Raw genomic sequence first — 55,749 nt, 5'->3', positions numbered from 1 at the left:
AACATCCTGCGCGGCGAGATGAGCGTGGTGGGTCCCCGGCCCGAGCGGCCGTACTTCGTGGAGAAGTTCTCCATGGAGTACCCGAGGTACGCGATGCGGCACCGCGTACCGGTCGGACTCACCGGGCTCGCGCAGGTCAGCGGCCTGCGCGGGGACACGCCGATCTCGGACCGGGCGCGGTTCGACAACTACTACGTCGAGAACTGGTCGCTCTGGCTCGACATCAAGATCGTGCTGCGTACCGTCACCGAGGTGTTCCGGGGCGGAGGGCGCTGAGCGCCTCGGCCAGGTCCGCGTGCCAGTCCTCCGGCGGCGGCAGCTTCGCGGCGGCCCACCGGCCGTGCGCCAGCACGCTGTAGCGGGGGCGCGGCGCCGGGCGCGGGAAGCGGTCGCTCGTCGTCGGCCGGACCCGGTCCGGGTCGAGACCACGCAGGGCGAAGACGGCGCGGGCCAGGCCGTACCAGGTGGTCTCACCGGCGGCGGTGCCGTGGTACGTCCCGGGCGCGGCGTCGCCGGCGAGCGCCGCGTCGGCGAGCGTCACGAGACGCTCCGCGAACCGGTACGACCAGGTGGGCTGGCCGTGCTGGTCGTCCACCACGTCGAGCCGGTCGCGTTCGGCTGCCAGCCGCAGCATCGTGGTGACGAAGTTGCGCCCGTGGGTGGCGTAGAGCCAGGCGGTGCGCACCACGTACCCGGTCTCGGGCAGCAGCCGGGCCACCGCCCGCTCCCCGGCGAGCTTGCTGCGCCCGTACGCGTTCACCGGGCCGGTCGGGGCGTCCTCCGGGTACGGCTCGGTGGCGTCCCCGGCGAACACGTAGTCGGTGGAGACGTGCACGAGGCGCGCGCCGGACACGGCGCAGGCGCCGGCCAGCGCGGCGACCGCGTCGCCGTTCACGGCGGTGGCGTCCCGCTCGCGGCTCTCGGCGCCGTCCACGTCGGTCCACGCGGCGGCGTTGAACACCACGTCGTGGCCGCCCACCGCGTCCCGGACCGCGTGGGTGTCGGTGACGTCGAGGTCGGCGCGGCCGGCGGCGGTGACGGACAGGTCCGGCCGGGTCCGCAGCACGGCGAGCAGATCCCGCCCGAGCATCCCGCCCGCGCCGGTGACCAGGATCCGGGTCATTCGGGGCCGGCCGTCTTCAGCGGCTCCCACCAGGCCCGGTTGTCCCGGTACCAGCTGATCGTCTCGGCCAGGCCACGGTCGAGGTCGATGCTCGGGGCGTACCCCAGCTCGCTGCTGATCTTGCTGATGTCCAGCGAGTAGCGCCGGTCGTGGCCCTTGCGGTCGGTGACCGGCACGACCCGGTCCCAGCCGGCCCCGCACGCCACCAGGAGCCGCTCGGTGAGCTGCCGGTTGGTCAGCTCGGTGCCGCCGCCGATGTGGTAGACCTCGCCGGCCCGCCCCTTCTCCTGCACCATCGCCACGCCCCGGCAGTGGTCGTGCACGTGCAGCCAGTCCCGGACGTTGCCGCCGTCGCCGTAGAGCGGCACGGTGCCGCCGTCGAGCAGGTTGGTCACGAACAGCGGGACGACCTTCTCCGGGAACTGGTACGGCCCGTAGTTGTTGGAGCAGCGGGTCACCACGACGTCCAGGCCGTGGGTGCGGTGGTAGGACAGCGCCAGCAGGTCCGACCCGGCCTTCGACGCCGAGTACGGCGAGTTCGGCGCCAGCGGCCAGTCCTCCGTCCAGGAGCCGGAGTCGATCGAGCCGTACACCTCGTCGGTGGAGACGTGCACGAACCGGCGGACGCCGTGCCGCAGTGCGGCGTCCAGCATCGTCTGGGTGCCGAGCACGTTCGTGGTGACGAACGGTGCCGCGCCGGTGATCGAACGGTCCACGTGCGACTCGGCGGCGAAGTGGACGATCACGTCGTGGCCCGGCACCACCTCGTCGGCGAGCGCCGGATCGCCGATGTCGCCGCGGACGAAGCGCAGCCGGGGGTCGTCGCGTACCGGCGCCAGGTTCGCCAGGTTGCCGGAGTAGGTGAGCTTGTCCAGCACGGTGAGCGCGGCCGGGCCCTCGACCGGCACTCCGGCCGCGTCGCCGCCGGGCACGCCCAGCAGCATCCGCACGTACTCCGACCCGATGAAGCCGGCGCCGCCGGTGACGAGGATCCTCACGGGTCGTGGAGTCTACGCCGTAGCGGCAGCCCGGGCGCGACGTCGACGGGCCACGGGGGCGGCGGCGTCGCGGGTAGTCTCCGCGGGTGCGCGGAATCCTTCTCGCCGGTGGCACCGGATCCCGGCTCTGGCCGATCACCCGGGCCGTCTCGAAACAACTGATGCCGGTGTTCGACAAGCCGATGGTCTACTACCCGCTCTCCACTCTGGTGATGGCCGGTGTGCGGGACATCCTGGTGGTGACCACACCGGAGGACCGCGTCCAGTTCGAGCGGCTGCTCGGCGACGGCAGTCAGTGGGGGCTGCGCCTGTCGTACACCGAGCAGCCCCGCCCGGAGGGCATCGCGCAGGCGTTCCTGCTCGGCGCCGACTTCGTCGGTGAGGAGTCGGTGGCGCTGATCCTCGGCGACAACATCTTCCACGGCGTCGGGCTCGGCCGGCAGCTCGCGCAGCACGGCGAACCGGCCGGTGGGCGGGTCTTCGCGTATCCGGTGGCGAACCCGCAGGACTACGGCGTGGTCGAGTTCGACGACGCCGGCCGGGTGCTGTCGATCGAGGAGAAGCCGGCCCGCCCCCGGTCGCGGTACGCCGTGCCGGGCCTCTACTTCTACGACAACCGGGTGGTCGACATCGCCCGCAAGCTCACCCCGAGCGCGCGGGGCGAGCTGGAGATCACCGCGATCAACGAGACGTACCGGTCGTGGGGCGAGCTGACCGTGACGGTGCTCGACCGGGGCACCGCGTGGCTGGACACCGGCACGTTCACGTCGATGATGCAGGCCGCCGAGTTCGTCCGGGTGATCGAGGAACGCCAGGGCATGAAGATCGGCTGCGTCGAGGAGGTCGCCTGGCGGTCCGGGCTGATCGACGACGAGCGGCTGCGGATGCTGGCCCATCCGCTGACCCGCAGCGGCTACGGCGAATACCTGCTGGGCCTGCTGGCCGACCGGTCCGGGACGGGGGGCGCGTCGTGAAGATCCGTCCGCTGGGCATCGAGGGTGCCTGGGAGGTGACCCCGCGCCTGCACGGCGACCCGCGGGGCCTGTTCCTGGAGTGGTACCGGTTCGACCGGCTCGCCGAGGCGGTCGGGCATCCGCTGCGGCTGGCGCAGGGCAACCTGTCCGTCTCGGCGCGGGACGTGGTGCGCGGCATCCACTTCGCCGACGTACCGCCCGGGCAGGCCAAGTACGTGACCTGCGTACGCGGGGCGGTGCTGGACGTGGTGGTGGACGTGCGGGTCGGCTCGCCGACGTACGGCCGGTGGGAGGCGGTACGCCTCGACGACACCGACCGGCGGGCCGTCTACCTGGCCGAAGGGCTGGGGCACGGGTTCTGCGCGCTCACCGACGACGCGACGCTCAGCTACCTCTGCTCCGCCACGTACCACCCGGCGGCGGAGCACACCGTGCACCCGCTCGATCCGGACCTCGGGATCGACTGGCCGGCGGCGACGCCGCTGCTGTCCGAGCGGGACGCGTCGGCACCGCGCCTGGCCGAGGCGCGCGCGGCGGGCCTGCTGCCCGCCTACGACGCCTGCCGCTCCTTCACCGAGGCGCTGGACACCCGGCCGTCGCTCTGACCCGGCACACCCGCCGGCTCCGCGACGGCGTCGGCTGGGCGACGGCGCACCGTCGTCGCCCAGAGCGCCCGCACGTCCGCGCTCACCGGAGTGCCGGCCCGGCGGTAGCCGAGCACCAGCGCGATGCCGGCCCCGAGGGCCAGGCCGCCGAGCGCACCGCCGAGGGCGTACCACTGCCACCGCACCGGCTCCGGACGCGGCGGCGGCGCGGCGGCCCGGACCACGGCGACGTGGGCCTTGAGCCCGAGCCCGGCGGGCGGCAGGTCGCGTTCGGCGATCCGCTGCAGTTCGGCGGCGAGCGCGGCGGCGATCGCCGCCGCGGTGCCGGCGGACCGGTCGGTGACCGCCACGTCGATCGCCAGCGAGTCGACGGTGGACGAGGCGACGACGCGCCCGGCCAGGTCGTCGGTGCTGTACGGCAGTCCGAGCGAGTCGATCACCGGGCGGGTCAGCCGGGGCGTGTCCATCATGGTGGCGTACGTCTTCACCCGCCGCTGCATCAGCCGGCCCGCCTCGTCGGCCGGCGGTCGGGGCTGGGGCGCTGCCGACGTCTCGGCGGCGAACGTGACGAGCATCTGGGTCTCGGCCCGGTAGACCGGCGGCCGGCGTTCGGCGAGAACCCCGGTGAACGCGCCGCACAGCAGCGTCAGCGCCAGCACGATCGGCCACCGCCTGCCGATCGTGTCGCGGAAGTGGGCGAGGTCCACGACGCGTCACCCTACCGGCGTCACGGGGCCACCGGCGTACCCGCCCGCCGGGTCCGTTGCGCGGCGGCGCTCATGTCGGGTAGAACAGGCCCGCACACATCCGCGCATCTCGGGGGAAGACGAGTGGATTCCGCGTGGCCGGCTCGTGGCCGGCGCCGGCGCCTGGGCGCCGGGTGGTAGGCCGGCTCCGGCGGATCGTCTCCCCCGAGCGTCTCTATCTGGTCGCCCTGGGCCTGACCGGCCTCGCCGCGCTGGTGTCGGTGACGCTGCCGGCGGCGGAACGCGGCGAACTCGCGGCGAACATGGTCAGCGCCACTGTGGGCGCGGCACTCGGCGGCCTGTCCGTCGACACGTTCCTGCTGTCCCGCCCGGCCGGCTGGATCATGTCGCGCGGTCGCCTGTGGATCGCCGGCATCCTCACCGTCTCACTCGGCCTCACCGCGCTGGCCGCGGCGCTGCTGACCACGCTGGCCGGGCTGGGCAGCCACCCGATCGGCGTCGGCGCGGGCTGCGCGCTCACCGTGTTCAACACGGCCGCCTCGCTCGGCCTGCGCCTGAAGCGGTTCTGGTTCGTCTACACCATGCGGGCGCTCGGCGGCGCGGTGCTGGTGGCCGGGTACGGGCTGCTGTGGCTGGGGCACCGGCTCGACGGTGGCCTGTGGAGCGTCCTCTGGCTGGGTGTGCAGGTCGCCACCGCGACGGTGCTCGGGCTGGCGGTGCTGGGCTGGGCGCGGCGGTTCGGTCCGGTGCCGGCGGCCACGGCGGGGCGCACGGAGTACCGCGCCGACCTGCTCGCGGTGGGCCGGCTGCACGTCGGGGTGTGCGCGCAGATGCTGACGTACCGGCTGAGCCAGGTCCTGGTGGCCCGGTTCGCCGGCGCGGGCGCGCTCGGCGTGTTCGCGCTGGCGGTGGCGGCGCTGGAGTTCGCGCAGTCCGGCGCGGTGGTCCGGGCGCAGCGGATCCTGGCCGAACGCGACCCGGACGCGATCGGCGACCACGGCCGCGACGTGGTCAGGTCGGCGCTGCCGATCGCCGCGCTCGCCGTGATCGGCCTGGCGGTGCTCGGCGTGCTGGCGCCCGACTACCACGACGCCTGGATCTTCGGGCTGCTGCTGCTGCCGGGGACGCTGGCGTTGTCGGCCGGCAAGACGTGGAGCGCGGCGCTGCTCAAGCGCGCCGGTGAGCAGGCCACCACCGCCGTGGCCCTGGTCACCATGTCGGTGTCGGTGGTGCTGTACGTTCTGCTCATCCCGTGGGCCGGCGCGCTCGGCGCCGCGGTCGCGTCGTCTGTCGCCTACGGCGTCTACGCGTTGCGCACCCGGCAGCGACTCCAGCGGTCCACGCACCTCCTCGTCAATCGGATGGCCTAGCGGTGGACGTCTCAATCGTCGTGTTGACCTGGGAAGACTTCGAGCGCACCGACGGCTGCGTCCGCTCGCTGCCCGACGGTGTGGAAGCCGTCGTGGTGGACAACGGCAGCGCCGCCGAGATCAGCGACAGGCTGCGGGCGATGTGCGCCGAGACCGGCGCGCGGTACGTGCGTTCGGAGACGAACCTCGGCTACGCCAAGGGCATGAACCTCGGCGTCCGGCACAGCACCCGGTCCCGGGTGGTGCTGTCGAACAACGACATCCTCGTGCGGCCGGGCGCGATCGAGCGGCTGGCGGCCGAACTGGACGACCCGGCTGTGGGCGCGGCGTTCCCGAAGGTGCTCGACGCGACCGGCCGGGACCAGACCGCAGCCGGCCGGTTCCTCACCGTGGGCACCGGCGTCGCGCACGCCACCGGGCTCAGCCTGGTGTTCCCGAGGCTGCGGATCGTGGCGCCGCCGGAGCGGGGTGACTGGCTCTCCGGGCCGTTCGTGGCGATCCGGCGGGAGACGCTGGACCGGATCGGCGGCGTGGACGAGTCGTCGTTCTTCTACTCCGAGGACCTGCGGCTGTGCTGGGCGGTGCGCCGGCTCGGGCTGCGCCTGGCGTACCTGCCGGACGCCGTGGTCACCCACGAGGACGACGCGAGCGCCAAGCGCCGGTGGGCGGCCGAGGAGATCTCCCGCCGGCAGACCCGCGAGTTCATCCGGGCCAGCCGTGAGCTGGCCGGGTGGCGGGGCACTGTGGCCTGTTCCGCGTACACGCTGGGGGTGCTGGCCCGGGCGGCGGTGGGCGGCGGGGCGGCGCGGCGGGCGATCGCCCGCGGCGCCCTGGAAGGCATGGGCGTCCGATGAGGGTGCTGTTCGTCTGCACCACCGGCGGGTCGGGGCGGCGGCAGCTCGGCGGCGCCGAGCGCTTCCTGATCGAGATGCTGCCGGCACTCGCGGCCCGCGGCGTCGACGTGGTCGCCGCCACCCCGGACGACGAGGTCGCGGCGGCGTTGCGGGAGGCGGGCGTGCCGTGGCGTCCGCTGGGCGCGGCCAAGCGGGTGGACCTGGGGTACGTGCGCGGCATCCGCGCCCTCGTCGAGGAACTGCGGCCGGACGTGGTGAGCGCGCACCTGCTCTCCGCCGCGATGCACGCCCGCGCCGGCCTGGGCGTGCGGGGCCGCCGTACGCCGCTGGTGGTGACGCTGCACAACAGCCTCTGGCAGTACCGCGACACGGCGGAGACGCTGCGCGCGAAGGCCGCGGTGCAGGCGAACATCAGCACCGACCTGATGTTCCGGCGGCTGCGGCCGCACGCGACGGTCGCGGTCTCCGGCTTCGAGGCCCACGAGCTTCGGGTACGCGGGCGGATCCGCGACGTGCGGGTGATCCCGAACCCGCTGCCCGCCATCTGGCCGCAGGTGGCCGACACCGGCGGCCTCGCACCGGACGGCCCGGTGCGGGTGGGCTTCCTCGGCCGGCTGGAACGGGAGAAGGGCGCCGACCTGCTCGCCGACGTCGCCGCCGCGCTGCCGGACGTGGAGTTCCTGGTCGCCGGTGCGGGCAGCGTCGCCGTCGAGGAGCGGCCGAACCTGCACCTGGTCGGCCGGGTCGACGCCGCGCCGTTCCTGCAACGGCTGCACTGCCTGCTGGTGCCGTCCCGGGTGGAGGCGTTCGGGCGCAGCGCGCTGGAGGCAATGTCGCTCGGCGTACCGGTGGTGCACTCCGGCGCGGGCGGCCTGACCGAGGTGACAGCCGCCGGTGACGGCGTGCTCGCGTACCGGGCGGAGCTGACGCCGCAGGCGCTGGCCGCCGCCGTACGGACCGCCACCGACCCGGCCGCGTGGGACGAGCGGCGGCGCGAGCTGGCCCGGCAGTACGCGGACCGGCACTCGTTCGCCGGATGCGTGGACACCTGGCACGACCTGTACCGGACGGTCGCCCGTGACAGCCGCTGAGCGACGCCTCTGGTCGGTCGGGATCCCGTTCGCGCTCGGCGCGGCACTGCTGCTGGCCACGCTCGACGCCGGGATCGCCGTCGCGCTCGCGCTGGCGGCCGGCACGCTGTTCGCCGCGCGCCGGCGGATGTGGGCGCTCGCCGCCTGCGCCGCCGTCTGGACCGCCGCGCTGCTCGCCGTGCGGGTGCTGCCGGGCCCGTACGACTCGTGGGCCGGTCGCGGGGTGCTGCCGGTGCTCGCCGGTTACGTCACCGTCTTCCTGCTGGCCTGGGCGGTGGGCCGGCGGCTGATCGACAGGCGGGACGAGGACGGCGACCGGTCCCGACCGGCGCTGTCCTGGCCGTCCGACCGGCGCCTGCTGACGTACCTGTCCGTGCTGCTCGGCATCGCTGTGATGACCGCGGCGATCCGGTTCCGGGGAACGGTGCCGCCGCTGCTGGCCGACAACCCGGACGCCGCCCGGCAGGTGCTGCGCGAACAGTCGAACCTGGTCATCGGGCTGCTGTCCGAGGCGTGGACGCTCGGCATGGCCGTCTCGCTGCTGCGCGCGTTGTCCGCGCGCGGCCGGGCGCTGCCCGTCTACTACGCGCTCACCGCTGTCTTCACCGTCGGCGCGGCGCTCGGCGCGAGCAAGAACTCGGTGCTGGTGGGCATCGCGCCCGCGCTGATCGCGGCGCTGTCGGTCCGGCGTACCCGAGGGCGGGCCGCGTCGTTCCTGGCCGCGCGGACACCGGTGGTGCTGCTGATCGGCGCGGTGGCGCTCGGCGCGGCGGTGTTCCTCGGCGGGCAGCGCACCATGGCCGGCACCGGCGCGTTCGAAACCGAGTTCCGGGCCCGCTACGGCAGCAATGCGCTGACCAGCAGCGCCGGGTCGCTCGACCTGTCGCTGAGTTCGTCCACCGAGACGTTCGGGCGGGTGTGGTCGCAGCGGGAGCACCTGGAACCCCGGTACGGCACGTACTCGCTGACGTTCCTCGGCTCCCGGGTCGAGCCGATCGTCGGCAAGGCGGACCTGTACGGGCTGACGTCCCAGCTCAGCCAGCCGTACCTGATGAACACGGCGACGTTCGTGGCCATCCCACTGCTCGACTACGGTCCGCTGGGCGCGGTGTTCTTCCTGGCCGCGCTGGGGCTGGCGGTGGGCGCGACCGAGCGGTGGTTCGAGTTCTCCCGCGCGCCGGCCGGGCAACTGGCGCGGGCGTTCGTCGTCTACTTCGCGCTGTTCGGCGTCTACGAGCTGTATCCGCTGATCTATCCGACCTGGCTGAGCCTCGTGCCCGGCCTCTGGGTGCTGCACCGCCTGGGCAGGAGCACGGCATGACGTTCGACGGGCTCACCGTGGTCACCGTCCTCTACCGGTCCGCCGGCATGCTCGCCGAGACGTTGCCGACCTGGGTACGCAGCGCCGGTGACCTGCCGGTCCGGTTCGTCTTCGCGGACAACTGGCCCGCCGACGGGTGCGCCGAGGTGATCGCCGGGAACCTGCCGGCCGACCGGTACGCGTACCTGCCCGACGACTCGAACCCGGGTTTCGCGGCCGGCTGCAACCGGGGGGCGGCGACTGTCACCACGAGCCACCTGCTGCTGCTGAACCCGGACGTGTGGCTGCCGGACGACGCGCTGGCCCGGATCTGCGCCGCCGTCGCCGCCGACCCGGACGCCCCGCTCGCTGTCGGCCTCGCCATGCACGGCGGCGAGTACGTGGGCATCGACCTGAACCCGGTGTCGCTGTTCATCGACAGGCGGTCCACGGCGAGTCGTGCCCCGCTCGGCCCGTCCGGCGGGGCGGCGGTCTTCCCGGCCGCGCTGTACCGGCGCTTCGGCGGCTTCGACGAGCAGCTGTTCGCCTGGGGCGAGGACGCCGACCTGGCGTTCCGGCTCTACGCCTCCGGGCTGCGCACGCGCGGGCTGGACGTGGTGCTGCCGCACGCGGGCGGGCACAGCGTGGACGGCGACGACCGGTTGCAGGGGTTCCGGGCGTTCCTGCTGGCCCGCAACCGGCTGCTGGTCGCGTCCCGCACGTTCACCTGGCCGCTGCTGCTCGTGGCGGTGCCGGTGCTGGCGCTCGCGCACCTCGCGCTGGCCGCCCGGCGGGTCCGGCAGGGCCTGCTGCGCCCGTTCCTGCGCGGCGTCGGACGCGGGCTGGCCGAAGGGCCGGCGGCCCGCCGCCGCTGGACCGGGCAACGCTTCGGGTTCGCGTCGCTACTCGGCTACCTGACCGCTCGGAGGGCGTGATGACGGCACAGCCGTGGACCGTGGTGACAGTCACCTACCACTCGGCGGACACGCTGCGCCGCTGCTGGCGCGGGCCGAAGCCGTACGAGTGGCTGGTGGTCGACAACGCCTCGGCCGACGACTCGGCGGCGGTCGCCGAGGAGCTGGGCGCGCGGGTGATCCGGCTGCCGGAGAACGTCGGTTTCTCCCGCGCCAACAACGTCGCGTTGCGCCAGGCCACCGGCCGGTACGTGCTGTTCGCCAACCCGGACCTGGAGGTACGCCCGGACGGACTGGACGCGCTGGCCCGGCACCTGGACACGCACGGCGGACTGGTCGCGCCGCAACTGCTCGGCACCGACGGCACGCCGCAGGCAAACGGGCGCGGCTTCCCGTACGCGACGGCGAAACTCGGCAACCGGAAGGTGTGGCCGCTGTCCCGGCTGCACGCCGCGTACCGGCTGGTGGCCGCGCCCGACGAGACACGCCACGTGGCCTGGGTGATGGGTGCGGCGGTGGCCGGCCGAACCGCCGACGTCATCGAGCTGGGTGGGTGGAACGAGCGGTTCTTCCTCTACTACGAGGACCACGAGCTGGGGCTGCGCGCCTGGCGGCACGGGATGCCGGTGGCGGTGCTGGGTGACGTGCGGTGGACCCACCACTGGGCCCGCGCGACGAACTCGGTGCGCTGGTCCCACGCGCATACGCTGGAGCTGCGTAGCGCCCGGACGTTCTTCGGGCTGTACCCGGAGTTCCTGGTCGGCCTGCCGCGGCCCGCGCGCCGGCACCGCCGGGCCGCCGGCCTGGTCGGCACCGCGTTCTCGTCCACCGTGTCCGGTCCGGGCCCCCACGGGGAGTGATCGGAGCCGGTCGCGGGGCCGCTGACGTGAAAGACGTTTTGGTACCGTCTCGCCGTGTCCGTGACACGCCCGGCCTTCTCCCCCTCGATGGCGCCCGCGACACCGGCGCCGTCGTGGCCGGGCACGCCGGTGGCGTACGTCGCCGTCGCGTGGGCCCGGCTGAGCCGGTCCCCGTACTGGTCCGTCGCGGGCCTGCTGGTCGCGTTCGGTGCCGTACTGCGGATCCGGCAGTGGGCGTACGCGCGCAGCTTCTGGAGCGACGAGCTGTACGTGGCGCACAACATCCGGGAGCGCGGCTACCTGGACCTGTTGCGGCCGCTGGCGTTCAGCCAGTCCGCGCCGCCCGGCTGGCTGTGGCTGGAACGGTTCGCGTTCGCGCAGTTCGGCGACGGTGAGCGGGCGCTGCGGCTGGTGCCGCTGCTGTTCGGGCTGGCGCTGCTGCCGCTCGTGGCCTGGCTCGGCCGGCGGCTCCTGCCGCCGCTCGCCGCGCTGGCGGCGCTGCTGCTGGTCGCCGTCGCGCCGTTCCTGATCGGCTACTCCAACGAGCTGAAGCAGTACAGCGCCGAGGCGTTCGGCGTCACGCTCGTGGTCGGGCTGGCGCTGCTGCTCGTCCGGGACGGCGTCACCTGGGCCGGGTCGGCGGTGTTCTGGTCGGCCGCGGCGGTCATGGCGTTCGTCAGCACGTTGTCCATTCCGGTCACCGGTGCGCTCGGCGTGCTGCTGGCCGGGTACACGCTGTTCCGCCCGGACCGCCCCCGGGCGACCAGGTGGGGGGATCTGGGCCGGTTCCTCGCCCCGGCGCCGGCCTGGGCCGTGGTGGCGCTCGTGGTGTACGTGCTGTTCCTGGCGCCGGGGCTCGCCGATCCGCAGCTCGCCGCGTACTGGCGGGCGAAGTCGATCTACCCGGCGCACCCGCTCACCGACCTCGCCGCCACTGTGGAATGGCTCGCGGCGACGTACCGGAGTCTCGCCACGGTGCCGTTCGTGGCCTGGTCGGCGTGGGTCGTCGTACCGCTGCTGGTGCTGGGTACGGCCGCCGGGCTGCGCCGGCTCTCCACGGTGGCGGTGCTGGTGCTGCTCACGCCGCTGGCGGCCGGGCTGGCCGGTGCGGCCGTGTCGGTCTACCCGTTCAACGGCCGGCTGGCGCTCTACGCGGTGCCCGCCTGCCTGCTGCTCGCCGCGCTCGCCGTCGCGCCGCCGCCGATGCGGGCCGGCCTGCCCGCCCGGATCCGGTGGGTGGTCGGCGTGGTGCTGGTGCTCGCGCTCGCCGTTCCGCAACTGGCGACCGCCGTGGTCGCTACTGTGCATCCGGCGCGGGCCTTCGCCCAGGGCGGCGGCGCCAACGCTGTCGACTACCGGGGCGCGCTGGGCTACCTGGACGACAAGCGCCGCCCGGGTGACCTCGTGCTGGCCACCACCGTGTCGTGGAACGCCCAGGCCTGGTACGGCCCGGCGGCGGACGCCTACGTGGTGGCGGCCGGCCCCGGCGGCTGCCCCGGGCGGACGGTGTCCACGCTGCTGCCCGGACGGGCCCGGGTCTGGCTGTTCCAGGCCACCGACTGGGCCGACGGGGCGAACCGGGACGTCATCGTCCGGCTCGGCGGCAGCGGCGTGGCTGTCACCGAGCGGCAGTTCAGCGGGGCGCGCGTGGTCCGCTTCGACCTGGCCGCGGGCGTCACCAAGGGCAGCGACGTCTGCCTGGTGCCGCCGCCGAACGGCGCCGCCGTCCGTTAGCCGCCTAGCTGTGCCGCTGCCAGAGGTCGCGCAGCGCGTCCCAGTTTCCGCCGAGACCGGCGCCGCAGGGCGTCTCCATGTAGATCGCGCTGGTGTTGTCGTCGCGGCCCCACCAGATGCCGCAGACCGGGCGGCCGTCCTGGCCGTTGCCGGCGTACTCGACGTAGCTGCCCTGCGCCCCGCTGACGCCGCCGGTGGCCGGACCGGCCTCCCGCATGCCCGGCGCGAGCGCCCGTCCGATGATGCCCATCTGCTGGCGGAAGGCGCGCGCCGCCTCCTTCTTCTCGGCCGACTCGTACTCGGCGAAGTGCAGCGACACGCCCAGGTAGCGGCAGAAGACGTGCTGCTTCTCGCCGGCGGCCAGCCCGGGCCCGCTCTTCTCGGTGTTGATCGCGCAGCCGCCCACGCCGTCGAGCCACGGCTCGGCGATCGGCATGAGCGTGGCGTCGAACTTCGCCTTGTTCAGCGACTGCTGGGTGGCCTCGTAGAGCGCCGGGGAGGCGCTGGCAGTCGGAGTGGACGGTTCGCCGCCGTCGGCGAGCGACCGCCCCGCCAGCAGACCGGCGCCACCGGCCAGCACCGCCGCCATGACCACGCCACCGATCCACAGGCCGGTACGGCTCTTGGGCGGGCGGGCGACCGGGGCGATCCGGGGACCGCCGGTCGGCACGAGCGGATCCGGGGCGGTGGCCTGGGCCGGGATCGCCGGCACCGGCATGCCCGGCGACACCGGCATGCCGGGAGACACGGGCGCGCCGGACGAGACAGGCGCGCCGGAGACCGGCTGCTGCGGCGTCATCGCCCACGGCTGCGGGCTCCACGGCAACTGCGGCGGCGACGAGACCTGCTGCGGTGGCGCGGACACCGGCGGGGGCGGCGGGAGCATCTCGCCGGTGGCGGTGCGCTGGTAGTCCATGCCCAGGCTGCGGAACAGCCGCTCGGCCGCGCCGTCCTCGTCGGACGGATACGCCACCCAGGGCTGACCGGCGGCGAAGTCGGAGTTCACGTACCGGTGGCCGCCGGGCGTCTGGGCCAGCACGTTCGCCGCGTTCGTGAACGCCTCGCGCCAGCGCTGGTCACCGGCGGCGGCGCCGTCCAGGACCGCCACGGTGAGCGCGCGGTCCTGCCCGTCGAGCGCGGCCCAGGCCCTGCCGACCTGGCACTCGCCCAGCACCTCGGTGAACCTGTACGGACCTTCCGGCTGCATGCCCCACTCCTCTGCTCACCCGCCGTGCGGATAGTACAGAGAGCACGCTCACCGGATCTCCCTGCGGTCGGGCCACCCTTGCGCTCTGAAAGTTTTCATGCATAGAGTCGCGGGGTGAATGAAAGCAGTGCGGCCGCCCCCGACCGCCTGCTCGACCTCTTCCACGGCGTACGGCTCACCCCGACCCAGCGCCGCATCGCCCACTGCCTGGTACGGCACGCGGGCGCGGCGGCGTACCTGTCCGCCGCCGAGGTGGCCGAGCTGGCAGGTGTCAGCCAGCCGTCGGTGACCCGGTTCGCCATGGCGCTCGGGCACGACGGCTACCCCGCGCTGCGCCGCCGCCTGCGGGAACTGACTGTCACCGGGTCGGCCGAACCGGCCGCCGGCAACGCCCTGCAACGGGCGGTGCACGCCGAGCGGGACAATCTCGACCGGCTCGCCGCGCAGCTCGCCGACGCCGGCCGGGTCGCCGAGGTGGGGAAACTGCTCGCGGCCAGCCGTCCGCTGCCGGTGCTCGGGCTGCGCGCCGCCGCGCCGCTCGCCGCGTACTTCGCGTACTTCGCCGCGAAGGTGCACCCCGACGTGCGGGTGCTCGACGACGGCGGCAGCATGCTCGTCGACCGCCTGGACCAGGCGGCAGCGGCCGGCGCGACGGCGATGCTCGCGTTCGTGCTGCCCCGCTACCCCCGGGAGACCCTGGACGCGCTGCGCGAGGCCCGGGACGCCGGGCTGACCGTCGTGGCGATCACCGACTCGCCGGTGAGCCCGGCCACCGAGCACGCCGAGGTGGTGCTGCCCGCCGCCGTCGGCGCCGACCTGGTCTTCGACCTGCACACCGCCCCGATGACGCTGGCCATGGTGGTGCTCCAGGCGATCTGCGACGCCGCACCGGCCGAGACCCAGAACCGGCTCGAGGCATTCGAGTCGTCCGCCGCCCGCCGCCAGTTGTTCCTCGGCTGAGAGGAGTACGAGATGCACCAGCCCGTCCGCGCCGCCCGCGGCACCGCACGCACCGCGAAGGGGTGGCCGCAGGAGGCCGCCCTGCGGATGCTGATGAACAATCTCGACCCGGAGGTGGCCGAGCGCCCCGAGGACCTGGTGGTCTACGGGGGTACCGGCAAGGCGGCCCGGGACTGGCCGTCGTACCACGCGCTCGTACGCACGCTGACCGAGCTGCGCGACGACGAGACGATGCTCGTGCAGTCCGGCCGCCCGGTCGGGGTGATGCGCACCCACGAGTGGGCGCCGCGCGTACTGCTGGCCAACTCCAACCTGGTCGGTGACTGGGCCACCTGGCCGGAGTTCCGCCGCCTGGAGGCGCTGGGCCTGACCATGTACGGGCAGATGACCGCCGGTTCCTGGATCTACATCGGCACCCAGGGCATCCTCCAGGGCACGTACGAGACGTTCGCCGCGGTGGCCGAGAAGCGGTTCGACGGCACGCTCGCCGGCACGCTGACGCTCACCGCCGGGTGCGGCGGCATGGGCGGCGCGCAGCCGCTCGCGGTCACCATGAACGGCGGCGTCTGCCTGATCGTGGACGTGGACCGGACCCGGCTGGAGCGGCGGGCGCACGACCGCTACCTCGACGAGATCGCCGACTCGCTCGACGACGCGGTCGAGCGGGCGCTCGCCGCGAAGCGGGACCGGCGGGCCCTGAGCGTCGGGATGGTCGGCAACGCCGCCACCGTCTTCCCCGAGCTGCTGCGCCGGGGCGTGGCCATCGACATCGTCACCGACCAGACCAGCGCGCACGACCCGCTGTCGTACGTGCCGGAGGGCGTGGACCTCGGCGACGCGCGGGACTACGCGGCGGCCAAGCCGGCCGAGTTCACCGACCGGGCGCGGGCGTCGATGGCGAAGCACGTGGAGGCGATGGTCGGCTTCCTGGACGCGGGCGCCGAGGTCTTCGACTACGGCAACTCGATCCGGGGCGAGGCCAAGCTCGGCGGGTACGAGCGGGCGTTCGACTTCCCCGGGTTCGTGCCCGCGTACATCAGGCCGTTGTTCTGCGAGGGCAAGGGCCCGTTCCGCTGGGCCGCGCTCTCCGGCGACCCGAAGGACATCGCGGCCACCGACCGGGCCATCCTCGACCTGTTCCCGGAGAACGAGTCCCTGGCGCGGTGGATCCGGATGGCCGGCGAGCGGGTCGCGTTCCAGGGCCTGCCGGCGCGGATCTGCTGGCTCGGCTACGGCGAGCGCGACCGGGCCGGGGTGCGGTTCAACGAGATGGTCGCCTCGGGTGAGCTGAGCGCGCCCGTGGTGATCGGCCGGGACCACCTGGACTGCGGCAGCGTGGCGAGCCCGTACCGGGAGACCGAGGCGATGGCCGACGGCTCCGACGCGATCGCCGACTGGCCGCTGCTGAACGCGCTCGTCAACACCGCCAGCGGCGCGTCCTGGGTGTCGATCCACCACGGCGGCGGCGTCGGCATCGGCCGGTCCATCCACGCCGGCCAGGTCTGCGTGGCCGACGGCAGCGCCCTCGCGGGGCAGAAGATCGAGCGGGTGCTGACCAACGACCCGGCGATGGGCGTCATCCGGCACGTCGACGCCGGCTACGACGACGCCCGCGCGGTAGCGGAGCGCACCGGTGTCCGCGTCCCGATGGCCGAAGCGTAAGGAAGGGCCCCTTGTTAACGCATTCTGCATGTGAAGGGCCCCTTCCTAACCGGTTCCGCGCGTTGTGGGACGAGATCGCCGACGTCGGGCGGGACGCCGGCAGCGGCGGCTACCTGCGGTACGCGCTGACCGAGCCGGAGCTGCGGCTGCGCGCGTGGTTCCGGGAACAGGCCGACCGGCGGGGGATGCCGGTGTCCGAGGACGGCAACGGCAACCTGTTCGCCTGGTGGGGCGACCCGGCCGCCGGCGACGCGGTGCTGACCGGCAGCCACTTCGACTCGGTGCCGCACGGCGGCGCGTACGACGGTCCGCTCGGCATCGTCAGCGCGTTCCTCGCCGTGGACGAGCTGCGGGCCGCGGGCCGCACCCCGGACCGGCCGGTGGTGGTGGCCGCGTTCGTGGAGGAGGAGGGCGCGCGGTTCGGCGTACCCTGCCTGGGGTCTCGGCTGCTCACCGGCGAGATCGACGTCGACCGCGCGGCCGGGCTGCGCGACCAGGCCGGGACGACCTTCGCCGAGGCGCTCGGCGAGCGGCCGGCGGGCGCCGACCCGACGCTGCTCGGCCGCTTCGCGGCCTTCGTGGAGCTGCACGTCGAGCAGGGCCGCGCGCTGGTCGACCTGGACGCGCCGGTCGCGGTGGCCTCCGCGATCTGGCCGCACGGCCGGTGGCGGTTCGACTTCACCGGCGAGGGCAACCACGCGGGTACGACCCGGATGGCCGACCGCCGCGACCCGATGCTCACCTACGCGTTCACCGTGCTCGCGGCGAACAAGGAGGCCCGGCTGCGCGACGCGCACGCGACAGTGGGCCGGGTGTCGGTCGAGCCGAACGCCACGAACGCGATCCCGTCCCGGGTCACCGGCTGGCTCGACGCGCGGGCGGCCGAGGCGGAGACGCTGTACGGTCTGGTCGAGGCGGTACGCACCAAGGCCGCCGACCGGGCCGGCCGCGACGGCACCGCGCTGACCTGCACGCAGGAGTCGGCGACCCCGCTCGTCGCGTTCGACCGGGGGCTGGCCGACCGGCTGGCCGCGCTGCTCGGCGCGCCGGTGCTACCCACCGGTGCCGGGCACGACGCGGGTGTGCTGGCGGCGCACCTGCCCACCGCGATGCTGTTCGTGCGCAACCCGACCGGGGTGTCGCACTCCCCCGCCGAGGCGGCCACCGACGCCGACTGCGCCGCCGGGGTGACCGCCCTGGCCCGGGTGCTGGAGGAGCTGGCATGCCGCTGACCCGCTGGCTGGCCGAGTACGCCTGGCTGCCCGACCGCGCCGAACCCACCCGGGACGTGCTGATCGAGGCGACCGACGGGCGGCTCACCGCTGTCACCCCGCTGACCGTGGACGGTCCGCCGACCGCCGGGGTGGAGGTGCTCGGCGACGCGGTCCGGCTGCCCGGCCTGACGGTGCCCGGTCTCGCCAACGCCCACTCGCACGCGTTCCACCGGGCGCTGCGCGGGCGCACCCACGACGGGCGCGGCGACTTCTGGTCCTGGCGCAGCCTGATGTACGCCGTCGCGATCCGGCTCGACCCCGACTCCTACCTGGCGCTGGCCCGCGCCGTGTACGCGGAGATGGCGCTGTCCGGGATCACCTGCGTGGGCGAGTTCCACTACCTGCACCACGGTCCCGGCGGCACCCCGTACGACGACCCGAACGCCATGTCCGCCGCGCTCGTGGAGGCCGCCGCGCACGCCGGGATCCGGCTCACGCTCCTGGACACCGCGTACCTGGCCGGGGGCGTGGACGGCACACCGCTGGCCGGGCCGCAGCGCCGCTTCGGTGACGGCGACGCGCTGCGCTGGGCGGCGCGGGTGGACGCGTTCCGCCCGGCCGACGATCACGTCCGGCTCGGCGCGGCCATCCACTCGGTGCGCGCGGTCCCGGCCGATCAGCTCGCCACAGTGGCCGGCTGGGCCGACCGCAACGGGCTGCCGCTGCACGTGCACCTGTCCGAGCAGCCGGCCGAGAACGACGCCTGCCGTGCCGTGCACGGTTGCACGCCGACGCGGCTGCTGGCCGACCACGGCGTGCTCGGCCCGCACACCACAGCCGTGCACGCCACCCACCCGACCGCCGCCGACGTGGCGCTGCTCGGCGACAGCCGTACCCGGGTCTGCGTCTGCCCCACCACCGAACGTGACCTGGCCGACGGGGTCGGCCCGGTGCGCCGGATGGCCGACGCGGGCAGCCCGCTGAGCCTGGGCAGCGACAGCCACGCGGTGGTGGACCTGTTCGAGGAGGCCCGCGCGCTGGAGATGGACGAGCGGCTGCGTACCCGGCGGCGGGGCCACTTCACGCCGGCCGAGCTGGTCGGCGCCGCCACCGTCGGCGGGCACGCCGCGCTGGGCTGGGGCGACGCCGGCCGGCTCGCCGTCGGGCAGCGGGCGGACCTGGTCACGGTACGGCTGGACAGCCCCCGGACCGCCGGGGTACCGCCGGTCGGCGCGTTCTTCGCGGCCACCGCCGCCGACGTGGCGAGCGTCGTGGTGGACGGCCGGCCGGTGGTGGACGGCGGCCGGCACCTGACCGTGGACGTACCCACCGAGCTGCGGGACGCGATCGCGGCGGTGACCGCGAAGGAGGACTCGTGATGCGCGGCAGCCTGCTCGTCGACCACATCGGCGAGCTGGTCACGAACGACGGCCGCGACGGCGACCCGCTGGGCATCCGGCGCGACGCCGCCCTGCTGATCGAGGACGGCGAGGTGGCCTGGACCGGTCCGGCCCGGCACGCGCCCGCCGCCGACCGGCGGATCGACGCCGGTGGCGCGGCGGTGCTGCCCGGCTTCGTGGACAGCCACGCCCACCTGGTCTTCGCCGGAGACCGGGCCGCCGAGTTCGCCGCCCGGATGGCCGGTGAGCCCTACACCGGCGGCGGCATCAGGACCACTGTGGGCGCCACCCGCGCCGCCTCCGACGACGACCTGCGCGCCACTGTGGGCCGGCTGCGCGCCGAGATGCTGCGGCAGGGCACCACCACCGTCGAGATCAAGAGCGGGTACGGCCTCACCGTCGCCGACGAGGCCCGCTCGCTGCGGATCGCCGCCGAGTTCACCGAGGACACCACGTTCCTCGGCGCGCACGTCGTCCCCGCCGAGTACGCCGACCGCGCGGACGACTACGTGGGCCTGGTCTGCGGGCCGATGCTCGCCGCCGCCGCGCCGTACGCCCGCTGGATCGACGTGTTCTGCGAGCGGGGCGCGTTCGACGCGGACCACGCCCGGGCGATCCTCGCCTGCGGGCAGGCCGCCGGTCTGGGCGTACGGCTGCACGCCAACCAGCTCGGCCCCGGGCCGGGCGTACGGCTCGGCGTGGAGCTGGGCGCGGCGAGCGTCGACCACTGCACCCACCTGACCGACGCCGACGTCGACGCGCTGGCCGGCTCGGAGACGGTCGCCACGCTGCTGCCGGGCGCCGAGTTCTCCACCCGGTCGCCGTACCCGGACGCCCGGCGGCTGCTCGACGCGGGCGTGACTGTCGCGCTCGCCACCGACTGCAACCCCGGTTCGTCGTACACGTCGTCGATGCCGTTCTGCGTCGCACTCGCCGTACGCGAGATGCGGATGACCCCGGCGGAGGCGGTGTGGGCCGCGACCGCCGGCGGGGCGGCGGCGCTGCGCCGCACCGACGTGGGGCGGCTGACGCCCGGGGCGCGGGCTGACCTGATCGTCCTCGACGCCCCCTCCCACCTGCACCTGGCCTACCGGCCGGGGGTACCACTGATCCGCCAGGTTCTGCACAACGGAGTGCCGCGATGACCACAGTGACCATCCTGTCCACCGGGGTCACCCCCGCCGACGTGCTCGCGGTGGCCCGCGGCACCGCCAAGGTCGTGCTCGATCCGGCCGCCACCGAGGCGATGGCGACCTCGCGGTCCATCGTGGACGGCATCGAGGCGGCCGGCCGCCCGGTGTACGGCGTCTCCACCGGCTTCGGCGCCCTCGCCAACACGTTCGTCGCCCCGGAGCGGCGGGCCGAGCTTCAGCACGCGCTGATCCGCTCGCACGCCGCCGGGGTGGGCGCGCCGATGCCGCGCGAGGTGGTACGCGCCATGATGCTGCTGCGGGTCCGCTCGCTGGCGCTCGGCCGTTCCGGGGTCCGCCCGCTGGTCGCCGAGGCGCTCGTGGACCTGCTCAACCACGAGGTCACCCCGTGGGTGCCCGAGCACGGCTCGCTCGGCGCGTCAGGCGACCTGGCGCCGCTGGCGCACTGCGCGCTGGTGCTGCTCGGTGAGGGCTGGGTGCTCGGCCCGGCCGGTGACCGCATCCCGGCCGCCGAGGCGCTGCGCCGGGTCGGGCTCAAACCGGTGTCGCTCGCCGCCAAGGAGGGGCTGGCGCTCATCAACGGCACCGACGGCATGCTCGGCATGCTGCTGCTCGCCGTCTCCGACGCCCGGCACCTGTTCGCCATGGCGGACGTGACGGCGGCGCTCGCCATCGAGGCGATGCTCGGCTCGGAGCGGCCGTTCCTGCCCGAGCTGCACGCGATCCGCCCGCACCCCGGGCAGGCCGCCTCGGCGGCGAACATCCATCGGCTGTTGCAGGGCTCGGCGGTGATGGACTCGCACCGCGACGACCTGGCGCACGCGGTGCAGGACGCGTACTCGATGCGCTGCGCCCCGCAGGTCGCCGGCGCGGCGCGGGACACGCTCGACTTCGTCGAGGTGGTGGCCGGCCGGGAGCTGCTGTCGGTGGTGGACAACCCGGTGGTGCTGCCGGACGGGCGGGTCGAGTCGACAGGCAACTTCCACGGCGCACCGCTCGGCTTCGCCGCGGACTACCTGGCGATCGCCGCCGCCGAGGTGGGCGCCATCGCCGAGCGGCGGGTGGACCGGCTGCTGGACGTGACCCGTTCCCGGGAGCTGCCCGCGTTCCTGTCCCCCGACGCCGGGGTGAACTCCGGGCTGATGATCGCCCAGTACACCGCCGCCGGGATCGTCGCGGAGAACCGCCGGCTCGCCGCGCCCGCCTCGATCGACTCGCTGCCGACCAGCGGCATGCAGGAGGACCACGTCTCGATGGGCTGGGCGGCCACCAAGAAGCTGCGCACCGTGCTGGACAACCTGACCAGCCTGCTCGCGGTGGAGCTGCTGGCGGCCGTACGCGGGCTCCAGCTCCGCGCGCCGCTGACCCCGTCGCCGGCCGGGCGGGCGGCGCTCGACGTGCTCGGCCGCACCATCGGCGAGCCGGGACCGGACGTGTTCCTCGCGCCGCTGATGGAGGCCGCGCGGGACGTGGTACGCGGCCCGGAGCTGCGCGCGGCGATCGAGCGGGAGACCGGCCCGCTCGGCTGAGCGGGCCGGGCCGGCGTCCGGTCGGGCGTCCAGCCGGTGCGCCGGCCGGGCGCCCGACGGGAGCGGCTCAGGCGGCCGGCGGGAGCACCTTCGCGACCAGCTTGGCCAGCTCCCGCAGCGCCTTGCCACGGTGGCTGACCGCGTCCTTCTCCTCGGGCGTCAGCTCCGCGTTCGTCCGTTCCTGCCCGTCACCGAGGAAGATCGGGTCATAGCCGAACCCGCCGTCGCCGCGCGGCGCGCGCAGCAGCCGGCCGGACTGGCGGCCGTCGACAAGGTGCTCCTTGCCGCCGGGCAGCACCAGCGCGACGGTACACACGAACGCCGCACCCCGGTGCTCGTCCGGCACGTCGCCGACCTGGTCCAGCACGAGCTGGAGGTTGGCGTGGTCGTCGCCGTGCCGGCCGGACCAGCGGGCGCTGAACACACCCGGCATGCCGTTCAGGGCGTCCACCGCCAGCCCGGAGTCGTCGGCGATGGTCGGCAGGCCGGTACGCCGGCAGCCCTCCCGCGCCTTGATCAGCGCGTTCTCGCCGAACGTGAGGCCGGTCTCCGGGAGCTCCGGGTACTCCTCGACGTCGTCGAGCCCGAGCAGGGCGATCCGGTGCGCGCCGAGCGCGCCGTCCAGGATCCGCTGGAGTTCGACCAGCTTCTTCCGGTTCCGGGTGGCGAGCAGGACCTTGTTCATGACGAGAGCGCCTTCCGCTGCGCGTCGGCCAGTTCCAGACAGCCCGCCACGCCCAGGTCGAGCAGCGCGTCGAGCTGGTCGCGGGCGAAGACGCCCGCCTCACCGGTGCCCTGCACCTCGACGAAGTCGCCGGTGCCGGTGCAGACCACGTTCATGTCGACCTCGGCGGTGACGTCCTCGGCGTAGCAGAGGTCGAGCATCGCCTCGCCGCCGATCACCCCGACGCTCACCGCGGCCACCGAGCGGTGCATCACCTTCTCCACCTTGCCGGCCAGCGCCTTGCGGTCGGCCAGCCACGTCACCGCGTCGTGCAGCGCGACGTACGCGCCGGTGATCGCGGCGGTACGGGTGCCGCCGTCGGCCTGGAGCACGTCGCAGTCCAGCACGATCGAGTTCTCGCCGAGCGCCTTCAGGTCGACGCAGGCGCGCAGGCTGCGGCCGATCAGCCGGGAGATCTCGTGCGTGCGCCCGCCGACCTTGCCGCGGACGCTCTCCCGGTCCGAGCGGGTGTTCGTGGCCCGGGGCAGCATCGCGTACTCGGCGGTCACCCAACCCAGCCCGGAGCCCTTGCGCCAGCGGGGCACACCCTCGGTGACGCTCGCCGTGCAGAGGACCCGGGTCGCGCCGAACTCGACGAGCACCGAGCCCTCCGGGTGAGTGCTCCAGCCCCGGGTCAGGGTCACCGGTCGGAGTTGGTCGGGCCGCCGCCCGTCAGGTCGCGCCATGCCTGCACCCTATGCGGTGCGGTGATCGCAACGCCCGCGGGTGCCCGCCGACGACAGGGCCGCCGCCGGGCTCAGACCTCGTAGCAGGCGCCGGGCCGGACCACGTCCAGCGGCCCGGCGTACGCCCCGGCCGCCGCCTCCACCGTCTGCGACTCGCTGCCCCACGCGGGTACGAGATGGGTGAGCAGGAGCCGCCCCACGCCCGCCTTGGTGGCCGCCTCGCCGGCCTCCCGGCCGGTCAGGTGCAGGTCCGGCGGGTTCTCCACGCCGTCCATGTAGCTCGCCTCGCAGAGGAACACGTCGGCGTCCTGGGCCAGGCGCAGCAGCGCCTCGCAGGGCGCGGTGTCGGCGGAGTAGCAGAACACCCGGCCGCCGTGCTCCAGCCGCACCCCGTACGTCTCCACCGGGTGGTTCATCCGATCGACGGTGACGGTGAACGGGCCGATCGGGAACGTGCCCGGCTGGAGGCCGTAGAACTGGTAGACGTCCTCCACCGAGCCCTCCTCCTGCCCGTACGCGGCGGCCAGCCGGTCGGGCGCGCCGGAGGGGGCGTACATCGGCATGGGCGGGTACGGGCCGTCCGGCGCGTACCGGCGTACCACCACGTAGGACACGGCGTCGAACATGTGGTCGCAGTGCAGGTGGGTGAGGAGGATGGCGTCGGGGGCGTGCAGCCCGACGTAGCGCTGGAGCGTGGACAGCGAGCCCACACCGAAGTCGATCAGGAGCCGGAAGCCCTCGGCTTCCATGAGATAGGCCGAACAGGGGGATTCGGGGCCCGGGAAGCTGCCCGCGCAGCCGAGGACGGTCAATCTCATCCGGTGGCCTCGATCTCACCATGAGTAGTCGATGCGCCGGCGGCGACACCGCCGATGATCTCTACCGACGCGCTCGCCACGCTGCGCAGCCTACGCGTCGCCCCGGTCGGGCAAGAATCATCTGCCGGAAGTTGTCATCAACGTGACACCCATACACGTCTGCTCCGGACGAGACCGGCGGTCCGGCCGGCGGGCATGCCACCGACCGGACCGGCCATCGGTCCGTCAGGCCCAGAGCTGGCCCTCCAGGGCCTCCTCCGCGTCGGCGAGGGTGCCGCCGTACGCGCCGGTCGAGAGGTACTTCCAGCCGCCGTCGCAGACCACGAACGCCACGTCCGCGCCGCGGCCGTCGCGGACCGCCTCGTGCGCCACCGCGAGCGCGGCGTGCAGGATGGCACCGGTGGAGAATCCGGCGAAGATGCCCTCCACCTCGACGAGCTGCCGGGTACGCAGCACCGCGTCCCGGGTGCCCACGGAGAACCGGCGGGACAGCACCCCGGCGTCGTACAGCTCGGGCACGTAGCCCTCGTCGATGTTGCGCAGACCGTAGACCAGCTCGCCGTAGCGCGGCTCGGCCGCCACGATCTGGATGCCCTCGACCTTCTCCCGCAGGTAGCGCCCGGTGCCCATGAGCGTGCCGGTGGTGCCCAGACCGGCCACGAAGTGGGTGATGCCCGGCAGGTCCTGGAGCAGCTCCGGCCCGGTCGTCTCGTAGTGCGCCCGGGCGTTCGCCTCGTTGCCGTACTGGTAGAGCATCACCCAGTCCGGGTGCTCGGCGGAGATCTGCTTCGCGGTCGCGACCGCCTGGTTCGAGCCGCCCGCGGCAGGCGAGAAGATGATCTCCGCGCCGTACATGCGGAGCAGCTGCACCCGCTCGGTGGAGACGTTCTCCGGCATCACGCAGACCAGCCGGTAGCCGCGCAGCTTCGCCACCATCGCCAGCGAGATGCCGGTGTTGCCGCTCGTCGGCTCCAGGATCGTGTCACCCGGACGCAGCCGGCCCGACTCCTCGGCCGCGCGCACCATGAACAGGGCCGCGCGGTCCTTGATGCTGCCGGTCGGGTTCCGGTCCTCCAGCTTGGCCCAGAGCCGCACCGGCGGCGCCCCGGCCGGGACCGTCGGCGAGAGCCGGGGCAACCCGACCAGCGGCGTGCCGCCGCAGGCGTCGAGGAGACTGTCGTACCGCGCCATCGCGGGCCCCCTCAGCGGGCGGCGCGCGTGGAGACCGCGTGCGAGGCGATCGCCGCGGCGGCCGCGAAGCCGAACGCGCCACCGGCCACGGCCGGCAGGATGGTCACGCTGTCGCCGTCGTTGAGCTTGGCGTCGAGCGCGCCGAGGAAGCGGACGTCCTCGTCGTTGACGTAGACGTTGACGAACCGGTGCAGCGCGCCCGCGTCGGTGACCAGGCGGGCCTTCAGGCCGCCGTGCCGGGAGTCCAGGTCGGCGATCAGGTCGGCGAGCGTGTCGCCGCTGCCCTCGACGACCTTCGCGCCGCCGGTGTAGCTGCGCAGGATGGTGGGGATGCGAACCTCGATGGCCATGGTGTCTCGTGCTCCTCGTTCGGGATCGTGCCAGGTGACGGGAAAAGGAAGGTGCCGGCGCTGAAGGTCAGCGGTCGGAACACTCGTAGTCGACCGTCGCCGGGCTCTGCCCGAACATGTAGGACTGGACGGCGTTCGGGTCCACGGCGGCGTCCACGATCTCCACCGGTTCCTCGGTGACCACGCCGTCGACGATCCGGAAGGAGCGGATCTCCTCGGTGTCGGGCTCGCGGGTCGAGACGAGCAGGTAGTGCGCGCCCGGCTCGCCGGCGAAGGAGACGTCCGTACGCGACGGGTAGGCCTCCGTCGCGGTGTGCGAGTGGTAGATGACGACCGGTTCCTCGTCGCGGTCGTCCATCTCGCGCCACACCCGCAACTGCTCCATCGAGTCGAACTCGTAGAACGTCATGGAGCGGGCGGCGTTGTCCATCGGGATGTGCCGGGTCGGGGTGTCGCTGCCGACGGGGCCGGCGACCACGCCGCACGCCTCGTCCGGGTGGTCCCGACGCGCGTGGGCGACGATCGCGTCGATGATCGACCGGTCGATGCTCAGCACGCCGCCAAGCCTAGCCCCTGGCCCGGCCGGGCGGCGAGGTGGCGACCGTCACCACTCAGTCGATGAGCGCGTTGAGCAGGGATTCCTGGAGATATCCGAGATAGGCGTAGACCGACAGTTGGAACACCCGGGACGAACCCGGGTCGGCGGCGACCGCGTCGTCGAGCTCCTCACCCAGGTCGGTGCCGTCCTTGATCTCCAGGCGTACGCCCATCGCCAGCCGGGCGTCGTTCAGTGCCCGCAGCCACGCCTCGGCGGCCTCCGCGTCCAGCCGCACCTCGCCACCGGTGTCCCCGTCGGGCAGCGCGGCGAGCACGGCGCCCGCCTGGTCGATCTTGCCGGTCTTCAGGTCGCCCTCGGTGTAGCGGCGGAACTCGGCGGTGCCGGCGTCGTCGTCCGGGTAGACGTCGGGGAACAGCCGCCCGACCACCGGGTCACCGTGGTCGAAGCCGTCGGTCAGCAGGCCGACCACCTCGCCTGCGACCTTGCGCAGGACCCGGACCTCGTCGACCGCGAACGTGGCCACGTAGTGGTCGCCCCGGCGGCGGAACATGCTCATGACCTGTCCACCGTCGCCCAGAGCCCGTACGCGTGCAGCTGCGCCGCGTCGTGCTCCATCCGCTCCCGGGCGCCGCTGGAGACCACGGCCTTGCCCTTGTGGTGCACGTCCAGCATGAGCCGCTCCGCCTTCTCCCGGCTGTACCCGAAGAGCTTCTGGAACACCCAGGTCACGTACGTCATCAGGTTGACCGGATCGTCCCAGACGATGGTCACCCATGGCCGGTCGGAGACCGGCACCTCTTCGGTGTCCGGCGTCTCGACCGGCGCAACCTGTGGAGCCGCCATGCCCCCCATCGTGCCACCGGATCCGGGGAACCGATGAACCGGAACGGCGCGGCAGTCGTCGTCACCCGCCCGGGCCGCGTACGCGAGCCCGGGTCGCGGTGTGCCCGCGGCGTGGTCAGGCAAGCAGGATGCCGTGGTCGACCGCATCGGCGAGCACCCCGCCGAGCGAGAGACGGATCACCTCGAAGCGGCGGGACACCTCGCGGGACAGTTCGAGCTCGACCTCGCGCAGCGCGCGCTGGGCCCAGGAACGGGCGGCGTTCGGGTCGTTGTTGCCCGGTGCCCGCCAGTGCTGCCAGCAGCCTCCGTTGAGGGCGACGCCGACCGGCGGGAGCACCTCGTCCCGCTGCGCGCCGGGCAGCCCGGCCAGCGCGTCCAGGGCACCCGCGCCGGTCAGGCCGGCGACCCCGGCCGTGCTCGTGACCAGGAGCACCCGGTCCAGCTCGGGGGCGTCCGGGTTGTCGGTCAGGCCCCAGCGCACCGCATGGACGATCCGCCGGCGTACGCCCTCGGCCAGCGGCGCGCCGAAGACCCGGGCGGCGGCCTCGTCGACCAGGCCCCGCACCGCCTCGTCGCACTGGGCGGTGGCGAGCAGCGACAGCGCCTCCAGCTCCCGGTCGAGCATCTGCGGCAGGCCGGCGCAGCCGACCCCGAAGACGATCTCCTGCACCACCCGCAGGTGGATGTTCGCCAGCTCCAGGGCGAGGTGCTGACGGATCCGGCGGGCGCAGGCGCGGGCCTGGCGGTCGATCCCGTCGGCCAGCTCACCCGGCTCGACACCGGCGAGCACCGGCACCCGGCCGTGCCCGCCGACCGGCACCGGCGGGTGGGCGCTGCCGCGCCGCAGCACCTCGCCGGCGGCCCAGTTCACCAGCGCGCGGCGCAGGTTCGGCAGCTCGGCGCGGCGGGCCGGGAACCACCGGGCCGGGGCGAGCGCCGGCACGGCGGCCAGCAGCGCGGCGCGGTGCGCCTCGATGGAGACCGAGACCGGGTCGAGCGGGCGGGCGGACCCGGCCCGGCCGGACGCCGTCCGGTCCGGGGCCCGCGCGCCGTCGCCCGGCGCCGGGCCGGTCACGCCGGGCGTGACGGCGAAGAACACCTCGACCCGGGTACGCGCCACCTCGGCCAGCAGGTGCAGCTCGGCCGCGCTGAACGCCTGCTCGGCGGAGATCACGAAGAGCAGCGCGCCGGCCCGGCCGACGGCGTCGCGCAGCACCCGGCCGCCGGCCACGCCGAGCGTGCCGGTATCAGGCGTGTCAACCACCGCGAAGTGCCGCAGCAGCGGATCGGACAGGCTCAGCTCGACCCGGCGGGGCGGCCGGGCCAGCGCCGGGCCGGCCGCGAGCGGGTCGGCGCCGTAGGAGTGCGGCTGGCGGTAGCCCGGGACGTACGCGGCGCGGGTGGCGGTGGCGGCGTGCTGGACCAGCAGGTTGCTCCCCGGCGGCACGGCGAGCGTCGCGGCCTCGATCCCGAGCAGGCCGGCGATCAGCTCGCGCCGGTTCGCGCCGGCCGGACCGGCGACGACCACCGCCATCGGCTCGTCGGGACCGGGCGCTGTCACACCGAGCCGGGTCGGCAGCGGGGCGCTTCCGGAGGGGGGCTCGGCCTGACGGCTCGGGTCGGGCACGTCGACCGATGGGAGCGGACCCGGTGTCATCAGGTGGGCCTCCCGGTCGGGCGACCGGGGTGCCGGTCGCGGATCTTCCCTGGTTACGGGGACTGCCGGAAGAGTAAGGGTGTCGGCCATCCGACAGCCAACAACTCCGGTACTCACGGGTAATGAACAGATTACTCAACTTCACTGCGTGACGATACGTACGCGGACGGAACACGGTCGATATGCTGCATCGATGAGTAGGTGGGAGTTCGTCGGCCGTACTGATGAACTCAACCGTCTGTTGTCGGCGGTCGGCGGCCCCGAGGGGCGCGGGTTGCTCTTCAGCGGCGACGCCGGGGTCGGCAAGAGCCGGCTGTTGCGCGAGGGGGTGGCCGCGCTCTCCCCCGAGCGGTACGCGATCTGGTCCATCGCGGCCAGCGCCACCACCGCCGCGCTGCCGTTCGGCGGGCTGGTCCAGGTGCTGCCCGCCTCGCAGCCGCAGGGCCTGTCCCCCGCCGGGATCCTGCGCTGGGCCCTGGACGTGCTCCAGGAACAGGCAGCCGGCCGGCCCATCGTGCTCGCCATCGACGACGCGCATCTGCTCGACCCGCCCTCGGCGGCGCTCGTGCACCTGGTCGCCCGCTCGGAGAACGCGTACGTCGTCGGGACGCTGCGCAACGGCGAACAGGTTCCGCTGCCGATCCGCGCACTCTGGACCGACGACCTGGCCGACCTGGTCGAACTGGGCCCGCTGTGCCGCACCGAGACCTCCGGGCTGCTCGCCGCCATCCTGGGCGGCCCGGTCGACGCCGGCTCCTCGGACCGGCTGTTCCAGCTCTCCGCCGGCAACCCGCTGCTGCTGCGGGAACTGGTGCTCGCCGCCGACGACGCGCTGGACCGCAGGTACGGGCTCTGGACCTGGACCGGCCGGCTGGAGCTGGCGCCCAACCTCACCGAGCTGATCGACACCCGGATCGGCCAGCTCACCCCCGGCGTCCGGGCGGTCGTCGAGCTTGTCGCCTTCGGCGAGCCGCTGGGCCTGCAACTGCTGGAACGGGCGGTCGACCCGGCGGACGTGGAGACGGCCGAGGAACGCGGGCTCATCACGCTGGTCCACGACGACCGGCGGCTCAACGTCCGGCTGGCGCACCCGCTCTACGGCGAGGTGATGCGCCGGCACTGCCCGGTCAGCCGCACCCGCCGGCTCCAGGCCACCCTGGCCGGGCTGCTGGAACAGGTCGGCAAGCGCCGCCGGGAGGACCTGCTGCGCGTCGCGGTGTGGCGGCTCGACTCGGGGACGGCACAGGACGTGGCCCTGCTGCTCGAAGCGGCGGTGCAGGCGTTCGGCAGGTACGACGTGCCGCTGGCCACCCGGCTGGCCCGCGCCGCGCTGGAGGCCGGCGGCGGCACCGACGCGGCCGAACTGCTCGCCACCATCCTCATGTTCGGCGACCGGCCGGACGAGGCGATCGGAGTGCTCGACCAGGTCGCCGGCGAGATCCACGACGACCGGCGGCGCAGCCGGTGGCTGACCGTCCGGGGCATGGTCAGCTACTGGGGGCTCAACCGCGAGTCCACCGTGGAGGAGATCGCCGCGCGTGGCGACGAGCTGAGCGACCCCGCCGACCGGGCCCGGGTACGCGCGTTCGAGGCCATCATGCGGCTGCACCGCCTCGACGTCGACGTCGCGGTCCGGCTGGCCCAGGAGGTGCTGGACCGGCCCGCCGCCCCGATGGCGGCCCGGGAGCTGGCCCGCTGCACGCTCGCCCACCTCCAGGCCGCGCAGGGGCAATACCAGCGCAGCGCCACAGCGATCGCCCGGGTGCAGGCCGAGGCGGCGTGCTGGCGGGCCGACATGCCCTACCTCCAGCTCGCCATGGAGCTGGCCCGGGGCACCCGGCTGGCGCTCTCCGGCGACCTGCCCGGCATCGACGCGATAGTCGCCGACGAGTTCGCCGACCTGGCCGGGGCCGGTGACTTCCGGCTCGGCACCGGCTACCTGGCCATCCTGCAGGCGCACGCGGCACGGCTGCGCGGGCGCGGCGACGAGGCGCTGCGGACCAGCCTGGAGGCGTGCGCGGTGCTCGCCACCAGCCGGGTGTACGCGGGCCTCGCGCACGCCGAGCGCGCCCAGGCCGCCGCGCTGCGCGGGGACGTGACGCACGCGGCCGACGCGATGGCCGAGGCGGACCGGACGCACGCGCCCGGCATGGCCGTGCTCTACCCGTGGCTGGAACAGGCCCGGGGCGCGGTCCAGGCCGCCACGGGTGACGTGCCGGCGGCCACCAAGCACCTGTGCGCGCTGGCCGACCGGCTGCGCGAGGACGGCCTGGCCGGGCACGAGCTGCTCGTCCTGCTCGACCTGGTCCGGCTGGACCAGGCCGCCGCGCCGGTCGGGCCGACCTGCACCGACGGTGGCCGGCGCACCGTGGCGCAACGCCTGGCCGAACTCTCCGAGCAGGTCGACGGCGTCCTGCCGCCGCTCGTCGCCCGGTTCGGCCGGGCCGCTGTCGACGGCTCGCCGGACGCACTGCTCGCGGTCGCCGACGCCTTCGCCGACCGGGAGCTGATCGTGTACGCGGCCGAGGCGACCGCCCTGGCCCTGCACCGGACGCGACACGTCCGGGCCGGCGCCACCGGGCCGATCCGGGAACGTCTCGCGGATCTGCTGCGCCGCTGCGACGAGATCTCCACCCCGGCGCTGCGGCTGCTGCGCCCGGCGCTCAGCGAGCGGGAGTGGGAGGTCGCCCGGCTGGCCGCGGACGGCGTGACCAGCCGCGCCATCGCCGAGCGGCTGTTCCTGTCGACACGCACCGTGGAGAACCATCTCCAGCGCGTCTACAGCAAACTCGGCGTCGCCGGGCGCGGCGAGTTGCGGGCCGCCCTGCGGTCGATGCCGGGCCACGACGGCGCGGATCCGGACTGAACTCTAGGCTGGGGCGGTGAGCACCCTTCGTCCCGCGCTGCTGACCGACCACTACGAGCTGACCATGGTCAGCGCGGCCCTGCGTGACGGCACGGCCGACCGACGCTGCGTCTTCGAGGTGTTCAGCCGGCGGCTGCCGGCCGGGCGCCGGTACGGCGTGGTCGCCGGAACCGGCCGCCTGATCGAGATGATCCGCGACTTCCGGTTCGACCCGGCGGAGATCGACTTCCTGCGCCGTACCGGTGTGGTGGACGAGCCGGCCGCGCAGTGGCTGGCCGGCTACCGGTTCACCGGCGACATCGACGGCTACGCCGAGGGCGAGCTGTTCTTCCCCGGCTCCCCGATCCTCACCGTGTCCGGCACGTTCGCCGAGTGCGTGGTGCTGGAGACGCTCGTCCTGTCGGTGCTCAACCACGACTGCGCGGTCGCCGCCGCCGCGGCCCGGATGGTCACCGCCGCCCGGGGCCGGGCGCTGATCGAGATGGGCTCCCGCCGGGCGCACGAGGAGGCCGCCGTCGCGGCGGCGCGGTCCGCGTACCTGGCCGGGTTCCGCTTCACCTCCAACCTGGCCGCCGGGCAGCGCTACGGCATCCCCACCGCGGGCACCGCCGCGCACGCCTTCACGCTGCTGCACGACGACGAGCGGGCCGCGTTCGCCTCCCAGGTCGCTACGCTGGGCAAGGACACCACGTTGCTCGTCGACACGTACGACATCGCCCAGGGCATCCGCAACGCGATCGCGGTGGCCGGGCCGGAGCTGCGGGCGGTCCGGATCGACTCCGGCGACCTCGCGGTGATCGCCCAGCAGTCCCGCGAGCTGCTCGACTCACTCGGCGCCACCGAGACGAAGATCATCGTCTCCGGTGACCTCGACGAGTACGCCATCGCCGCGCTCGCCGCCGAACCGGTCGACATGTACGGCGCCGGCACCGCGGTGGTGACCGGCTCCGGCGCGCCCACCGCCGGCCTGGTCTACAAGCTGGTCGAGGTGGAGGGGCGGCCGGTGGTCAAGCGCTCCGAGCACAAGGCCACCATCGGCGGCCGGAAGGTCGCGGTCCGCCGGCACAAGCCCACCGGCACCGCCACCGAGGAGGTCATCGTGCCGCAGGGCGTACCGGACCGGCAGCCCAACGACCGGCTGCTCCAGCACTCGTACGTGGTGTCGGGCGAGCCGGAGACGCTGCCCACGCTGGAGGAGTCCCGGGACCACCTGCGCCAGTGCCTGATCTCGATCCCGTGGGAGGGGCTCAAGCTCTCCGCCGGGGATCCCGCCGTACCGGTGACCGTCGTACCCGCGAGCTGAGGAGGAACCCGTCAGATGGCGAACGCCCTGATCATCGTGGACGTGCAGAACGACTTCTGCGAGGGCGGCTCCCTCGCGGTCGGTGGCGGAGCCGGCGTGGCCGCCGGCATCTCCCGGCTGCTCGCCGCCGAGCCGGACCGGTGGGACCACGTGGTCGCGACGAAGGACTACCACGTCGACCCGGGCGCGCACTTCGGCGACCCGCCGGACTACGTCGACTCCTGGCCACGGCACTGCGTGGTGGGCACCTCCGGCTCCGAGTTCCACAGCGAGCTGGCGACCGACCGGGTCGAGGTGATCTTCCACAAGGGCGAGCACGCGGCCGCGTACTCCGGGTTCGAAGGCCACGCGCCCGACGGCGAGTGCCTGGCCGACTGGCTGCGCCGGCACGACGTGGACCGGGTCGACGTGGTCGGCATCGCCACCGACCACTGCGTACGCGCGACCGCCCTGGACGCCGCCCGGGAGGGCTTCCGGACCACCGTGCTGCTCGACCTGACCGCCGCCGTCGCGCCGGACACGCTCGACGTGGCGCTGCGGGCACTCGACGGCGCCGGGGTGACAATGGTGGGCGAGCCTGTGATCGCCACCGCTTGACCCGGTAATCGCTTGCGGGTGTCGTACCCCGGCCCCAGGATGGCGCCGGAGGTACGGACCGTCGTGAACCTGAAGCCTTACCGGGATGCGCTCGCCCTACCCGGTCTCCGATCGTTGCTGCTGGTGTCGGTGCTGGCCCGTGTGCCGCTGACCGCCACCGGGGTGACGCTCACCTTCTACGTGGTGCTCGACCTGGGCCGCGGCTACGGCGCCGCCGGCCTGGTCGGCGCCGCGTCGACGATCGGCGCGGCGGTCGGCGCGCCGCTGCTCGGGCGGCTCATCGATCGCCGAGGGCTCCGGCCGGTGCTGGTGCTCACCACCGTCGCCGAGGCGCTCTTCTGGTCCGCCGCGCCCACACTGCCGTACCCGGTGCTCCTGCCGGCCGCGTTCTTCGCCGGGCTGCTCGCCCTGCCGATCTTCTCGATGGTCCGCCAGTCGATCGCCGCGCTGGTGCCGGTGGAGAAGCGCCGCCCCGCGTACGCGCTGGACTCGATGGCCGTGGAGCTGTCGTTCATGGTCGGCCCGGCGCTCGCCGTCGCGTTGGCCACCGCCGTCACGCCGCGCCTGACGCTCTGGGCGGTCGGCGCCGGCATCGTCGCCTCCGGCATCTGCTTCTGGCTGCTCGACCCGCCGATCCGGGCCGCCGACGAACCGGCCGGTCCGCCGCGCCCGGTGCACCGCCGCGAATGGCTCACCCCGCGCCTGCTGGCCGTCCTGGCGGTCAGCCTCGCCGCCACCCTGGTGCTCGGCGGCACCGACGTCGCGGTGGTCGCCGTGCTCAGAGAGGGAGGCGAGGTCGGCTGGACCGGCGCCGTGCTGGCCGCCTGGGCGGTCGCCTCGCTGGCCGGCGGCTTCGCCTACGGCGCGGTACGCCGCTCGTTCTCCCCGCTGGCGCTGATGGCCGCGCTGAGCCTCACCACCATCCCGGTCGGGCTGGGCGGGTCGCACTGGTGGCTGCTCTGCCTGGCGCTGATCCCGGCCGGTGCGCTCTGCGCGCCCACCATCGCGTCCACCTCCGACGCGGTCAGCCGGCTGGCCCCGTCCTCCGTCCGAGGTCTGGCGATGGGCCTGCACGGTTCCGCCGTGACGGTCGGCATCGCGCTCGGCGCACCGCTGGCCGGCGCGGTCATCGACGCCTCCGCGCCCGCGTGGGGCTTCGTGGTCACCGGCGCGATCGGCGCGCTGGTGGCGCTGGCGGTGCTCCCGATAGAGCTGCGCCACCGCCGCACCCGACTCCCCACCCCGACCGACCCCGACCTGGCCCTGGCCTCCCGCTAGCCCTCGGCCCTCGCTCACGCCTTCCGCCCCCTACCCCGCCCGGCGTGATCGAGGAATTCGTGCTCCCCCGAGGCGGGGCGAAACCAGTACGGGGAGGTGGCTAGTTCCAGGCGCTCCGGACACCACCACTCCCCCGAACTGGTGCCGCACCCCGCCCCCCACCCCGGTGATCATGAAGTTGGCGGCGACAAATCGGACACGGAACACCGTCAACTTCATGATCAACGGGGATGGGCGGGCGGGCGGGGCGGGCGGGAGGAAACAGGGCGGGCGCCGCACCCCCGTGAGGGAGTGCGGCGCCCGGCCTTGGACTGCGTCAGCGCTGGTCGAGGTTGCCTGCGGTGTCCTCCTGGTAGCTGGCGCCACCGTTGACCTCGCTGGTCAGCGGCTTGGCACCACCCTCGGGCGGACCGGCCAGGCTCTGCCCGGCGGCAAGCTCGGGGAACTTCGCGTCGAACGCCGGCCGCTCCGAGCGGATCCGCGGCATGCGGTCGAAGTTGCGCAGCGGCGGCGGGGAGCTGGTGGCCCACTCGAGCGAGTTGCCGTGGCCCCACGGGTCGTCGACCTCGACGACCGGGCCGGTCTTGTACGACTTCCAGCAGTTCCAGATGAACGGCAGCGTCGAGATACCGGTGATGAACGCGCCGATCGTGGAGATCGTGTTCAGCGTGGTGAAGCCGTCGGCGGCCTGGTAGTCGGCGTACCGGCGCGGCATGCCCTCGTTGCCCAGCCAGTGCTGCACCAGGAACGTGGTGTGGAAGCCGATCATGGTCAGCCAGAAGTGGATCTTGCCGAGCCGCTCGTCGAGCATCCGGCCGAACATCTTCGGGAACCAGAAGTAGATGCCGGCGAACACCGCGAACACGATCGTGCCGAAGAGCACGTAGTGGAAGTGCGCCACCACGAAGTACGAGTCGTGCAGGTGGAAGTCGAGCGGCGGGCTGGCCAGCAGCACACCGGTGAGACCACCGAAGAGGAAGGTCACCAGGAAGCCGATCGAGAACAGCATCGGCGTCTCGAAGGTGATCTGGCCCCGCCACATGGTGCCGATCCAGTTGAAGAACTTCATACCGGTCGGCACCGCGATCAGGTAGCTCAGGAAGCTGAAGAAGGGCAGCAGCACCTGGCCGGTGGCGAACATGTGGTGCGCCCAGACGCTCATCGACAGGGCGGCGATGGCGATGGTGGCGGCCACCAGGCCCTTGTAGCCGAAGATCGGCTTCCGGGAGAACACCGGGATGATCTCGCTGATGATGCCGAAGAACGGCAGCGCGATGATGTACACCTCGGGGTGACCGAAGAACCAGAACAGGTGCTGCCACAGCATCGGCCCGCCGGTCGCCGGGTCGTACACGTGGGCGCCCATCAGGCGGTCCGCGGCGAGCGCGAACAGCGCGGCGGCCAGCAGCGGGAAGACCAGGATCGCCAGCAGGCTGGTGACCAGCATGTTCCAGGTGAAGATCGGCATCCGGAACATGGTCATGCCGGGCGCGCGCAGGGTCAGGATCGTGGTGATCAGGTTGACCGCGCCGAGGATCGTGCCCAGACCGGAGATGGCCAGGCCGACGACCCACATGTTCGCGCCCACGCCCGGGGCGTGGTCGGCGGTGCTCAGCGGCGTGTACGCGGTCCAGCCGAAGTCGGCCGCGCCGCCCGGGGCGATGAAGCCCGCGGTGGCGAGCGTGCCGCCGAACAGGTACAGCCAGTAGGCGAAGGCGTTGAGCCGGGGGAACGACACGTCCGGCGCGCCGATCTGCAGCGGCACCACGTAGTTCGCGAAGGCGAACACGATCGGCGTCGCGAAGAACAGCAGCATGATCGTGCCGTGCATCGTGAAGAGCTGGTTGTACTGCTCGGGCGACAGGAACTGCAGGCCCGGTCGCGCGAGTTCGGCACGCATGATCAGGGCCATCAGGCCACCGATCATGAAGAACACGAACGCGGTGACCATGTACATGATCCCGATCTGCTTCGCGTCCGTGGTGCGCAGCAGCCGCGCGATGGCCGACCCCTTGACCGGCTCCCGGACCGGCCAGGGCCGGGTCACGACCGGCTTGGGTGCGACGGTGGTCACGAGTGGCCTCCGGTTCTGGTTGTCCCGCTCGGCGCGCTGGTCATCGGCGCAGCCGTCATCCGCAAGGAGGATAGTCCCCGGTAGGTGGCCCCGCCGCGTGGGGTGGGCGGCTACGATCTCCCGCTCTCTAGAGGGGACCGGTCAGGAGCCGGTAGTGCTCCCGGAAGATCCGGCCGCCGCGTCCGCGCAGCAACGGGTCGCGCAGCGCCGGCGGCACGTCGCGGGTGCGGTTGCGGTCCCGGGTCCGGTCCCGCACCCAGCGGGTACGCGGGCGGCGACGACTCTCGTACGCGATCAGCGCGGCGTCGACGCTGCCGGCGGCCCGCAGCGACTCGGCGAGCACGACGGCGTCCTCCAGCGCCATGGCGGCACCCTGGGACAGCGTCGGCGCGGTGGCGTGAGCGGCGTCACCGACGAGCAGCACCCGGCCGTGGAACCAGCGTCCCAGCTCGACCTCCTCGGTGCGCTCCACGCATACGGTCTCCAGCGCGGCCAGCACCTCGGGCACCGGGCCGCCGTAGGAGCCGAACAGCTCGTGCAGGCGGGCGATCGGGTCGGCGGGCAGGTCGGTGCCGGCCTCGTCGGCATAGCAGTAGAGCCGCCCGGCGCCGAGCGGCACCACGAGGAACCCGGCCCGCTGGCCGAGCAGGGCGGTCCAGTCCGCGATGCGGGGGCCGCCGCGCACCAGGGCGCGGTAGACCACCTGCCCGGCGGGGCGTGGCGGTCCGCCGAGCGCGGCGAGCGTCCGTACCGCCGAGCGGGGCCCGTCGGCGCCGACGACCAGGTCGTACTCCGCGGTGGTGCCGTCGGTGAAACCGACGGCGACCCGGCCGGGCAGCGGGTCGACGGTGCTCACCTCGGCGCCGTGGCGCACCGCGCCGCCGGCACCGGTGAGCAGCACCCGGTGCAGTTCGGCCCGGGGCAGCGCCCGGCACTCCCCCACGCCCGCCCAGAGCGCGTCGAGGTCGACCTCGCACAGCGGCGCTCCGGCGGCGTCGAGGAAGCGCTGCCGGTGGATCACCTGGCCGAGCGGGCGCAGCGGCCCGTCGAGGTCGAGCCGGCGCATCGCCCGGGCGGCGTTACCTGGTAGGTAGAGGCCGGTCTCGGTCGACTCAGTGGGTGGCAGCCGCTCGGTGACGTCGGGCCGGAACCCCGCCAGGCGCAGCGCCCGGGCCACGGCGAGGCCGGCGATGCCCGCGCCGACGACGAGGATGCGCAGGGGGGAACCACCCATCACGGGGTACGCCTCCGGAGGGGGATCGGAACGCGTTGGAGGCAAGACATTACTCGCCGCAACCAGGCGGCGGAAGTGCCCGTGTGCCCTGGTGCGGGCCGCCGGTCGGCGGCACACCCCGTCCCACCGGCAGGAATCCCGCCTCCATCTGGGGGAAGGCGGCGGTCGCGGCGGTCGCTCGCGCCACCGACCGGACGCGGAGCGTTAACGAGCCCGGCGCATTTGCGCAATGATTCGAGACATGTAAATGTGTTCAGTGCACCGTGGGAGCGCTCCCGCACGTACCACCGACCGAACCGGCGCCGTCCCGCGCCGAGCCAAGGAGCATCATGAAGCGTCCACTCAGGGCCCTCGCGGCGGCCGGACTGCTCGCCGCCGGCACCCTCGTCGCCGTCGCGCTCGGCGGCACCGCCTCCGCCGACACCCAGATCTGCGAGCAGTACGGCTCGACCACGATCGGCGGCAAGTACGTGGTGCAGAACAACCGCTGGGGCACCAGTGCCCAGCAGTGCATCAACGTCACCTCGACCGGCTTCTCGATCACCCGCGCGGACGGCTCCGCGCCGACAAACGGGGCGCCGGTCGCGTACCCGTCGATCTTCGTGGGCTGCCACTACACCAACTGCTCGCCCGGCACGAACCTGCCCGTGCAGGTGAAGAACATCAGCAGCGCGCCGTCCAGCATCAGCTACAACTACGTCAGCGGCGCGACCTTCAACGCGTCGTACGACATCTGGCTCGACCCGTCGCCCAAGCGCGACGGCGTCAACCAGATGGAGATCATGATCTGGCTCAACCGGCAGGGCTCGATCCAGCCCATCGGCTCGCCGGTCGGCACCGCCAGCATCGCCGGCCGCACCTGGGAGGTCTGGCGCGGCAGCAACGGCTCCAACAACGTCATCTCGTACCTGTCGCCGTCGGCCATCCCCAGCTTCAGCTTCGACGCGATGGCGTTCATCAACGACACCCGCAACCGGGGCGCGATCACCAACGACTGGTACCTGACCAGCATCCAGGCCGGCTTCGAGCCGTGGCAGGGCGGCGTCGGGCTGGCGGTGAACTCGTTCTCGCAGAGCGTGAACACCGGCGGCTCGAACCCGCCGCCGACCACGTCGGCGCCGACCACCCCCCCGCCGTCGGGCGGCGCGTCCTGCACCGTCACCTACAAGGCGGCGAACGTGTGGAACAACGGCTTCACCGCCGACGTGACGGTCAAGAACACCGGCTCCGGCACGATCAACGGCTGGACGCTCAACTACAACCTGCCCTCCGGGCAGACGGTCACCAACGCGTGGAACGCCACCGTGAGCCAGAGCGGCTCGGCGGTGACCGCCCGTAACGCCGGCTACAACGGCACGCTGGCGCCGGGGGCGTCCACCAGCTTCGGCTACCAGGCGACGCTGAACGGCAGCTACTCCGCGCCGAGCAGCTTCACGCTCAACGGCTCCACCTGCGCCCGGGGCTGACCACCGCACAGGAGAAGGGGGCGCGGTCCGTCGCGGACCGCGCCCCCTTCCCCGGGTACGCCTCAGCCGGCGAGTGCGTCGACGTCGCGCATCTCCTCGGCGGTGAGCGAGAACCCGAACACGTCGACGTTGGCCCGGATGCGCTCCGGCGTGACCGACTTCGGAATCACCACGATCTCGTGGTCGATGTGCCAGCGCAGCACCACCTGGGCCGGCGACACGTCGTGCGCCTGGGCGATGCGGACCAGCACCGGGTCGGACAGGTCACTGGTCTTGAACGGGCTGTACCCCTCCAGCGCCACGCCCCGGTCCCGGTGGGCGGCGTGTGTGCGCCTGTCGTACAGCGACGGGCTCCAGCGGATCTGGTTGACCGCCGGCGTCTCCTCGGTGGCCTGGATCAGCTCGTCGATCTGCCCGATCGAGTAGTTGCTCACCCCCACCGTGCGCGCCATGTTCTCGTCCCGCGCGGCGAGCATCTCCCGCCACACCGGGATGCTGTCGCCCGGCGCGGACGGCGGCCAGTGCACCAGCCACAGGTCGACGTAGTCGGTGTCCAGGGCGGCCAGGCTGGCCTCGATGGTCTCCCGCTCCCGGCCCACCCGGTCCGGCGGCAGCTTGGTGGTGATGAAGACGTCCTCGCGGCGCAGACCGCTCTCCTTGACCGCCCGCCCGACCTCCTTCTCGTTGCCGTACATGGTGGCCGTGTCGATGTGGCGGTAGCCGGCGTCCAGCGCGGCGAGCACCGCCTGGTAACCGGCCTCGCCGGTGGCCTGCCACGTGCCGAAGCCGAGCAGCGGGATCCGGACGTCGCCGGCGAGCGGGAGGGTGGGCTGGTCGCTGTCCATGTCCCCCGTTCTACCCCGGTTGGCCGCACACACACCGGCATCCCGGCGCGTACGGCGGGTCTGGGGGAGGATGCGGGGATGGCGGACCGGCTGGAGGAGTACCGGCGGAAACGGGACGCCGCGCGTACCCCGGAACCGGTGCCCGAGCGGGCTGCCGGCCGGAAGCGGTCCGCGCGGCGCGCGCCCCGCTTCGTCATCCAGCAGCACCACGCCCGGAGCCTGCACTGGGATCTGCGCCTGGAGCACGACGGCGTGCTGGCCTCCTGGGCGGTGCCGCGCGGCCTGCCCCGCGACCCAGGCCGCAACCATCTGGCGGTGCACACCGAGGACCACCCGATGGAGTACCTGACGTTCCACGGGGAGATCCCCGCCGGGGAGTACGGCGGCGGGCGGATGACAGTGCACGACACCGGCACCTACCGGGCGGAGAAGTGGCGCGACGACGAGGTGATCGTGGTGCTCGACGGCGAGCGCACGAAGGGCCGGTACGTCCTGTTCGCCACCGGCGGGCGGGGCCGGGACTGGATGATCAGGCGCACCGACCCGGCGCCGGAGGGCTGGACGCCGATGCCCGAACTGGTCCGCCCGATGCGGCCCGCCGAGGGCGGGCGGCTGCCGCGCGACGCCGCCGCCTGGGGGTACGAGCTGCGCTGGGCGGGCGTGCGCGCGATGGCGTACGTCTCGGGCGGCCGGCTGCGGCTGCTCGACGGCGACGACACCGACGTCACCGGGTCGTACCCCTGGGCGCGGGGCATGGCCGAGGCGCTGGCCCCGGCCGAGGCGGTGCTCGACGGCGTGCTGGTCCGGATCGACCCGGCCGGGCGGGTCCGTCCGCCGACCCGGCGCGACGGTCAGTTCCTCGCCGTCGACCTGCTCTGGCTGGAGGGCGTGTCCAGCCTCGACGTGCCGTACGCGCAACGCCGTGACCTGCTCGACGGTCTGGCGCTCACCGGTCCGCACTGGCAGACTCCGCCGTGGTTCCCGGGAGTCGGCGCGGACGCCCTACGGGCCGCCCGTGAGCAGGGGCTCCCGGGAGTGGTGGCGAAACGCCTCGACTCCCCGTACGAGCCGGGCCGGCGCAGCCGGCACTGGCTGAGCATCGACGCGAGCTGAGGACCACCGTGCACCTGACGCACCTGGAGTGCCCGCGCTGCGGCAGTGAACACCCGGCCGACGTGTTGCAGAACCTGTGCGGCTGCGGCTCGCCGCTGCTGGCCCGCTACGACCTCGCCGCGGTGGCCGCCACCGTCGCGCCGGAGCGGTTCGGGCTGCGCCCGGCCGACCTGTGGCGCTACCGGGAACTGCTGCCGGTGGCCGACCCCCGGTGCGTGACCACGCTGGGCGAGGGCTGGACGCCGATGTGGCGCGCGCCGGCGTACGGCCACGAGATCGGCATCGCGGATCTGATCGTCAAGGACGAGGGGCTGACCCCGACCGGGTCGTTCAAGGCGCGCGGCGCGTCGGTGGGCGTGAGCCGGGCCCGGGAGCTGGGCGTGCGGCGGATCGCCATGCCCACGAACGGCAACGCGGGAGCGGCCTGGGCCACGTACGCGGCGCGGGCCGGGATCGGCGCGACGATCGCCATGCCGCTGGCCGCGCCGACGATCTGCCGCGAGGAGTGCCTCGCCGCCGGCGCCGACCTGCGGCTGATCGACGGCCTGATAAACGACGCGGGGCGGGACATCGCCGAGCTGATCGCCGGGTCGGACGGCGGGATCTTCGACGCCGGCACGCTGCGCGAGCCGTACCGCCTCGAAGGCAAGAAGACCATGGGGTACGAGATCGTCGAGCAGCTCGGCTGGCAGGTGCCCGACGTGATCGTCTATCCGACCGGCGGGGGCGTCGGGCTGATCGGCATCCACAAGGCGCTGCACGAGCTGCGCGAGCTGGGCTGGGTGGAGGACCGGCTGCCCCGGCTGGTCGCGGTGCAGTCCACCGGGTGCGCGCCGATCGTGCGGGCGTTCGCGGCCGGCGAGGAGCGCGTCACCCCGTGGCAGGACGCGCACACCGTCGCGTTCGGCATCACCGTGCCCGCGCCGCTCGGCGACGAGCTGATCCTGTCGGCGCTGCGGGAGAGCGCCGGCACCGCGATCGCGGTGGACGACGCGGAGATCCTCGCCGACCTGCGCGACTTCGCCGCCCGGGAGGGGCTGCTGCTCTGCCCGGAGGGCGCGGCCTGCCTGACCGCCGCCCGGCACCTGCGCGCGGGCGGGTGGATCCGGCCCGGTGAGCGCGTGGTGGTGCTCAACACCGGCGCCGGCCTGAAATACCCCGGCCTGGTGCAAGGAGGGGCCCCTTCTTAACATCTCCGGTAGAGCAGGGGCCCCCGCTTAACACGTGCGCACCGGGCGTCAGGACGTCGGCGGCTCGTCCTCGCCCGCCTCCTCGGCGGCGTCCGCCTCCTCCTTCGTCTTGTGCACCGCGCCGTCGGCGTGCTCCGGCGGGCCGTAGACGGTGTAGAGCACCAGCGGGTTCGGCCCGGTGTTGACGAAGTTGTGCTTCGTGCCGGCCGGTACGACCACCAGGTCGCCGGAGACGACCTCCTTCTTCTCCCCGGCCACCCGCGCCTCGCCGGTGCCGCTGACGAACGTGAGGATCTGGTCGATGCCCTCGTGGACCTCCTCGCCGATCTCGCCGCCCGGCGGAATGGTCATGATGACCAGCTGGGTGTGCTCCCCGGTCCAGAGCACGCGGCGGAAGTCGGGACTCTTCTCGGCGACTGTCGCGATCGTGAAATGCTCCATGGCCCGCTCATACCCCGATCACGCGCCCGCCACGCCGGGAGTCGCAGATGGTGGAATTCCCCACGCCGATCCGGTTTGGATGCCCTGAGAAGGGGCATGTGCTGCCGACAAGACCGGTGCGGGCTGGGCCGGTCGAGCCAGGTCCCCGCCGGCGTACCGCCGTACGGCTGCGGTGGTGGGAGACGGCCGGAGCGCGGCGACGTTACGACCGGAGGTCGTGCGGCGCCGTGCGCTCGTCTGCGGGTCCGGTCAGGCCAGCACGGCCAGGTGGAACGGGCGGTCCGCGTGCCCGCTCGCGCCGTGCGTCTCGACGAACACCGCGTTGGCGATGCCCGACCGCGGCGCCACAGTGATGACGCCCTGCGGTACCAGCCCGTTCGCCGTCGCCGGGCCGACCGTCCCGACGTACGCCGCCCCGGCCACGTCCTGGTCGAACGCCACCTGGTACATCCCGGCGGCGAGCCGGGTGGCCGAGGTGGCGCCGAGGCCCCGGACGAGCCGTCCGTTGGCGTCGACCACGGCGAACAGCATGCGCGCGGTGGCCGGCAACCCGACCGGCGAACACGAGTTGATCTCGGTGTCGGCGCGCGCGGCATCCCGCATGCTCGGGATCGGCTGGCCGGTGGTTTCCCTCCTTGCCCTGCGGCTCGGCATGGTGATCCTCTCTCCCGCCGGTACGCCGGCAGGAGGCGTTCGTGCACTTCCGGGCGATCGTCGGCGGTCCCCCTCGGTGATTCCGACGCTATGTCGGCGAACCGCCCGGCAACCAGCCGGAGGACTGTCCGATCACTGACAGTGGACGGCTCTGAGCTGCGGAAACGTCGGCCTGAACGTCGACTTCACGGCTCGCTCCGCCGACCCCGCGACGCCTTCTCGCGGAACCGGAGCCGACCGGAAACCATGACGCAACGCAATTGTCTGGCTACATTGAAGTATGGTGCCGCCGCTCCGAGGTCGACCTCCGGTCTACCGCCCGGTGCTGGCCGCACGACGCGGGGAGCTGGAGGCGCTGACCCGGCTCGACGACGCCTCCGCCGCGCTGCTCGCACCGATCCTCGACGTTCCGGCCGACGCGCCGTCCATCGTGGACGCGCTGAGCCGGCTGCCCGACGGACTGCTGCCCGCCGTCGACGTGTCGGCGCTGCCGGACAGCGCGGACCACGATCCGGCCCGCTGGGGCGTACCGCTGGTGCCGGTCATCGGTCTCGCGGACAGTGACCGGCGGCTGGCCGCGCACGGCGCGGCGGCCCGGGCCTGGGCGCACCACGCGGTGGTCCGGTTGCGGGTCGGCCCGGACCGGGCCGGACCGGACGCCGCGACGGCCGCGGCGGAACGGGTGTGGCGGGTGACCGGACTGCTGCCCGAGCAGTGCGATCTGCTGCTGGACGCGGGGGACGTGTGCTGCCGGGCCGACGTCCGGCTGGCCGAGCCGAGGGTCCGGCGGGCGGCGCAGTGGGCCCGGCGGCACGCCTGGCGCTCGGTCACGGTGGCCGCGGGCGGAATGCCGCCGTCGCTGTCCCGGCTGCCGGTGGACGAACCGGTGCGGCTGGACCGCTACGACTGGTCGCTCTGGCGGCGCCTGGCCGACCTGGACCTCGGGTACGGCGACTACGGCGTCTGCTGCGCGGTGCGGGACGCGGACGAGCCGGGCGACCGGACCCCGACGCTGCGCTGGGCCGCCGACGACGCGTGGTGGGTGTACCGCTGGTCGCGGCGAGGCGGGCGGGGCGACGAACGTTTCGCCGACCTGTGCCGCACGCTCACCACCGCGCCGCACTGGTCGTCGGCCGGGGCCGGCTTCTCCTGGGGCGACCACGAGATCGTCCGGCGGGCCCGGCGGGGCGCCGGCGCGGGCTCACCGGCCAGCTGGATCGCGTGGAGCACCTCACACCATCTGGCGCACGTGCTGGCCGCGCTGGTCCGGCCGGAACCGGACCAGCGGGCCGGCTGAGCTCACTCCTTCTCGGTGAACCCGAACTGGACCACGCCCTCCTCGTCGACGACGGCGTCCACAGACGTGTCGTTCAGCAGCTCGGCCGCGTCCGAGTCGAGGAAGATGCGCGCCCCCTCGGTGTCCACCACCTGGTCGCCCTGCACCGGCTGCGGCACCAGCTCGATCGAGAGCGAACCGGCGTCGGTGTCGGCGGCGATGCGCAGCCCGCCCGCGTCGGCGACGTCCTGCTGGGCGGCGAGGTCACGGATCACCAGGACGGCGTTGTCGGTCATGGTCAGCATGGCTGAACTCCTCATGGCTGGATGTCGGGTTTCGCGGGCGACACGGCCCACGCGGTCGGCTCGCGACCCGGAAGCGGGCGAGACACGTCCCGCCGCGCTGGAAGCAGGGCGGTTCCCCGGCCCTCACCCCCACCGTGCCCGCTGCCAGGTCATCCGTCAAACGGAACCCGGCGATCGGCCGCTCCCCGGTGAACAGGTGTTTTCCCCGAGTCGTACCGGGAACACCCGGGGGATCGCGGTGCCCGCGTCGGCGGGCCGCAAATAACCTTTCGCACCGGAGCCTTTCCCGCAGGAAATCTCCGTGGCAGCATCGTCCCATGCATCGACGCCTATTCCCCCGGGCGCTCGCGGTGCTGGCGCTGGTCGCCACCGCGGCCGCCGCCGGCACCACCACCGCCACCGCCGAAGCGCCCACCCCCGCGCAGACCCGGCTGAACGCCACAATCGACGCGGTCCTCGCCGACAGCCGCCTCGACGGGGCGCAGGCGGGCGTGGTCGTCGTCGACACCACCGCCGGTCGTACGCTCTACGACCGCAACGGCACCCGGCGGCTCATCCCCGCCTCCAACACCAAGCTGTTCACGTCGGCTGCGGCGATGGAACTCCTCGGTCCGGGTCACCGCTTCACCACCGAGGTCAGCGCCGACGGGCCGCGCCGCGCCGGGATGCTCTCCGGTGACCTCTACCTGCGCGGCGGTGGCGACCCCACCATCCTCGCCGCCGACTACGACCGCCTCGCGCAGCAGGTCGCCGCGGCCGGCGTACGCGTGGTCGCAGGCGACCTGGTCGCCGACGACACCCGCTACGACAAGGACCGGCTCGGTCCGGACTGGACCTGGGACGACGAGCCCTACTACTACTCCGCCCAGGTGTCGGCGCTGACAGTCGCCCCGGACACCGACTACGACGCGGGCACCGTGATCGTGCACGCCACCCCCGGCACGCGGGCCGGCGCCCGGCCGAAGATCACCATGACGCCGGAGAACGGCTGGCTGCGGATCGACAACCGGGCCGAGACGGTCGCCGACGGCGAGACCACCATCTCCTTCGAGCGCGAACACGGCGGCAACACCGTCGTGGTGACCGGCCAGATCGCCGTCGGCCAGGCCGCCGAGAGCGACTGGGTCACCGTGTGGGAGCCGACCGGGTACGCCGCCGACGTGTTCCGCTCCGCGCTGCGGCGGCACGGCGTACGGGTGCTCGGCCGGACCGTGCTCGGCACCGCCACCCCGGACACCGCCAAGCCGCTCGCCCGGCACGACTCGATGCCGCTGGCCGACCTGATGGTGCCGTTCCTCAAGCTCTCCAACAACGGCCACGCCGAGGTGCTCACCAAGGAACTCGGCCGGCAGCTGTCCGGGTCCGGCACCTGGGCCGCCGGGCTGTCGGCGATCAGCGGATACGTGGGTGACGCCGGAGTGGACACCGGCACGCTGCGCCAGCGCGACGGGTCCGGCCTGTCCCGGCGCAACCTCGTCCCACCGGCCCAGTTCGTCACGCTGCTCTCGGCGGTCCGCACCGAACCGTGGTTCGACACCTGGTACGCCGCCCTGCCGGTGGCCGGCAACCCGGACCGGCTCGTGGGCGGGACGCTGCGCAGCCGGATGGGCGGCACCGCCGCCGCGAACAACGTGCACGCCAAGACCGGCAGCCTGACCGGCGCGTCGGCGCTCTCCGGCTACGTCACCGACGCCGACGGACGGCTGCTCGCCTTCTCGATCGTGCTGAACAACTACCTCACCTCGTCGGTGAAGGGGCTGGAGGACCAGATCGCCATCGCGCTCGCCTCGTACTCCGAGAAGGAGACGGCGACCGCCCGGCGGACCGTGCCGGTCGCGCCCGAGTCGCCGCGCGTACCGGAGGGGCGGGAGTGCTCCTGGGTGAAGCCCGCGCTCTGCTGACCGGTCCGGCCGCCCCGGTGCTCAGGCGCCGGGGCGGTACGGGCGCGGGTCGGCGGCGGGGTCGCCGCGTTCGACCAGCGCGTCGATCTCGGCCGACGGCAGTCCGCGCAGGGTGAGCACCCGGCGGCCCCACACGTGCAGCCGGCACGGGTGCGGGCTGGCGTCGTTGCGGCAGATGGTCCCGCCCGACCAGGCCCGCGGCGCGTGCACCACCACCGCCCGCACCGCGAACTGGACGTCCTCGACCGTCACGTACGGCGGCATCGGGATCTCGCGCAGCACGTCACAGTCGGTGCGCGGGCGGGTGGGTGCGACGGGTGCAGGGCCGGTCATCGGTCGGGCCTCCACAGAGGATGGTCGGACGGGACAACCGAAACGTACGACGCCCGGCCGGGTACGCGACGGACAAACTGTCCCCGCTCAGCGCAGCGCCACCGCCTGGAGGCTGACGTTGCCGCAGTCGCCGAGCGACTCCTCCACCGTCCAGTTCAGCAGCAGCCGCGCGCCACGCTGGGCGCGGAACTTGATCGTGAACTCGGTGGTGAGCGCGGTGTGCGGATCCTCCATCCGGAGCGTGGTCACCGGGCCGCCGCTGGAGACGCGCACGTCGAGGCGGCCCCGGGCCATCCAGAGTCCGGCGTACAGACGCACCGTGCGCTGCTGCCCGTCGGCGGCCACCGACAGGGTGAACCCGCTGCCCCGGTGGCAGGTGTAGACGCCGGACATGGTGCCGCTCGCCGACGCGACCGGGTTGCCGTCACGCCAGGCGTACGCCTCGGGGTTGTTGCTGAAGCTCTCCCGCCGCCCCCGGCCGCCCTCGTCGCGGATCTCGCCGGAGCCGCCCCGCTTGCGGACCGTCCGGTCGGCGCCGGTGAGCCCCCAGTGGACCCAGTCGGTGGGCCCGGCGGCGGTGAGGTCGACGGTGGCGGGCACGTCGGCGCGGGTCACGGTGACGGTCGGCGGCGGCGCGGGCGTCGGTGACGGTGACGGCGTGGACGGCGACGGGCTCGGCGACGGCGGCCGCTGGCGGGGACGCAGCCCCGGGTTGACCACCGAGTCGTCGGCCTCGTTCGGCAGCCCGACCCGGCCGGGCGGTGCCACCGGCACGCCGGCGTGCTCCTCGCGCGGCGCGTCGTGCCGTTCGACGCCCAGGTAGACGGCCAGCGCCGCCAGGCAGAGAAGGGCGGCCAGCCCTTCGAGCATCAGCCGACGCCGGCGGCGCAGCCGGCGCAACGCGGACCGGGTACGCGGAAGGCCGTGCCGGTGCGAGCCGGGGCCGGTACGCGGACGGTCCTCCTGGCCCACCACACCCTCCACTTCGGTCACGACACCGACGGATACGACAGGTGCGCGACGGGCTTCACGGTGTCACCGCACGGCTCTTTGCGCCATATGTCGAGTGACGGGCGTTTCCAGTTCGTTACCTGACGACCGCTCGCCGGACCGGCCGCTCAGCTTACCGTGATCGCCTGCAACGCCACCCCGTCGTTCTGGCCGCCGGTCACGGTCAGGGCCTGCCACCTGATCAGCAGCCGCTCCCCCGGGGCCGTCCGGAAGCGGATGACGTACTGGTAGAAGCGGTCACCCGCGGCGAGGGCGACCTCGCGGACGGCGGGGTCGCCACCACTGGACAGCGACAGGTCGAGCCGCGCGCCGGCCGAGAACGTGCCGACGAACAACCGGACCGTACGCAGATCCCCGCTCCCGGCCACGCCGAGCGTGAAGCTCTTCCCGGCGCCGCGCTGGAAGACACCCGCCCGGGTGCCCTCCTGACGCGCCGTCGGCGTGCCGTCGGTCCACTGCAGATCACAGGCGCCCGCGTTGTGCTCGAGCCGCTCGCCACCCGGGTCCTGGATCTCGCCGGTGCCGCCCGCCTTGCGGTGGAAGCTGTCCGCGCCGGTACCGCCCCAGTGCCGCCAGTCCCGCGTACCGAGGTCGGTGAGCGACAACGACCCCGGCAGCGGCGCCAGGTCCACGTCGAGCAGCGGCCCGCCGGTGACCGGTGCCTGGTCGCTGGGTGCCTGGTCGGTTGGTGCTTGGCCGGGTGGTGCTTGGTCGGTCGGTGCTTGGTCGTTCGGTGCCTGGTTGCCGGGTGCCGCCACGGGCGCGGTCTCCCGGGTCAGTGGGGGCGGCGTGGACGACCGGGCCGCGTACGCCAGCGCCGCCACCAGGCCGGTCACGGCCACCGCCGCCAGCACGGCGCGTCGGCGCCGACGGCGGGCCCGGGCCACCGCGACCCGGGTAGCAGGGGCGTCGGGCGGTGGACGCATCGGACCGGCGATCGGGGCGAGGGTCCGGCCCAGCCGGGTCGTCGTCGCTCGGGCCGCGGCGCGCAGCCGGACGCCGAGACCGCCGGTCACGTCGGACAAGCCGCCGGTCAGGTCGGCGAGGCGCGCCGGGATGCTCTCCCGGGCGGAGTGCCGGCCCGGCCTCGCTTCCACCGGCGGGTCCGCCCCGGCTGGCTCGGCCGGACCGAGGGCGGCGCCTGCCGACCCGGCCCGACTGCGGGAGGCGCCTGCCGACGCGGCCGGGCCGAGGGCGGTGCCTGACGACATCGCCGGCTCGGGGGTGGCGGCCGGCCGGGCCGGCGACGGACCGGACAGGTGCAGTCCGATGGGCGCCGGCCCGACCAGCGGAACCCGGCCGCCGGGCGGATTCGGACGGGTCTCGGGGCCGACGGGCGTCGACGCCCCCGGTACGAGCGGGCCTGGTCCGAGCCGGCCCGGGGCGAGCGGAGTCGACGCACGTGAGCCGGGCGCGACGGGAGCCGCCGCACCGGGTTCCGGCACGACGGGACCAGCCAGGCGTGTGCCGGGCGCGGGGGTGTCGACCGGAAGCGGGCCTGCGGCGGGAAGGTCGGGAGTCGGCGGGCCGGTGGTGCGCGGAGGCGGCCAGACAGCGGTACCCGGCGGTTCCAGGTTCCCCACGGAAACCCGATCGTCCGGGTCGGCAGGTGGACGGTCGCCGTCCGGCGGGGTCACCGTCCGGGGCGCGGCGGGTTCCGTGTCCCCGGGCAGGCGGCGTGGACCGGCGGGGTGCTCCGGCGCGTCGACCGCGTCGTCCGCTGTGGGCAGCCAGCCCCCGACCCGGATCCCGGTACGCGCGATGTCGTCCTCAGCCACCGACCCTCCCTCGGCCACCGGCGGCGAGCGGCCCGGCCCCGTGGCTCGCCGTAGGGAGGATGACACAGAACGCGATCTTGCAGAAGGCATCAGCCCTCGCAATTCCCCCGCCCGCCAGGCGCCGACCACCCCAGCAGAACAGATCTTGGAAGATTCCCGCCCCCATAGGGGCCACTCCATACCAAGATCTCCACAACCCAGCCACAGCGCACCGCGCCCACCCGGGACCGTCGGGTCGATCATGAAGTTGGCGGCGGCGAGACGGGCATCAAGTGCCGCCAACTTCATGATCGACGCGTGTCAGCGACGGCGGTGGGCGGCGGGGAGGGGCCGGGGGGGTCAGTGGCGGGTTCGGTGTCGGAGGCCTCGGGTGGGGTGCCAGCTCTCGATCACGAGGTGGTCGGGTGGCTCGCCCACCCGGGTGAGCACCACCTCGGTCAGCTCGATCCGGAAGCGGTGCGAACCGTCCTCGGCGGGCGGCTCCTCGTGCGCCCGGCCGGCGATCTTCGCGTCCCCGTCCCAGGTGGACGGGGCGTCCGGCGGGGTGTCCTCGGTCGGGCTGTGCAGCGCCACCCGGGGGTCACGACGCAGGTCGCGCGCCTTCACCGCACCGGCCATGCTGCCCAGCCGCAGCTGCCCGTCGTCGCCGAAGTCGAACTCGGTGCCGCTGATCCGCGGCGAGCCGTCCCGCCGCAGTGTCGCCATCGTGCCGTGCTTGCGGACCGCGAAACGGGCGCGCACCCGCGCCGCGAACTCGGGCTCCGCCGCCACCAGATCGGACCACCATGTCATGCGCCCGAGTGTGTCCGGAAAACCTGACAACCCGCGGCATATTTCCCGGCGGACTCAGCCCACCTGGAAACCGAGCGCCTGGGCCAGCATCACCGCCTGCTCGGCGTCGATCCGCGCGCCGGAACGCTGCACCGCCGTCGGGTCGAGCGCGGACAGGTCGCTGCCGCGCAGGTCGGCGCGAATCAGCTTGGCGGCGTGCAACTGGGCGCCGGAGAGGTCCACGCCGGTCAGCGTCGCGCCGGTCAGGTCGGCGCCGGTCAGGTCGACCTCGCGCATCCGTACGTCGGTGATCCGCGCCCCGCGCAGGTCGGCGCCGGCGAGCGTGACGAAGGACCAGTCGCCCCGGTCGACCCGCAGCGGGCGCAGGTCGCAGCGGTCGAACGTGCTGCCGACCAGCTTGCACCCGGTGAACTCGGCCTCGAAGAGGTTGCACTTGCTGAACGAGCACCTGCTGAACGCCGAGTCGGTGTGCCGGGAGGCGTTGAACGCCACGTTGCCGAACACGCAGTCGGTGAAGACCGCGCCCCGGCTGACCGCCTCGGTCAGGTCGACGTGGAAGAACTCGCATCGCACGAAGTGCCGGTCGGCCAGCTCCTCGGCGTACCAGTCCTGCTGGCGGTAGGTGACGTCCTCGACCGGCTCGGGCATGTCACCGACCCTAGTGACACTTCCCGGCCGCGGGTACCGGCGGGTAGGTTCGCGTCGTGAGTGTCACGGTGAGCACCGACCCCGGCCACGTCGGCCTCGATCCCGCCCGGCTGGCGCGGATCGACGATCACTTCGCCCGGTACGTCGACGACGGCCGGCTCGCCGGCTGGCAGATCGTGGTCACCCGCCGGGGCGAGGTCGCCCACTCCTCGACGTACGGGCTGCGGGACCGGGAGGCCGGTACGCCGGTCGAGCCGGACACGCTGTGGCGCATCTACTCGATGACCAAGCCGATCACCTCGGTCGCCGCGATGATGCTCTGGGAGGAGGGCCGGTTCGAGCTGAACGACCCGGTCAGCCGCTGGCTGCCGGAGTTCGCCGACGTACGCGTCTACGACCGGGGTTCGGTGCTCAAGCCGTACACCGTGCCGGCGGTCGAGCCGATCCGGATCTGGCACCTGCTCACCCACACGGCCGGCCTGACGTACGGCTTCGCCCAGGTGTCGGTGGTCGACGGCCTGTACCGGGCGGCGGGCTTCGACCTGGGCGTGCCGGCGGGCGCGGACCTCGCGGCGGCCTCGGCCGGGCTGGCCCGCCTGCCGCTGCTGTTCCAGCCCGGCACGAGCTGGAACTACGGCGTCTCCACCGACGTGCTGGGCCGCCTGGTCGAGGTGATCTCCGGGCAGTCGCTGGACGCGTTCTTCGCCGAGCGGATCCTGGGCCCGCTGGGCATGACCGACACCCGCTGGTGGGTGGACGCGGCGGACGCGAAGCGCCTGGCCGCGCTCTACGCCCCGCACCCGGCCACCGGCCAGGCGGTACGCGCCGACGGGGTGGGCCGGGCCGCGCTGGCGGAGCCGACCTGGCACTCCGGCGGCGGCGGGCTGGTCTCCACGGCGGCCGACTACCACCGGTTCACCCAGTTCCTGCTGCGCGGCGGGGAACTGGACGGGGTCCGCCTGCTCGGCCCGCGCACGGTGCGCTTCATGACGCGCAACCACCTGCCGGGCAACCGGGATCTGGCCTCGTTCTCGCCGGAGGGCTTCGCGGAGACGATCCTCGACGGGATCGGCTTCGGGCTGGGCTTCGCGGTGGTGCTCGACCCGGTGCCGTCGCGGGTGCCCAGCAGCGTCGGCGAGTTCTACTGGGGTGGCCTGGCCAGCACCGCCTTCTGGGTGGACCCGGTGGAGGAGGTCACCGCGCTGCTGTTCACCCAGCTGATGCCGTCGAGCACGTACCCGCTGCGCAGCCAGTTGCGCCAGCTCGTCTACTCGGCGATCGTCGACTGAGCCGGTTCGGCGGAACGTCCCGCCGCCCGCCGGTGGGCTGCCTAGCCTGTGAGGCATGAGCGACATCGTCGTGTTCGGCGCCGGCGGGACGGCAGGCTCGCGGATCGCGGCCGAGGCGGTCGAGCGGGGACACCGGGTGACAGCGGCGGTGCGGCGTCCGGAGGCGGTCGGCTACCTACCCCCCGGCGTACGCACAGTGACCGGCGACGCCACCTCGGCGCGGAGCGTACGCGAATTGGCCGAGGACGCGGACGTGCTGGTGGTGGCCATCGGCGGCGGCGAGCGGAACCTGTGGCGCGACGCCGCGCGGACGCTGGTCGACACGTTGCGTGAGCTGCCGGACCCACCTCGGGTGATCCACGTCGGCGGCGGCTCGACGCTGCTCACACCGAAGGGCACCCGTTACCTGGACGAGCCGGACTTCCCGGAGGAGTACCGGGACTCGGCGCACGGCCAGGCCGACGCGCTGGAGTTCTACCGCACCAGCGCGGACGGGGTGACCTGGACGTACGTCTCGCCGCCGCCGCTGGAGTTCCACCCGGGTGAGCGGACCGGGCACTACCGCACCGGCACCGACCACCCGGTGACCGACGCGCAGGGCCGTTCGGTGCTCACCTACGAGGACCTGGCGGTGGCGATCGTCGACGAGATCGAGGATCCCCGGTTCGGCAACGCCCGGTTCACCGTCGCGTACTGATCCGGCGCGTACCGATTCAGTCGGCCAGCCGGGCCGGGAAGCCGCCGGTGGCGATCGGGCCCCACGACTCGATGGTGACGCGGATCAGCGACTTGCCCTGCGCGACCATCGCCGACCGGTACTCGTCCCAGTCCGGGTGCTCGCCGGAGATGCTGCGGAAGTACTCGACCAGCGGCTCCAGCGCCTCGGGCAGGTCGAGCACCTCGGCCACGCCGTCGACCTGTACCCAGGGACCGTTCCAGTCGTCGGAGAGCACGCACGCGGAGACGCGCGGGTCGCGGCGGATGTTGGCGACCTTGGCGCGCTCGGGATAGGTGGAGATCACCAGGCGGCCCTCGGCGTCCACGCCGCAGGCCACCGGGGAGGACTGCGGGCGGCCGTCGGAGCGGGTGGTCATCAGCACGACGTGGTGGCGGGGGCGGAGGAACTCGATCAGGGCGTCCCGGTCGACCCGGGTGTTCTTCGCGATGCTGCGTGCCATGCCCTCGGTTCTACCAGGCACGCCCGTCGTTCTCAGCGCGGACGCCCGGCGGACCGCTGCGCCGGCACCTGCTCGGGCACGCGCGGGCGGGCCGAGGGCCGCCAGGCACGGCCGTTGGCGTAGATGACCCGGAAACCGAGGTACGCCGCGAGCGGCGCCCAGTGCGCCGAGCGCATCCGCACCTCGGCGGCGTTGTGGCGCTGGCCGTTGGCGAGCACGTCGAGCAGCACCGTCTCGAAGGCGGCCGACTCGACCCAGTCGACCTCGCGGGTGAAGCCGCAGATCAGCGCCGCGCCGGTGACGTCGAGGAACTCGCGCAGCGTGGCGTCGGAGGCGCGCAGCACCGAGCAACTGCCGAAGTAGAGGCGGCGGCCCTCGCAGCGGCCGGCCATCCGCTCGGCCACGTCCGACAGTTCGACCGAGTCCCAGTCGGTGAGGCAGAGCCGGCTCGGCTCGCCGTGCATGGCGAAGAAGCCCACCCGGTGGTCCGCGTACTGCTTGAGCAGCCACCTGTCGACGAAGTAGAACAGCTCGTCGCGGGTGGCCGCGTCCTTGTGGATGTAGCGGATGCGGCCGAGTCGTTCGAGCAGGTCGAGCGTGGGCAGGACGGATCCTCGTTCGTTGAGGTCTCGGTGCCACTGCCCCTCGACGCAGAACACGCCGCCACGCGCCAACGCCCACCTCCCCGCCCGTCGAGGTCGCCGCCCGGGTCCGGGAGCAGACGTTACCGCCCACCTCCGACGGGCGACACCCGGCGCCGCGTACGCAAACAGGCACTATTCACAGCCGATATCCAGGAACCGCCTGATGTGAGAACAATTTCGGCTAATCACCACGAAGAATCCTCTCACCTGTCACGGTGAGAGAGACGGGACGTACCGGTCGATGTGCCCGTCCAACCCCAGTTCCGCTCTGACATCGGGAGGACTCTGTGCGCGTCAACACCCTGAAGCGGGCGGCGGTCGCGTTCGCGCTGGCCCTGCCCGGGGCCGCCGTGGCGACAGTCGTGGCCGCGCCACCGGCGCACGCCGACGGCTGCTACACCTGGAACCGGACGCTGTCCCAGGGAAGCTCCGGCGCCGAGGTCCGGCAGCTCCAGATCCGGGTGGCCGGCTGGGCAGCGTACGGCGGCATCGTCCGGGTCGACGGCGTGTACGGCCCGGAGACGGCCGCCGCGGTCAAGCGCTTCCAGGCCGCGTACGGGCTGCGCGCCGACGGCGTGGCCGGACCGCAGACGTTCGCCAAGATCTACGACCTGCAGAAGGACAGCGACTGCACGCCGAAGCACTTCAGCTACGCCGAGCTGGACAACGGCTGCGGCAAGGGCGGGTGGGCCGGCGGCCCGCTCTCCTCGTCGGCCACCCGGGAGAACGCGCTGCGCACCATGTGGAAGCTGGAGGCGCTGCGGCGCAGCCTCGGCGACAAGCCGCTCTACGTGACCAGCGGGTTCCGCAGCATCGCCTGCAACCGGCAGGTCGGCGGTGCCGCGGACAGCCAGCACCTCTACGGCACCGCGGCCGACCTGATCGCCAAGCACCGCAGCCTCTGCGACATCGCCCGATCCGCCCGTGACCAGGGCTTCAGCGGCATCTACGGCCCCGGCTACCCGGACCACGACGACCACACGCACGTGGACTCGCGGCGGGAGAACAACCGGGACAAGGCGCCGAACACCAGGGACTGGTCCGCCCCGGAC

54 protein-coding genes (1 of these 54 only partly in view) are annotated in these 55,749 nt (G+C 73.7%); 28 read left to right on the top strand and 26 right to left on the bottom strand.

The features are described from left to right. Nucleotides 1-276, top strand: the final stretch of a protein-coding gene (locus ACPCK6_RS15080) for a sugar transferase (RefSeq protein WP_396880140.1). The gene continues 1,179 nt to the left of window position 1, outside the view; 276 of the gene's 1,455 nt are visible here — the last part of the coding sequence; its start codon lies beyond the left edge, outside the window; its stop codon occupies nt 274-276. On the opposite strand, the gene rfbD is transcribed toward ACPCK6_RS15080, so the two are convergent. Next, nucleotides 245-1,123, bottom strand: a complete 879-nt coding sequence (gene rfbD / locus ACPCK6_RS15075) for a dTDP-4-dehydrorhamnose reductase (RefSeq protein WP_423481409.1) — start codon at nt 1,121-1,123, stop codon at nt 245-247. The two genes, ACPCK6_RS15080 and rfbD, sit on opposite strands and share 32 nt — an antisense overlap. Beyond that, the gene (gene rfbB, locus ACPCK6_RS15070) at nt 1,120-2,121 is read right to left on the bottom strand and encodes a dTDP-glucose 4,6-dehydratase (RefSeq protein ID WP_423481408.1); all 1,002 of its coding nucleotides are present in this window, start codon (nt 2,119-2,121) and stop codon (nt 1,120-1,122) included. The genes rfbD and rfbB overlap by 4 nt, the downstream gene beginning before the upstream one ends. An 86-nt stretch (nt 2,122-2,207) precedes the next feature. On the opposite strand from rfbB, the gene rfbA reads away from it, so the two are divergent. Beyond that, nucleotides 2,208-3,095: a glucose-1-phosphate thymidylyltransferase RfbA gene (gene rfbA / locus ACPCK6_RS15065; RefSeq protein WP_396880137.1), complete on the top strand. Its 888-nt coding sequence runs from the start codon at nt 2,208-2,210 to the stop codon at nt 3,093-3,095. After that, nucleotides 3,092-3,700 carry a dTDP-4-dehydrorhamnose 3,5-epimerase gene (gene rfbC / locus ACPCK6_RS15060; RefSeq protein ID WP_423481407.1) on the top strand — a complete coding sequence of 203 codons (609 nt, stop codon included), beginning with the start codon at nt 3,092-3,094 and terminating at the stop codon, nt 3,698-3,700. The genes rfbA and rfbC overlap by 4 nt, the downstream gene beginning before the upstream one ends. Here rfbC and ACPCK6_RS15055 read toward each other — a convergent pair. Continuing rightward, nucleotides 3,646-4,407 (bottom strand): YveK family protein, encoded by a 762-nt coding sequence (locus ACPCK6_RS15055; protein ID WP_396880135.1) that lies wholly within the window; start codon nt 4,405-4,407, stop codon nt 3,646-3,648. The genes rfbC and ACPCK6_RS15055 overlap by 55 nt on opposite strands. A 134-nt stretch (nt 4,408-4,541) precedes the next feature. On the opposite strand from ACPCK6_RS15055, the gene ACPCK6_RS15050 reads away from it, so the two are divergent. The 7 genes from ACPCK6_RS15050 to ACPCK6_RS15020 are packed head-to-tail and all read left to right on the top strand — an operon-like array spanning nt 4,542 to nt 12,530. Continuing rightward, nucleotides 4,542-5,777 carry a lipopolysaccharide biosynthesis protein gene (locus ACPCK6_RS15050; RefSeq protein WP_423481406.1) on the top strand — a complete coding sequence of 412 codons (1,236 nt, stop codon included), beginning with the start codon at nt 4,542-4,544 and terminating at the stop codon, nt 5,775-5,777. A 20-nt stretch (nt 5,778-5,797) separates the two neighbouring features. Then, on the top strand, nt 5,798-6,631 hold the full coding sequence (locus ACPCK6_RS15045; RefSeq protein ID WP_514132354.1) for a glycosyltransferase: 834 nt from the start codon (nt 5,798-5,800) through the stop codon (nt 6,629-6,631). Beyond that, nucleotides 6,628-7,722 (top strand): glycosyltransferase family 4 protein, encoded by a 1,095-nt coding sequence (locus tag ACPCK6_RS15040; protein ID WP_423481404.1) that lies wholly within the window; start codon nt 6,628-6,630, stop codon nt 7,720-7,722. The genes ACPCK6_RS15045 and ACPCK6_RS15040 overlap by 4 nt, the downstream gene beginning before the upstream one ends. Further along, nucleotides 7,709-9,043, top strand: a complete 1,335-nt coding sequence (locus tag ACPCK6_RS15035) for a hypothetical protein (protein ID WP_423481403.1) — start codon at nt 7,709-7,711, stop codon at nt 9,041-9,043. The genes ACPCK6_RS15040 and ACPCK6_RS15035 overlap by 14 nt, the downstream gene beginning before the upstream one ends. Beyond that, nucleotides 9,040-9,957, top strand: a complete 918-nt coding sequence (locus ACPCK6_RS15030) for a glycosyltransferase family 2 protein (protein ID WP_423481402.1) — start codon at nt 9,040-9,042, stop codon at nt 9,955-9,957. Before ACPCK6_RS15035 ends, ACPCK6_RS15030 begins: the two co-directional genes overlap by 4 nt. Next, the gene (locus tag ACPCK6_RS15025) at nt 9,957-10,796 is read left to right on the top strand and encodes a glycosyltransferase (protein ID WP_423481401.1); all 840 of its coding nucleotides are present in this window, start codon (nt 9,957-9,959) and stop codon (nt 10,794-10,796) included. The genes ACPCK6_RS15030 and ACPCK6_RS15025 overlap by 1 nt, the downstream gene beginning before the upstream one ends. 54 nt (nt 10,797-10,850) lie before the next feature. Beyond that, nucleotides 10,851-12,530, top strand: coding sequence for a glycosyltransferase family 39 protein (locus ACPCK6_RS15020; RefSeq protein ID WP_423481400.1), 1,680 nt, complete (start codon nt 10,851-10,853; stop codon nt 12,528-12,530). Between the two features lie 4 nt (nt 12,531-12,534). Here the strand turns inward: ACPCK6_RS15020 and ACPCK6_RS15015 are convergent, their stop codons facing one another. Further along, a complete protein-coding gene (locus tag ACPCK6_RS15015; RefSeq protein WP_396880127.1) occupies nt 12,535-13,737 on the bottom strand; it encodes a hypothetical protein in 1,203 nt (400 codons plus the stop codon). A 114-nt stretch (nt 13,738-13,851) separates the two neighbouring features. On the opposite strand from ACPCK6_RS15015, the gene ACPCK6_RS15010 reads away from it, so the two are divergent. The 6 genes from ACPCK6_RS15010 to hutH are packed head-to-tail and all read left to right on the top strand — an operon-like array spanning nt 13,852 to nt 21,653. Then, complete coding sequence (locus ACPCK6_RS15010) at nt 13,852-14,697, top strand: MurR/RpiR family transcriptional regulator (RefSeq protein WP_423481399.1); 846 nt, start codon at nt 13,852-13,854, stop codon at nt 14,695-14,697. 12 nt (nt 14,698-14,709) lie between these two features. After that, on the top strand, nt 14,710-16,359 hold the full coding sequence (hutU, locus tag ACPCK6_RS15005) for a urocanate hydratase (protein ID WP_396880125.1): 1,650 nt from the start codon (nt 14,710-14,712) through the stop codon (nt 16,357-16,359). Between the two features lie 11 nt (nt 16,360-16,370). Beyond that, nucleotides 16,371-17,591, top strand: coding sequence for an allantoate amidohydrolase (locus ACPCK6_RS15000; protein WP_423481398.1), 1,221 nt, complete (start codon nt 16,371-16,373; stop codon nt 17,589-17,591). Next, entirely contained in the window at nt 17,588-18,952 is a 1,365-nt protein-coding gene (locus tag ACPCK6_RS14995) for a formimidoylglutamate deiminase (RefSeq protein ID WP_396880406.1), read from the top strand. The genes ACPCK6_RS15000 and ACPCK6_RS14995 overlap by 4 nt, the downstream gene beginning before the upstream one ends. Next, nucleotides 18,952-20,118, top strand: coding sequence for an imidazolonepropionase (hutI, locus tag ACPCK6_RS14990; RefSeq protein WP_396880123.1), 1,167 nt, complete (start codon nt 18,952-18,954; stop codon nt 20,116-20,118). The genes ACPCK6_RS14995 and hutI overlap by 1 nt, the downstream gene beginning before the upstream one ends. Then, a complete protein-coding gene (hutH, locus tag ACPCK6_RS14985) occupies nt 20,115-21,653 on the top strand; it encodes a histidine ammonia-lyase (RefSeq protein ID WP_423481397.1) in 1,539 nt (512 codons plus the stop codon). Before hutI ends, hutH begins: the two co-directional genes overlap by 4 nt. Before the next feature lie 67 nt (nt 21,654-21,720). On the opposite strand, the gene rdgB is transcribed toward hutH, so the two are convergent. The 9 genes from rdgB to ACPCK6_RS14940 all read right to left on the bottom strand — a co-directional run bounded on the left by rdgB (nt 21,721) and on the right by ACPCK6_RS14940 (nt 28,451). Further along, complete coding sequence (rdgB, locus tag ACPCK6_RS14980) at nt 21,721-22,338, bottom strand: RdgB/HAM1 family non-canonical purine NTP pyrophosphatase (RefSeq protein ID WP_262014865.1); 618 nt, start codon at nt 22,336-22,338, stop codon at nt 21,721-21,723. Beyond that, nucleotides 22,335-23,063 (bottom strand): ribonuclease PH, encoded by a 729-nt coding sequence (gene rph, locus ACPCK6_RS14975; protein WP_366621684.1) that lies wholly within the window; start codon nt 23,061-23,063, stop codon nt 22,335-22,337. The genes rdgB and rph overlap by 4 nt, the downstream gene beginning before the upstream one ends. A 71-nt stretch (nt 23,064-23,134) precedes the next feature. Next, on the bottom strand, nt 23,135-23,881 hold the full coding sequence (locus tag ACPCK6_RS14970; protein ID WP_366621682.1) for an MBL fold metallo-hydrolase: 747 nt from the start codon (nt 23,879-23,881) through the stop codon (nt 23,135-23,137). A gap of 225 nt (nt 23,882-24,106) precedes the next feature. Then, nucleotides 24,107-25,072 (bottom strand): PLP-dependent cysteine synthase family protein, encoded by a 966-nt coding sequence (locus tag ACPCK6_RS14965; protein ID WP_135243562.1) that lies wholly within the window; start codon nt 25,070-25,072, stop codon nt 24,107-24,109. Between the two features lie 11 nt (nt 25,073-25,083). Further along, complete coding sequence (locus tag ACPCK6_RS14960; RefSeq protein WP_047892373.1) at nt 25,084-25,422, bottom strand: MoaD family protein; 339 nt, start codon at nt 25,420-25,422, stop codon at nt 25,084-25,086. Between the two features lie 67 nt (nt 25,423-25,489). Further along, nucleotides 25,490-25,978 carry a M67 family metallopeptidase gene (locus tag ACPCK6_RS14955; RefSeq protein ID WP_013284357.1) on the bottom strand — a complete coding sequence of 163 codons (489 nt, stop codon included), beginning with the start codon at nt 25,976-25,978 and terminating at the stop codon, nt 25,490-25,492. A 55-nt stretch (nt 25,979-26,033) separates the two neighbouring features. Further along, nucleotides 26,034-26,537, bottom strand: a complete 504-nt coding sequence (locus tag ACPCK6_RS14950; protein ID WP_318332608.1) for a DUF2017 domain-containing protein — start codon at nt 26,535-26,537, stop codon at nt 26,034-26,036. Next, on the bottom strand, nt 26,534-26,824 hold the full coding sequence (gene clpS / locus ACPCK6_RS14945; RefSeq protein ID WP_018786685.1) for an ATP-dependent Clp protease adapter ClpS: 291 nt from the start codon (nt 26,822-26,824) through the stop codon (nt 26,534-26,536). Before clpS ends, ACPCK6_RS14950 begins: the two co-directional genes overlap by 4 nt. A gap of 115 nt (nt 26,825-26,939) precedes the next feature. Then, entirely contained in the window at nt 26,940-28,451 is a 1,512-nt protein-coding gene (locus ACPCK6_RS14940; protein ID WP_423481396.1) for an amino acid adenylation domain-containing protein, read from the bottom strand. A gap of 223 nt (nt 28,452-28,674) precedes the next feature. On the opposite strand from ACPCK6_RS14940, the gene ACPCK6_RS14935 reads away from it, so the two are divergent. From ACPCK6_RS14935 to ACPCK6_RS14920, 4 genes are read left to right on the top strand one after another with little or no spacing between them, the layout of a single operon-like run. After that, on the top strand, nt 28,675-31,347 hold the full coding sequence (locus ACPCK6_RS14935; RefSeq protein WP_396880121.1) for a LuxR C-terminal-related transcriptional regulator: 2,673 nt from the start codon (nt 28,675-28,677) through the stop codon (nt 31,345-31,347). Between the two features lie 16 nt (nt 31,348-31,363). After that, a complete protein-coding gene (locus ACPCK6_RS14930; RefSeq protein WP_318332605.1) occupies nt 31,364-32,650 on the top strand; it encodes a nicotinate phosphoribosyltransferase in 1,287 nt (428 codons plus the stop codon). Between the two features lie 15 nt (nt 32,651-32,665). Beyond that, complete coding sequence (locus ACPCK6_RS14925) at nt 32,666-33,247, top strand: isochorismatase family protein (protein ID WP_355507349.1); 582 nt, start codon at nt 32,666-32,668, stop codon at nt 33,245-33,247. A 39-nt stretch (nt 33,248-33,286) separates the two neighbouring features. After that, nucleotides 33,287-34,525, top strand: coding sequence for an MFS transporter (locus tag ACPCK6_RS14920; RefSeq protein ID WP_423481395.1), 1,239 nt, complete (start codon nt 33,287-33,289; stop codon nt 34,523-34,525). Between the two features lie 316 nt (nt 34,526-34,841). On the opposite strand, the gene ctaD is transcribed toward ACPCK6_RS14920, so the two are convergent. Both ctaD and ACPCK6_RS14910 read right to left on the bottom strand, forming a co-directional pair. After that, complete coding sequence (gene ctaD / locus ACPCK6_RS14915) at nt 34,842-36,599, bottom strand: aa3-type cytochrome oxidase subunit I (protein WP_013284349.1); 1,758 nt, start codon at nt 36,597-36,599, stop codon at nt 34,842-34,844. 127 nt (nt 36,600-36,726) lie between these two features. After that, nucleotides 36,727-37,833, bottom strand: a complete 1,107-nt coding sequence (locus ACPCK6_RS14910) for an FAD-dependent monooxygenase (protein ID WP_396880118.1) — start codon at nt 37,831-37,833, stop codon at nt 36,727-36,729. A gap of 329 nt (nt 37,834-38,162) precedes the next feature. Here ACPCK6_RS14910 and ACPCK6_RS14905 point away from each other — a divergent pair, with 329 nt between their 5' ends. Continuing rightward, nucleotides 38,163-39,299 carry a glycoside hydrolase family 12 protein gene (locus ACPCK6_RS14905; protein WP_423481394.1) on the top strand — a complete coding sequence of 379 codons (1,137 nt, stop codon included), beginning with the start codon at nt 38,163-38,165 and terminating at the stop codon, nt 39,297-39,299. Between the two features lie 62 nt (nt 39,300-39,361). On the opposite strand, the gene ACPCK6_RS14900 is transcribed toward ACPCK6_RS14905, so the two are convergent. After that, nucleotides 39,362-40,144, bottom strand: a complete 783-nt coding sequence (locus ACPCK6_RS14900; protein ID WP_423481393.1) for an aldo/keto reductase — start codon at nt 40,142-40,144, stop codon at nt 39,362-39,364. Nucleotides 40,145-40,222: 78 nt separating this feature from the next. Between ACPCK6_RS14900 and ACPCK6_RS14895 the strand changes: the two genes are divergently transcribed. Then, entirely contained in the window at nt 40,223-41,257 is a 1,035-nt protein-coding gene (locus ACPCK6_RS14895) for a DNA polymerase ligase N-terminal domain-containing protein (protein WP_423481392.1), read from the top strand. 8 nt (nt 41,258-41,265) lie between these two features. Further along, the gene (locus tag ACPCK6_RS14890) at nt 41,266-42,447 is read left to right on the top strand and encodes a threonine synthase (protein ID WP_396880115.1); all 1,182 of its coding nucleotides are present in this window, start codon (nt 41,266-41,268) and stop codon (nt 42,445-42,447) included. 48 nt (nt 42,448-42,495) lie between these two features. Here the strand turns inward: ACPCK6_RS14890 and ACPCK6_RS14885 are convergent, their stop codons facing one another. Both ACPCK6_RS14885 and ACPCK6_RS14880 read right to left on the bottom strand, forming a co-directional pair. Continuing rightward, a complete protein-coding gene (locus ACPCK6_RS14885) occupies nt 42,496-42,888 on the bottom strand; it encodes a cupin domain-containing protein (protein WP_013284343.1) in 393 nt (130 codons plus the stop codon). Between the two features lie 249 nt (nt 42,889-43,137). Beyond that, nucleotides 43,138-43,491 carry a hypothetical protein gene (locus ACPCK6_RS14880; protein ID WP_423481391.1) on the bottom strand — a complete coding sequence of 118 codons (354 nt, stop codon included), beginning with the start codon at nt 43,489-43,491 and terminating at the stop codon, nt 43,138-43,140. A gap of 331 nt (nt 43,492-43,822) precedes the next feature. Between ACPCK6_RS14880 and ACPCK6_RS14875 the strand changes: the two genes are divergently transcribed. Further along, nucleotides 43,823-44,839, top strand: coding sequence for a beta family protein (locus ACPCK6_RS14875; RefSeq protein ID WP_423481390.1), 1,017 nt, complete (start codon nt 43,823-43,825; stop codon nt 44,837-44,839). 2 nt (nt 44,840-44,841) lie between these two features. On the opposite strand, the gene ACPCK6_RS14870 is transcribed toward ACPCK6_RS14875, so the two are convergent. Then, on the bottom strand, nt 44,842-45,123 hold the full coding sequence (locus ACPCK6_RS14870) for an iron-sulfur cluster biosynthesis family protein (protein ID WP_047894073.1): 282 nt from the start codon (nt 45,121-45,123) through the stop codon (nt 44,842-44,844). 317 nt (nt 45,124-45,440) lie between these two features. Here ACPCK6_RS14870 and dacB point away from each other — a divergent pair, with 317 nt between their 5' ends. Then, nucleotides 45,441-47,024 (top strand): D-alanyl-D-alanine carboxypeptidase/D-alanyl-D-alanine endopeptidase, encoded by a 1,584-nt coding sequence (gene dacB / locus ACPCK6_RS14865; RefSeq protein WP_423481389.1) that lies wholly within the window; start codon nt 45,441-45,443, stop codon nt 47,022-47,024. 21 nt (nt 47,025-47,045) lie between these two features. On the opposite strand, the gene ACPCK6_RS14860 is transcribed toward dacB, so the two are convergent. The 5 genes from ACPCK6_RS14860 to ACPCK6_RS14840 form a co-directional block, all read right to left on the bottom strand. Beyond that, complete coding sequence (locus ACPCK6_RS14860) at nt 47,046-47,357, bottom strand: hypothetical protein (RefSeq protein ID WP_047894075.1); 312 nt, start codon at nt 47,355-47,357, stop codon at nt 47,046-47,048. Between the two features lie 87 nt (nt 47,358-47,444). Then, nucleotides 47,445-48,350: a hypothetical protein gene (locus ACPCK6_RS14855; protein WP_396880111.1), complete on the bottom strand. Its 906-nt coding sequence runs from the start codon at nt 48,348-48,350 to the stop codon at nt 47,445-47,447. A gap of 125 nt (nt 48,351-48,475) precedes the next feature. Then, nucleotides 48,476-49,465, bottom strand: a complete 990-nt coding sequence (locus ACPCK6_RS14850) for a hypothetical protein (protein WP_423481388.1) — start codon at nt 49,463-49,465, stop codon at nt 48,476-48,478. Between the two features lie 1,020 nt (nt 49,466-50,485). Beyond that, nucleotides 50,486-50,938 carry a pyridoxamine 5'-phosphate oxidase family protein gene (locus ACPCK6_RS14845; RefSeq protein ID WP_396880109.1) on the bottom strand — a complete coding sequence of 151 codons (453 nt, stop codon included), beginning with the start codon at nt 50,936-50,938 and terminating at the stop codon, nt 50,486-50,488. 54 nt (nt 50,939-50,992) lie between these two features. Next, entirely contained in the window at nt 50,993-51,586 is a 594-nt protein-coding gene (locus ACPCK6_RS14840) for a pentapeptide repeat-containing protein (RefSeq protein ID WP_423481387.1), read from the bottom strand. A 56-nt stretch (nt 51,587-51,642) separates the two neighbouring features. Here ACPCK6_RS14840 and ACPCK6_RS14835 point away from each other — a divergent pair, with 56 nt between their 5' ends. Further along, nucleotides 51,643-52,875 (top strand): serine hydrolase domain-containing protein, encoded by a 1,233-nt coding sequence (locus ACPCK6_RS14835; protein ID WP_423481386.1) that lies wholly within the window; start codon nt 51,643-51,645, stop codon nt 52,873-52,875. Between the two features lie 55 nt (nt 52,876-52,930). Continuing rightward, nucleotides 52,931-53,572: an NAD(P)-dependent oxidoreductase gene (locus tag ACPCK6_RS14830; RefSeq protein WP_396880108.1), complete on the top strand. Its 642-nt coding sequence runs from the start codon at nt 52,931-52,933 to the stop codon at nt 53,570-53,572. A gap of 16 nt (nt 53,573-53,588) precedes the next feature. On the opposite strand, the gene ACPCK6_RS14825 is transcribed toward ACPCK6_RS14830, so the two are convergent. Both ACPCK6_RS14825 and ACPCK6_RS14820 read right to left on the bottom strand, forming a co-directional pair. Next, a complete protein-coding gene (locus ACPCK6_RS14825) occupies nt 53,589-54,053 on the bottom strand; it encodes a PPOX class F420-dependent oxidoreductase (RefSeq protein ID WP_030272926.1) in 465 nt (154 codons plus the stop codon). A gap of 32 nt (nt 54,054-54,085) precedes the next feature. Beyond that, nucleotides 54,086-54,727, bottom strand: a complete 642-nt coding sequence (locus ACPCK6_RS14820; protein ID WP_194799524.1) for a DUF6642 family protein — start codon at nt 54,725-54,727, stop codon at nt 54,086-54,088. Nucleotides 54,728-54,984: 257 nt separating this feature from the next. Between ACPCK6_RS14820 and ACPCK6_RS14815 the strand changes: the two genes are divergently transcribed. Then, the coding region (locus ACPCK6_RS14815) for a D-Ala-D-Ala carboxypeptidase family metallohydrolase (protein WP_423481385.1) at nt 54,985-55,749 on the top strand (765 nt) is incomplete at its 3' end.

Origin of the sequence: Micromonospora sp. AB353 (genome assembly GCF_049538395.1) — a bacterium.
In the GTDB taxonomy this organism is placed as follows: Bacteria; Actinomycetota; Actinomycetes; order Mycobacteriales; family Micromonosporaceae; genus Micromonospora; species Micromonospora aurantiaca.
The sequence above is the reverse complement of the archived record's forward strand: the minus strand, read 5'-3'. Positions and strand labels throughout refer to the sequence as shown.

What these genes read in the sequence shown, in the direction of transcription:
- ACPCK6_RS15015 (WP_396880127.1), bottom strand. Translation starts at nt 13,737, where the DNA reads ATGCAGCCGGAAGGTCCGTACAGGTTCACCGAGGTGCTGGGCGAGTGC.
- hutU (WP_396880125.1), top strand. Translation starts at nt 14,710, where the DNA reads ATGCACCAGCCCGTCCGCGCCGCCCGCGGCACCGCACGCACCGCGAAG.
- hutI (WP_396880123.1), top strand. Translation starts at nt 18,952, where the DNA reads ATGCGCGGCAGCCTGCTCGTCGACCACATCGGCGAGCTGGTCACGAAC.
- ACPCK6_RS14825 (WP_030272926.1), bottom strand. Translation starts at nt 54,053, where the DNA reads ATGGCACGCAGCATCGCGAAGAACACCCGGGTCGACCGGGACGCCCTG.
- rfbD (WP_423481409.1), bottom strand. Translation starts at nt 1,123, where the DNA reads ATGACCCGGATCCTGGTCACCGGCGCGGGCGGGATGCTCGGGCGGGAT.
- ACPCK6_RS14840 (WP_423481387.1), bottom strand. Translation starts at nt 51,586, where the DNA reads ATGCCCGAGCCGGTCGAGGACGTCACCTACCGCCAGCAGGACTGGTAC.
- ACPCK6_RS14970 (WP_366621682.1), bottom strand. Translation starts at nt 23,881, where the DNA reads ATGAGATTGACCGTCCTCGGCTGCGCGGGCAGCTTCCCGGGCCCCGAA.
- ACPCK6_RS14950 (WP_318332608.1), bottom strand. Translation starts at nt 26,537, where the DNA reads ATGAGCATGTTCCGCCGCCGGGGCGACCACTACGTGGCCACGTTCGCG.
- ACPCK6_RS14920 (WP_423481395.1), top strand. Translation starts at nt 33,287, where the DNA reads ATGGCGCCGGAGGTACGGACCGTCGTGAACCTGAAGCCTTACCGGGAT.
- clpS (WP_018786685.1), bottom strand. Translation starts at nt 26,824, where the DNA reads ATGGCGGCTCCACAGGTTGCGCCGGTCGAGACGCCGGACACCGAAGAG.
- ACPCK6_RS14900 (WP_423481393.1), bottom strand. Translation starts at nt 40,144, where the DNA reads ATGGACAGCGACCAGCCCACCCTCCCGCTCGCCGGCGACGTCCGGATC.
- ACPCK6_RS15030 (WP_423481402.1), top strand. Translation starts at nt 9,040, where the DNA reads ATGACGTTCGACGGGCTCACCGTGGTCACCGTCCTCTACCGGTCCGCC.
- ACPCK6_RS15040 (WP_423481404.1), top strand. Translation starts at nt 6,628, where the DNA reads ATGAGGGTGCTGTTCGTCTGCACCACCGGCGGGTCGGGGCGGCGGCAG.
- ACPCK6_RS14885 (WP_013284343.1), bottom strand. Translation starts at nt 42,888, where the DNA reads ATGGAGCATTTCACGATCGCGACAGTCGCCGAGAAGAGTCCCGACTTC.
- hutH (WP_423481397.1), top strand. Translation starts at nt 20,115, where the DNA reads ATGACCACAGTGACCATCCTGTCCACCGGGGTCACCCCCGCCGACGTG.
- ACPCK6_RS14935 (WP_396880121.1), top strand. Translation starts at nt 28,675, where the DNA reads ATGAGTAGGTGGGAGTTCGTCGGCCGTACTGATGAACTCAACCGTCTG.
- ACPCK6_RS14845 (WP_396880109.1), bottom strand. Translation starts at nt 50,938, where the DNA reads ATGACATGGTGGTCCGATCTGGTGGCGGCGGAGCCCGAGTTCGCGGCG.
- dacB (WP_423481389.1), top strand. Translation starts at nt 45,441, where the DNA reads ATGCATCGACGCCTATTCCCCCGGGCGCTCGCGGTGCTGGCGCTGGTC.
- ACPCK6_RS14895 (WP_423481392.1), top strand. Translation starts at nt 40,223, where the DNA reads ATGGCGGACCGGCTGGAGGAGTACCGGCGGAAACGGGACGCCGCGCGT.
- rph (WP_366621684.1), bottom strand. Translation starts at nt 23,063, where the DNA reads ATGGCGCGACCTGACGGGCGGCGGCCCGACCAACTCCGACCGGTGACC.
- ACPCK6_RS14860 (WP_047894075.1), bottom strand. Translation starts at nt 47,357, where the DNA reads ATGACCGGCCCTGCACCCGTCGCACCCACCCGCCCGCGCACCGACTGT.
- ACPCK6_RS15025 (WP_423481401.1), top strand. Translation starts at nt 9,957, where the DNA reads ATGACGGCACAGCCGTGGACCGTGGTGACAGTCACCTACCACTCGGCG.
- ACPCK6_RS14875 (WP_423481390.1), top strand. Translation starts at nt 43,823, where the DNA reads ATGGTGCCGCCGCTCCGAGGTCGACCTCCGGTCTACCGCCCGGTGCTG.
- ACPCK6_RS14905 (WP_423481394.1), top strand. Translation starts at nt 38,163, where the DNA reads ATGAAGCGTCCACTCAGGGCCCTCGCGGCGGCCGGACTGCTCGCCGCC.
- ACPCK6_RS14925 (WP_355507349.1), top strand. Translation starts at nt 32,666, where the DNA reads ATGGCGAACGCCCTGATCATCGTGGACGTGCAGAACGACTTCTGCGAG.
- ACPCK6_RS14870 (WP_047894073.1), bottom strand. Translation starts at nt 45,123, where the DNA reads ATGCTGACCATGACCGACAACGCCGTCCTGGTGATCCGTGACCTCGCC.
- ACPCK6_RS14910 (WP_396880118.1), bottom strand. Translation starts at nt 37,833, where the DNA reads ATGGGTGGTTCCCCCCTGCGCATCCTCGTCGTCGGCGCGGGCATCGCC.
- ACPCK6_RS14880 (WP_423481391.1), bottom strand. Translation starts at nt 43,491, where the DNA reads ATGCGGGATGCCGCGCGCGCCGACACCGAGATCAACTCGTGTTCGCCG.
- rdgB (WP_262014865.1), bottom strand. Translation starts at nt 22,338, where the DNA reads ATGAACAAGGTCCTGCTCGCCACCCGGAACCGGAAGAAGCTGGTCGAA.
- ACPCK6_RS14830 (WP_396880108.1), top strand. Translation starts at nt 52,931, where the DNA reads ATGAGCGACATCGTCGTGTTCGGCGCCGGCGGGACGGCAGGCTCGCGG.
- ACPCK6_RS14960 (WP_047892373.1), bottom strand. Translation starts at nt 25,422, where the DNA reads ATGGCCATCGAGGTTCGCATCCCCACCATCCTGCGCAGCTACACCGGC.
- ACPCK6_RS14965 (WP_135243562.1), bottom strand. Translation starts at nt 25,072, where the DNA reads ATGGCGCGGTACGACAGTCTCCTCGACGCCTGCGGCGGCACGCCGCTG.